The organism is Microcoleus sp. bin38.metabat.b11b12b14.051, assembly GCF_013299165.1.
GTDB lineage: Bacteria > Cyanobacteriota > Cyanobacteriia > Cyanobacteriales > Microcoleaceae > Microcoleus.
This window is the reverse complement of the sequence record NZ_JAAFKD010000033.1, coordinates 1-57671: the sequence shown is the minus strand read 5'-3', so window position 1 is coordinate 57671 and position 57671 is coordinate 1. Positions and strand designations below refer to the sequence as shown.

Below are 57671 nucleotides of genomic sequence, written 5' to 3'. Positions count from 1 at the left end.
GCGGGGATTGAGGATACCGAATCAATTCCTCGGTTGGTGATGACAAAACGCAAACAAGTTGCACCGGAAAGACGGAAAGGACGCGAATTTTTGCGATCGCACAATCTCCTTCATACCGCACCGAAAACAAATGAAATCTGTGCTCTCAATACCAATGCGCCTTGCGAAATGTGCGTTGATTGCTTCCTCTACGGCTTCGCGGCGGGTGGAGAAGGCGCACAAAAAAGCCGAGTTTGGACAGAAGATGCGTTTAGTGTGCTGCATTCTACAGAACTGATTGGCGATCGCACGATCAATGCTATCTTTGAAACCGGAACTATGCGCGACGAAAAAGGTAACGCTTCCACCGCCCTAAACACCAGCGAATACATCAAGCCAGGAGTTCATTTCCTCGATATTGTCACCCTCAAAGATGTCACCGCCGACGAATTACGCTACACCCTCGGCAACATTTTGCTAACAACTCGTTACGGCGCTGTTTCCAGCCGCGTCGGACGCATGGACAATCAAATTCTCGGTATCTTTGGCGGTATTGCCGAATTGCCAAGTTCTCTCGAATTAGTACAGGGAGTTTACGATAAGCTGAAAGCTAAAAATACAGACCTCGAACATCCTTTCAAAACTCAATTTTTAGTAGATGCAACTCAGGAAATTATCAGCACTTGGACAAACAAACGAGGTATTTCTATGCAGTTGTCCGCCGCCGAATGTGATGCACTGATTGCCGATGTCGATCGCCATTGGTCGCTACCAGAACAAGAAACTTTCCTCAAACGCTTGGATGAATCTTATGCCCCGTGGCGCAAGGTGAGGAGTGAAGGAGGCGGGAAAAAAGGAAAGGGGAAAAAGTCAGAAGAATAGTGCTCGTAATGGGCGAGGCTTTCGCCCTTCCCAGAATTATGAAACAGGAGAAAAGTCTACATCTTCATACAAGTCCTCGATCGCACAGGAAAAATCCACGCTAGTCAAATGAATTGTATCTCCTGCGCGATAGGGATAAAGAACCCATTGTCCGCGATCGTTGCGGCGAAAGACATCGACTTGGATTCGATTTTGGCTGATGAGGACGTACTCTTGGAGGGATTCTAACTGTCGGTAATCGGCGAATTTGTCTCCGCGATCGAAAGCTTCCGTTGTCGGAGATAAAACTTCCACAATCAAACAGGGATGACGCAAGAAATTGCTAAATTCCCTGTCCCGGCGATCGCAAGTAACGGCAATATCTGGATAGTAATAGATGTTAATCGACTCAATCCGAACTTTGGTATCAGAAAGATAGGGCAAACATCCGCTACCACGCAAATGATTTCTTAACAACGAACCAAGATTTATCGCAATGAGTACATGAACATTACTTGCCCCTGCCATTGCATAAACATCACCTTGCCTATATTCATGCTTGCTCTCACTTTTTGCTTCTAGCTGGAGATACTCTTCTGGAGAAAGATAGTTTGAATTTTGACTTGCAACCATATTCTTCATCCCTTTTAATTTATGATTCAAAACCCGTCCGACTTCATATTGACACATTCCACGGCACGCTTAATCGAACTGTGGTGCGCCGAACCAGTGTTCTTTGCCTCGCGAGAACTTTCTGATACTTATTATACCGAAAGTGCGATCGGCAATTATGCCTTAGCCTACGCTTTGGGTTGGGCGCGATCGCCCTATCGACTCACCGGACAAGACACCAGCAGACCCCGATATATTGAGGATTTAACGCCGCTTTCCGGTCAAAGTTACATCCTCCCCGCGTGGCCTGCTAACGGCACTGTATCCTTGCGATTTGAGCGGTTTAACGCCCTTTCTGACTCCTATTGGTATGCGATGACAAACAATCGCGTGGCAACAGCGCGGGAAGATGTGCCGCTAAGTCGATCGGGCAAAAAACCCAGTACCTACCGCCCCAGCAACTTCCCCCAAACTGGGCGGTTGCGGATGATTGAACGAGGAAATCGGTTTCAAACATTGGTATTTGGCGATCGCGAATTACCCGAATACATCCGCGTCGGCAAATTCACCAGCAAAGTCCGCGTTGACATCCTTAAAAAATTCGATGTCGTGCAACTTCCGAGGGGCGATTATCGCTGCAATACCTATCTCAGCGCGGCCGATATGCCTGCAAACATCGAACTCCTTGCTTTCGACTTAATTTCGATGCCACCCACATCGTTATTAAAGAATCTTTCCTTTCGCGGTGAAGCGCTGCAAGTAGGTGATTTCATTCTCCCAGCTAACCTTGAATTTTGCGGTCAAAATCACAATGGATAATCTGAAAATTCAACTCGAACCTGCCTGCATTTCTGCTTGTCGCCAATTGCCATCACAACTGGAATTTATGGAACAAGCTTTGCAGCATCAAGTCGATATTTATGCAGCGTCAGAAGATAACGATATCGTTATCGATACCGCGCCGACGGGAACGGGAAAAACGCAAGCAGGATTGAATGTTTTACTGCACAACCCTCAACGAAACGCGATCTATATTGCGCCGACAAATGCCTTGATTGACCAACAAACAAAAACGGCCCAAGAGTTTGTTCGTAAAGCAAATTTACCGCATCTCGTCAAAGCAGCTTCTGCTAAAGAAGTCAATTTGTGGCCGGACGATCGCGTTGGGAAACGTTCTGGCGAAAAAATCTATAATGTTTTGCGAGAACCTGCAACAATTTTTCCCGAATGCGGTGGTGGTAGACCTCTGTTGTTAGTGACCAACCCGGATATTTTCTATTATGCCACGTTCTTTGCTTACAATAAGCTCGATCGCGACAACATTGCTAGCGAATTTTACAGCAGTTTCTCGACGGTTATTTTCGATGAATTTCACCTTTATAATGCCAAGCAATTAGTCAGCTTATTTTTCTATCTCGCTTTATCCAAAGAATTCGGTTATTTTCAGCACAACCGCAAAATTGTACTGTTGACAGCAACACCAGAACCTGCTTGCGAAGAAGCATTGAATGTCCTAGGAAAAAATGGTGTCAGAATTTATCGAACTGACAGCAAAAATCAAATCAAAAACTTGCTTCCTTCTCAAACTCAAGTCAATCTCGAAATTCGCAAGCAGCCGGAAAAAGACCAACTGATTACAGAAATCGTCGCAGAAGTTGTGCGGCGGCTGCGCGAATTTCCTGACGAAAACGGGGCGGTGATTCTCGATGGGAAGGATACATTAGGAAGAATTAGCGATCGACTGCGCGATCGCGGATTTGCCGATTTCTGCGGGCGGATTACGGGCGATACACCCAAGGAAGAACGCCCGCAGGCTGCCCAAAAACAAGTGATTCTGGCTACAAGTACCGTGGATGTCGGCTTCAACTTTGAACGGGACAATCCGCCACCCAGACAGAATCTCGACTGGTTGATTTTTTCAACGCGCGATCGCTTTGCATTTTGGCAGCGGATCGGGCGTGTGGGGCGGGTTTTGGGGAAAACGCAAACCGATATTGCTTCAGGGGCGATCGCCTATTTACCCGATCGGGCGTGGGAAGAAGGAATCGCACAACTTGACTGTAACGGCGGCCGCAATTCCCTAACAGAAATGCTAGCAAGTTTAGACTGCATGAAACGTCCGTTTCTAGAAATTTACTGGCGATCCGAAGCATTTCTAGAAATTGCCAAACCCTTACTCGAACTAGAAATATTGCTGGAAAAATTGCCCGAAGCAAGTTTAGTCAGCCAGCTTTATCAAACGCTGCAAATCGTGTTGGGAGGTAAACGAGATTGGAGTTCTTACCGCCAGCGGATGAAGGTATTGCAAGGTGCCGAAAATGTAGCCAAGTCTACTATCAAACAAATTCAAAAAGAGTGGAAATACATTAAAGGCGGTCAAAACTGCGTTATCAGTTTTATGCAAGCCAACTATCCCGAAGATTGGGAAGAAATTCGTTCGGGGAGAAGTGCGATCGAATCAATTGAGGAAAAAATTTGCAAACACCAAAAAGTCGCCGAAGAATTCAAAGAATATGCAACGATTCTCAAAACTAGCTATGCGCCGCTGTTTAAATTCCGAGAAAGCTTGTTTGAAAATATCAAAATTTACGATCCGCACAACTTCTTACTCGATGAAGTAGGCGAAACCAATCTCGATCCGATTCACCTGCTGAGATATTTTGAATTTGACTCCGATGAACGTGGAATTGTGCTTACCGATCGCGCCACCGAAACCTACGGACTGAAATTCGCCTTGCAAGTTCCAGACTTAGAAGAATTTGCTAATAATTATCTCTGCAAACTCTATGCCTTCAAAAATTGTACGATCGAACGGACGATCGACAACTGCGTGCGTCCCACAGCCCTAATTTCCCAACTTTCACCACCCTTAATGCCTGGTGTAATAGTCAAAGAACACCGCAAAAATAGCTGGGCAATTCTCAAACTAAGAAAACAAGGAGTCGAATGCTATTCAATTACGGTAACAGATATCTTTGGTGCCGAAAAAGAATATAAATTTTTTCCAAGTTTATCGGGCATTTTGGCGATCGCCTCCGCCGGCATTGCCTTAAAATGTCCTGACAATCAAGAATTCTGGGTAATCTAAATCATGCCACACAGCCTAGTCCTCAACCTCCTCCCCCTCTCCCCAATATCCCCCGGATACCTAACGGGAAGACACCTGCACGCCCTCTTCCTCACCCTCGCGAGTTCCGTTGACAAAGAACTCGGCGACTACCTCCACGAAGCCGCAGCAGATAAAGCCTTCACCCTCAGCCCTTTACAAACTAAAAAATGCCCTTTCAAAAAACACCATTACCTGCAATGGGAACACACAGAACCTATTCCCGAACATACTCCATGTTGGTGGCGAATTAGTCTCCTGGATGACTCTTTGTTCGGCAAATTAACTCACCTGTGGCTGAATCTCAATCCGTCGAAGCCGTGGCATTTGGGCCCCACTGATTTGTTGATTACTAAGATTCTAGGAACGCCACAACTCGATCGCCCTTGGGCTAATGCTTGCGATTACTCTCAATTGTACGAACAAGCATCGGAAACTAATCGATTGATTGCGTTCAGTCTGGCGACTCCGACTGCGTTTCGTCAGGGTAAATTTGATTCTGTTTTGCCGACAAGAGAATGCGTTTTCAACAGTCTCCTCAGTCGCTGGAACAAGTACAGCGGGATTGAATTTTTACCGCTGGTACTAGATTCAGTTTTTTCGAGCTTTATCAATATTAAGACTGAAGCTTTGACCAATTATCATAGCAATTTTGTCGGGATTGTTGGGGAGGTTAGTTATCGGATTTTAGGAGATGTGAAGCCGTCAGCGATTAAACAAATTAATGCTTTAGCTGATTATGCTTTGTACTGCGGAGTGGGAAGAAAAACGCCGATGGGTATGGGTATGACGCGGCGGATTTTTATTAAATAATTCCCAGATGCAGGCGCATTCACTCGGCGATTGAAATCGCTTCTACACAAACGAAGTCGGCCTCCGCCGACTGGGGAATAAGAGTTGTTAGCAAAAACCATTGCAATTATGAATGATAGTGATGATTACATTTCGATCGCATCCTTGAACCAATACTCTTACTGTCCTCACCGCTGCTGGCGGATGTTTTGCGCGGGAGAATTTGCGGATAACCAGTATACCATAGAAGGGACGACTTTGCACGATCGCGTTCACACTATGGGCGAGATGAATCGCGATGAAACTTGGCAGGTACGCGCGATTTGGCTGAAGTCGGAACGCTACAAGCTGATTGGTAAATCCGACTTGATTGAATCGGAGAATGGTGAGTTGTATCCGGTTGAGTACAAGCGGGGGCGCAAGGGGGAATGGGATAATGATGAGTTGCAAGTGTGCGCGCAAGCCTTGTGTTTGGAAGAGATGACGGGGAAAAGTATTGCGACTGGATATGTGTATTACGCGCAGTCGCACCAGCGGCAAAAAGTGGAGATTTCTGAGGTGTTGAGGGAAGAGGCAGTGGCGACTATTGAAAAAGTCGCTGCTCTTTTGCGATCGGGAAATATACCGTTACCAGTTTACACCGCTCGGTGTTCGGGATGCAGTCTTTCTTCCCAATGCCTGCCCCAAGCTGCTAGCAAAGTCAATCGCTATCAAGAAGCAAGTTAATCTGCCAATAGGAGAATTCACCATGGGAACAGTTTACGTCACGCAAGCAGATGCTTTTATCGGCAAAATAGATGAACGTCTTACCGTTAAAGCTGATAAGAAAACTCTCTTGGACGTGCCATTAATTAGAATTGACGGTGTTGTTGTATTGGGACGTGCTACGGTTTCTCCTGCTGTTGTTGTGGAATTGTTGGAACATCACATTCCTTTAAGTTTTCTGACGGCAAACGGACGCTATTTAGGGAGGTTGGAACCGGAAATGACTAAGAATATTTTTGTGCGGAAAGCTCAGTGGAAAGCCGCAGGTGAATCGGAACAAGCGGTACATTTAGTCAGGGGGTTTGTACGCGGGAAGCTAAAAAATTATCGCAATACTTTGTTAGAGTGCCAGCGCAAATATACTCAACAAGATTTTGAAAAGCCGATCGCACAATTGAAAGAAGTAATCGGATCGGTTGATAAAACTTCAAATATTAATTCGCTGCGAGGATTAGAAGGAGCGGGTAGTGCGACTTATTTTGGCTGTTTCAATCGGCTGATTCGGGTGCCGGAATTTAGCTTTGAAGTTCGCCGTCGCCGCCCGCCTACTGACCCGGTAAACTCTCTGTTGAGTTTGGGATATTCTCTGCTGCGGCACGATGTTCAAAGTGCAGTGAATATTATTGGGTTCGATCCGTATTTGGGATATTTGCATTTTGAGCGCTACGGGCGTCCTTCTTTAGCACTGGACTTGATGGAAGAATTTCGACCTTTGGTAGTTGATGCTGTGGTGTTGGCGGCGATCAATTTGCAGAAAATTTCACCCAGCGATTTTACAGTAGAACCGTTGAGTGGTGCGGTTTCTTTAACAAAGGAAGGGCTGCACAATTTTTTGCGGCTTTACGAGCAGAAGAAACAGTCAAAGTTCAAGCATCCAGTTATGGGAAAGCTGTGTACCTATCAAGAAGCATTTGAAATTCAAGGGCGGCTGATGGCTAAGTATTTGATGGGTGAAGTTGACAAGTATCCACCTTTGTTTTTGAAATAGCTTCTTTGCTTTTGTCGCACCATCAAGGTATTTCTCATGAAATTGAAAAGTATCCACCTTTGTTTTTGAAATAGGGAGTACAATAAAGTTATGTTTGTTCTGGTTTGCTACGATATATCAGAGGACAATCGTCGCACTAAGATTCACAAGATTCTCAAGTCTTATGGGGAATGGAAGCAGTATTCGGTGTTTCATTGCGATGTGACGGATACTCAGTATGCCCGGATGCGTCAACGTCTGGGCCGGGTGATTAAGTCTGATGAGGATAGTGTCCTGTTTCATTTTTTGTGCGCTTGCTGTCAGGGCAAGATCGAGCGGATTGGCGGCAGGGCACCGCTGGATACTACGATCTTTATGGTGTGATTTTGCGTCTGGCTATAGGTGTTGAACGGAGGGGGGTAGATTTTAATGGCTGAGAGCTTTACTAGGACTGGGTTTGAAGTGGTTTGTACCTCTAAGGTGTCAGACGCAAATGCTGCAAGCTTTACTAGGAGTGGGTTTGAGGCTTTTTTGAATTTTGCCCCCTTGACAGGGCGATCGGTGAAACGGTATATTGATTTCATTCAGACGCAACTGAACCTTGAAAACCTTATATTTCTAGCCTCCCAGACACCGGCGGCCGCAATCGAACTAAACCCCTATTAGGGATTGAAACAATTGATTCAATCATTTGCAGAAGCTGGCCTTCTGCGCCGCAATCGAACTAAACCCCTATTAGGGATTGAAACATTCTACGTGCGATCGATTGAAATAAAACTCGGGCCGCAATCGAACTAAACCCCTATTAGGGATTGAAACGCTATAGCCATTGCTGCTGTTGCTGCCGCCGCGCCGCAATCGAACTAAACCCCTATTAGGGATTGAAACAGGGTGCTTGTATTCGGCGGCCGTAAATTCGCCGGAGCGCCGCAATCGAACTAAACCCCTATTAGGGATTGAAACTTGAAACCGAGCTAGTGCTGACTTTCTCAAACCGGGCCGCAATCGAACTAAACCCCTATTAGGGATTGAAACTTCCCTACTTTTTTGCTAACAAACCGAGCACCGAGGCCGCAATCGAACTAAACCCCTATTAGGGATTGAAACTTAAGGATTGGGAGGACTTAGAGGCCCGGCACAAAGCCGCAATCGAACTAAACCCCTATTAGGGATTGAAACTGGAAAATTGACGCTAAGGGAATCTGGACACCACGCCGCAATCGAACTAAACCCCTATTAGGGATTGAAACTAGCAATGTCAACACCCAAAATGATTAATTTATCATGCCGCAATCGAACTAAACCCCTATTAGGGATTGAAACGGACTTATTCGACCAGACGATTGAATTTGATTTGCCGCAATCGAACTAAACCCCTATTAGGGATTGAAACCGATTGATTCAGTTGATTCCGACGAATCATCTACGCCGCAATCGAACTAAACCCCTATTAGGGATTGAAACTCCACGCCCAATGCCGACTGCCGCTCCCATTCCGCCGCAATCGAACTAAACCCCTATTAGGGATTGAAACTTCCCGCTTTCGCTCAAGTTCGATCGCGGCTTGTTCGCGAGCCGCAATCGAACTAAACCCCTATTAGGGATTGAAACTTTATCACTGATCGAACAAGTTACTTTTCCGTCACGCCGCAATCGAACTAAACCCCTATTAGGGATTGAAACTAGGACAATTTACCGCCGAATCACTCGGTTTGAGAAGCGCCGCAATCGAACTAAACCCCTATTAGGGATTGAAACATGAATCACTTGTTCAATATTTTGCTATTGCATTTGGTTTGCAAAAATACCTAAAACTTTATTGATATCTTTCAGGTAATACTCTGTCGCATCAACTCTGAGGTGTTTTTCAGATAATTCTAAGAACCTCCAAATATTCCCAGAAGTAACTACTCCTAAAATAACTGGAATTTGATTTCCCTCCCGATCGTTAAAAAGTTGAGCGGCTAACATTTCGGAGGCGCATTGACCTATTCCGGCACCAATATTTTCTTTTTTTGCCTCCACTAGAACAATCACAGGAGATTTGAGAAATAATTGTTCGGGAGATTTACTGATGATATAGTCGCAGGTTCCGTTTAACCCTCGTTCAATGTCTACGTTAAAATCCACTCCCGAAAACAAGCTGATTTTTGAGCTTACCTGTTTTCTCAAATCTAGCAAAATCGGTGCAATAATCATTTCCGATCGCGCTTTCTCAGTATTGATTTTTAAAGCCAATTGTGCATTGTCTTGTAAAAATTCTGTGAGTAATGCACTAGGCTCTAACTCAGGAACGTTGGCAAAAAGGTCTACGTCTTCTGAAATAGTCAAATCAAAAGCTTTTTGCACTTTTTCTAAAGTAAAATCACTGTAATACATCTAAATTTTCCTGATTCTGCGTATTACATTATAATAGTGACATTCGTTTGATTGACGTGCGTAGCGAAGCGATCGCCATTATCATCCCCGCGCCGCCACAAGCCACAGCTAATGTTGCTAAATCTGGCTTAGGGAATTTTGCCTTACTCGCCGCCCAAAAATAAAGCTACGATCGCAGTGAGTGGCAGATATTTAGTCTGGCGTTCAAGTTTGGTTATACCAATTTTAAAAATCCTTGCTACAATACTCTTAGTTGAGGAAAGTTTAGTCAAATATTGTGGCTGGTGCGTCGCTCGCTAAATTTTTCGTTTTTTTCGGATACTATCGATGAATCCACACCCTACAAATATTGTTGCTTTAATTTTTCACGCTTGGTATTACTCGATGGGTGATTCTCAGCAGCAAGCGGCAATCAAATTAAACTTCTGTCAAGGCCCAAACTACAAAATTATTGGCTCAAAAATAGATTTCTCCTCACTCTTTTTATCCTTTCCAATCACCTCAAGCAATCGATCGACTCCACGCCTCCAAGAAAAGTGATCAGCCACAAAACCCGGGCCCGCAACCCTAGCATTTGCAGCTATTTCAGGATGCTCGATCGCACTTTGCATCAAATCAGTCAAATGCTCCCACTCAGGAGCTAAGATAAATAAGGTTTCGCCCTCGATCGCCACAGCCGTAAATTTACTCTCGATCCTCCGTGCAAAGTCCGATCGCGTAAAATCATCCGTAGGCCCGCCCGCAGTGCAGATTATCGGCAAACCGGAAGCCGCAGCCTCTAACACCGGCAGGTTAAAACCTTCCGCCAAATACGGAGAAACATAAACATCCGCTGCTTGGTAAAACTCAGCTATTTGAGCAAAAGATAACTGACTACCAGTATAAATTAATCTCGGTAAAACCCTCGCTCTTTCAGCATCGCCCAGCACAACTCGGCAGGCTTCGGCAATCTCATCTCTGGAGGGATAAAGCAGTTCTGAACCTTTTAAAACTAATCTCGCATGGGGATATTTGTCAACTACCGCAGCGAAGGCTTTTAATAAAGGGCGAATGCCTTTGCGATTGGTTTGTCCGCCGATGTTTAAAAATATAAAATAGTTTGACCAGCCGAAGCTTTCCCTGAGCGATTGACGCCGATCGCCCGCAGCGGGATAATAAATCTGAGGATCGACTCCCAAAGGTACTACGGCGATGCGATCGCCCTCAATACCGCTGCGGATTAAGCCCGCTTTTGACCACGCCGAAGGTGTAATAATTTTTACTTCAGAATTAACCGGGGTTTGGACGATCGACCTCACGCCGATCGCATCTAATACACTACGGGTAATAATCCCCCATTCTGTGGCTGCAAACACCCAGGTTTCGGCGCTGCTGGATGCTGCAAAGTCCCACGGGCAGTGCATTCGCAGCGTCACGTCGGCTGACTGATTTAGCGCAGGACTCGGAATGCTGCGGAGTAATGCTTCATTTGGGCGATCGAACAAACTAATTTTCGTTTCCCAAGCGGCATCTATGTAGGGCATATCCCGGTGGAAAAGTTCTATTTTTCCTCGCGGGCGCTTCATCATTTCTAGGAGTTGAAATTGATTCGCTACGCAATAGGAATGAGCGATAAAACGCCACCCTTCAACAATAATCTGCAACTTATAACTCCGACTTTAGTTATTAAAATTTTAAATAATCCTTAGCAATTAGCAATTAAGTAGGCAGTTACAAATAAATATTCTATTGTTCGGGCTGGTTTGGCACTCGTCTGCTGACTTGCAGAGCGAGATTTTTAGCTAAACTCGCCCCCACAAGATACTATGTTTTGTTGTCCTTGCCTACTTACCAATTGGTGTCAAATTAAGAGTAAAACCCTTGAAAAATCTCGCTCAACAGTAAACCGATGCTACATAAGACGTTAAGTTGACACCAATTACCAATTACCAATTACCAATTACCAAATCCTTACTTCATCACTTGCCAATCCATAATCCGCCATTGTCCGTCTTGGCGGATTAAGTCGTAGCGGATGCGGAGGTTTTCGTTGCGGGAAGTAACTAGCTGATCGCGATCGAAAGTTTCGGCTTTTTCGCTGACTTGGGCTTCTACTTCGGCGCGATCGGGATTAGTTGGATTCGTTTTAACTCCTTTAACTTCTAGCTTGTGGACGTAACGCTGGTGGGCGTTGTTTTTTTGTTGAGCCTCTGCCATCAATTGCCAGCGAGACAAAGCCGGTTCTGTGAGAACTTGCTGTAATTCTTCGACAGCGTGGTTAGGCCCCAAAGCCGCTGCTTTCGCCGACAGCCAGCTTTGCACTATTTGTCCTGCTGCTTGGTCAGTGATTGCTCCCGACACTGGGGCGGGGGCGCTGGGTTCTGGGGCCGCTGCTGGTGCGGGGATTTCTACGGGCGGTGCATCCAGGCTGACGCGAGCTTGTTCTCCTTGCAGGGATGGGCCTGAGAGGGCTTGCATGGCACTGGCGAACAGACTGAGTATCCACCAGAAAATTAACAGGCTCAGGACACCTGCGACGACAAGCAAAGCCAGCTTGTTTGGTGGTAGGGACTTGACGAAGGCGGAAATTTGGGTTCCTACGGTGCGCGCCCGATCGGCAAAAGAGCCTGTTAGCCCCTGACCGATCGCTCCGCTGCGCCCCGTCGTATGGGGTCGCCTGCGGTGTTTCGCGGTCGAGGCTGGGGGTACTGCCGCCGCAGCCGGGAGAGAGACGGTGGAAGCAGCCCCTGTTCCTGCCGCCGTTGCCTGGTATTTCGCGCCGGAAGACGCGCTGGTGCTATCTGCCGGTACGGGGGTCAAGGTGACGGTACTGGCGGCCTGTTTGGCTGCGGGTGGCTGTGGAGGTGTGGGTGGGCGATCGCCCGGTGGTTGCAGTCGTGCTTGGGGTTTGCCCGATCGGGGTTGCACGACGACCCATTCGTTGGCGGTTTCTGCGTCCGACGGCAAAGCTTCTAGGTAAGCTTGGACTTTCGGAGCGGCAAAATAATCTTTCAAAGAAACTGACTGGTTTGCCAAGTCGCGGAAGTGAGGAAACACTTCTTCTTGCAGCCAGTGTTCGGCGTACAAGCAGAGTCCCGGCAACAAATCGGGAGAATCTTGGGAATGTTCGCGAATAAAAGCGAGGGGTTCTTTTTCCGAACTGAGTTCGAGGGATCTGCTGGCTTCTTCTGTTTGGCCCAGCAGCAGGGAACACACGGCTTTTTCTAGGTGAACGTCTTGGCGGCGGCCGAGCTGCATCAACATCAGCTTGGCGCGACGGATCATCGAAGGCTGTCTGGTGGCAAATCCTTGGGCTAACAGGGTGTAGACCGAGAGGTAAGTGGCGACTGCGGAGGGGCGGCCGGCTTCGGCTTCAAATAGGGTCTGCTGCTCGCTGCTGGTTAGGTGTTTGCGCAGTTGCTGGACGAAGCGGAGGAAGTCTTCTATGCCTAAACCCGATCGATCGTCCCCCGAGCCATCGATACCGCCCCGTTCTTCGAGCATTTCTCGCAGGATTTGCAGTCCCTGACGGCGCTCGGAGACTTTTTCTTCAGGGAGCGATAGTAATTCTAAAATGTTGTACGGACGGAGTTTGTATATATCGGTTTGCATTTCACCCCTCACGCTTGGAAATAAGCTTTCGCGCAGCAGTAGTTCTTGACCTGCGTCTAGTGATTTTGCCGCATTTTGGTATTGACCTTGCTGCCACTGTTCGCGGCCGAGTTCTAGGCAGGCCAAGGCTACGGTTAAAACTATGTCTGGCCGCACGAGCTGGGGGTCGCCGAAGCGGCCTTCGTCGATCGCGATGCTGCCATTGTTGAGATACGGGCGACCCAGCTTCTGTACGAGTTCGTATTCCCCCAGTTCTTGCAGTACGAGCAGGGCTCCTACGAATTGGTTGTCATCGATTTCAATACTTGGAGTGTGGGGGTCAGGAGCAGCGTCTAAGGCATTGGACTCGGCCGGAACGGTTTCCTCCGGGTCGTCTTGCAAAACTGTGGCCGGCCAAGCTGAGGTTTTCGACCTCTGCTTGGCTGCAATTGCTGCTTCCGACTCTCGATCGTAAGTTTTGGCTAAAAAACTGGCATCATAAGCTTTGCGCCCGTCTGAGTCTGACAGAACGGCGCAGGCTTCATCGATCAATTGTTTGCGGGCGACGATCGCAACTTCGGAATACTCCCGGCGTGGAAGCTGTAAAGTGCGATCGCGATGAGCCTGCTGCAACTGTTCGGCAGTAGCTTGAATCGGTAGACCCAAAATCCGGTAGTAATCTAGTGGAATGAGCACTGTCCACTTCCCCAAAAGCGCTAGCAACTGAATTAGCCTATCTTAGCTAAGGTTGGTTTGTAACAAAAGCATTAGTGACAACTTAATCGGGTTTTGGCAGGAGTCGGTGCTGCAAGTCCAGGGCTTTTGCCCCCTGCTTCCTTGATTTTAACAACTTGTGAACCGCGGCGCTGGAAAATCTTCGACCATTTTATGCTGCGCTTGTACCCTCTGTCGGTTTACATTTAGATGTTTAGGAAGCCGATCGGGTATTAATTTTTTATGGCTGAGGAACGGAGCTTACCAGTTTTTGACGCGCAGAGCGTAACTATTTCTCGGGATGAGGGCTTGATGCTCTACGAGGATATGGTTTTGGGGCGTTACTTTGAGGACAAGTGCGCTGAGATGTATTACCGGGGCAAAATGTTTGGTTTTGTGCACTTGTACAACGGCCAGGAAGCGGTCTCGACTGGCGTCATTCGATCGATGCGCCGGGATGACACCGATTACGTCAGCAGCACCTACCGCGATCACGTTCACGCTTTGAGCGCGGGCGTACCGGCGCGGGAAGTGATGGCGGAGTTGTTCGGAAAGGAAACCGGTTGCTCGAAGGGCCGCGGCGGTTCGATGCATATGTTTTCGGCAGAACATCGGTTGTTGGGAGGCTATGCTTTTGTGGCTGAGGGAATTCCTGTAGCTACGGGGGCGGCTTTTCAATCGAAATACCGGCGGGAAGCTTTGGGAGATGAGAGCTCTGATGGCGTAACTGCTTGTTTTTTTGGCGATGGTGCTGCGAATAACGGGCAGTTTTTCGAGTGTTTGAACATGGCAGCTTTGTGGAAATTGCCGATTCTTTATGTTGTAGAAAACAACAAATGGGCGATCGGCATGGCCCACGAGCGAGCTACATCTGACCCCTTAATTTTCAAGAAAGCTCATGCTTTTGGCATGGCTGGCGTCGAAGTTGACGGGATGGATGTTTTGGCGGTGCGGGAAGTGGCGAAGGAAGCTGTAGCGCGGGCGCGGGCTGGCGAAGGGCCGACTGTGATCGAGGCTTTGACTTATCGCTTTCGCGGCCATTCCTTGGCAGATCCTGATGAGTTGCGCTCTAAGGAAGAGAAAGAATATTGGTTCCCCCGCGATCCAATTAAGAAGTTAGCTGCTGATTTGATCGATCGCACTTTGGCTACTGCTGAAGAGTTAAAGGCGATCGAGAAAAAGATCGAAGCAGTAATTGATGATGCGGTAGATTTTGCAGAGAAAAGCCCCGAGCCAGATCCGAGCGAATTGTATCGCTATATCTATGCTGAAGATTAATAATTTTTAGCGAGAATTTGCCGTTGCAGCTACAGGCTCAAACCTGTAGCTGCAAGCATTTCAAAGTATAATAGAATACTCTAACAGCTAAGATTGTCATTGCGAGGAACGAAGCAATCGCAGTATTTATTCTTCACAGCGTTTGATCTCTTGGGCAGTCTTAACTTAATCGTATTGAGTATTTGTAGGGTGCGGATACATCGATGTATAATTGAATACTCTAACAGTTAGGATTGTCATTGCGAGGAACGAAGCAATCGCAGTATTTATTCTTCACAGGGTTTGATCTCTTGGGCAGTCTTAACTTAATCGTATTGAGTATTTGTAGGGTGCGGATACATCGATAATCCCTAGACAAAGACCAACAATTTCACAGCGACGCACCTAACCAAATCGTTAAATAAACAACCGTTTCACTCCGCCCAACAATTGTTTTGTAGCAAAAATTTTGATAATTAATATTAAAGCTATAATTGAAGGTATACTTTCTGTACGCAAAGAGAGGCGGTATGATAAATATCGATCGCAATCTAAGTCAAATCAGCCCAAAAATGGGCGCAGTTCGAGTCAATGTCAAACTAACGAATGCCATTGATGAAGCCTTAGTGCGTCGAGGATTGCTCGATCCGAATCTTTGGCCTGTTTGCGAAGTAGAAGCACTGATAAATACTGGCGCATTCAGAACTGCTATACCTGTGGAAGTTTGCGAACACCTAGGTTTAAGAATTCGGAGTCAGGAAATAGCAAAGTATGCTGATGGCCGACAAGAAACAGTAGGATTGACTGGGCCTGTGATTGTTGAAATGGAAGGGCGCGAGACGATTGAGGCTGCAATGGTTTTAGGCGATATCGTGCTAATCGGTCAAACTGTGTTAGAAACTTTAGTTGTAGGGTGCGTCGCCGTGTAACAATTCCTCGCATTTCACGCCAAATCTCATAGCGACGCACCTTACACATTGGGCGGACGAAACAAACCCAACAATTCTCTTGTAGCAAGCTTTTTTCTAAATGGTATAACTAAGCTGTTTCACATTTAACCGGGATATTGGGGGCGGGCAGGATGCCCACCCCACAAGAATTTTAAGGGTTTACAGATATTTTGGATGTGAATTAGAGATAGTGGTGAACCCGCCGCTATGCGATATGTATTATCGCTGTTGTGAAAAATTTTAAGCAATTCCAAAACTCTAAACTATTTTCGGTACAGGCCGCAACCTGCCCGCGACTTCTACACTCGGCCAACCCGGATCGAAAGTCAAATTTTCCAAAGTTCCATCGCTACCAATTACAAACGTATCCTCAATTTTTGCCCCAGACAAACTCGGATTCCAAGCCACAGCCATATTTTCAGTCAAGATATCTGAAGTAGCCGGATTCGCCACAACTTCCCGCGCCAAATATCCAGTAGTTCCGCCTTGATGGTGTTCCCGAATTGCTTGAGGATAGCCGTGCTGTTCGTAAGCTTGTTTAAGGGTATAATAAATTGCATTCAGCGATACTCTCGGGCGGCACAAATCCAAGGCGGCGGCTTCAATTTCTCTAACTTGTCGGTGCAACTCTGAATGCTGTTTTTCCAGGGAACCGAAACAGATAAATCGAGTTAAATTTGCATACAAACCGTTTCCCCTCGCGCAGAATACTAACATAGCTTGCTTCCCGATTTGTTCGGCGGTGGCGGTGGCGTGGCGGTACAGGGGTAAACGCCTTTCTCCAGCAACTAACGTCAGGGCTGGATGCAAACCTCTCGCCCACAAAGCCTCTGCACCTGCACCCGCTAATTGATATTCTGTCCATTCCGGTTTGGCTGCTGAAAGTACCTCTGTCATCGCTTCGCTGGCTAAACGCCCGACTCGCCGGTAGCGCTCTAATTCGCTTGACATCATTGTCTGTTTGCGAGACTGTAAAGATGCGACGATCGCAGTTTCGTTACGATGAATTGGTCGATCGCTCATCACGTTACCGCCACCAGTAATTTGTTTGACAAAAGCTTCGCGCTGTGGAACATCCGCCCAAGGATAGATGTGCATTTGAAAGTTGGCGGGAAGTTCTTCATCTTGCAAGCGCTGGGCTTCGATTTCATCGGTGAGTACCCAAGCAGTATCGGCGGTGACTAAGACTTCTGCAACTCCGGTTTCTGCCGTAAGCAAGACAGTATGGGAAGCACCGGCGGTGGCCCAAGCAAACCAATCAGTGCCGCGCAACCGCAGGGCGATCGCTCCGGTTTCAGTTAAGGCTGTGCGAATGAATTCGAGTTTGCGATCGACTTCTGGATTTAATGAGTTTACCATATAGGTTCGTAGTGAGGACTTCAGTCCTTCTAAAAAAGGTTCGTAGTGAGGACTTCAGTCCTTCTAAAAAAGGTTCGTAGTGAGGACTTCAGTCCTTCTAAAAAAGGTTCGTAGTGAGGACTTCAGTCCTTCTAAAAAAGGTTCGTAGTGAGGACTTCAGTCCTTCTAAAAAAGGTTCGTAGTGAGGACTTCAGTCCTTCTAAAAAAGGTTCGTAGTGAGGACTTCAGTCCTTCTAAAAAAGGTTCGTAGTGAGGACTTCAGTCCTTCCTAAAAGGTTCGTAGTGAGGACTTCAGTCCTTCCTAAAAGGTTCGTAGTGAGGACTTCAGTCCTTCTTGAAATTTTGTAATAAAGAAGGACTAAAGTCCTCACTACGAACCTTTTTTATTAAAGGTACTAACATAAATTTACCGTAAGAAAAAGGACTGAAGTCCTCACTACGAACCTTTTTTGTGTAATTTATTAACATAAATTTACCGTAATAAAGAAGGACTTCAGTCCTCACTACGAACCTTTTTTATGGAAGTTATTTACCTAAATTTACCGTAAAAAAAAGGACTGAAGTCCTCACTACGAACCTTTTTTGTGTAATTTATTAACCTAAATTTACTGTAATAAAGAAGGACTGAAGTCCTCACTACGAACCTTTTTTATGGAAGTTATTCACCTAAATTTACCGTAAGAAAAAGGACTGAAGTCCTCACTACGAACCTTTTTTATGGAAGTTATTAACCTAAATTTACTGTAAGAAAGAAGGACTGAAGTCCTCACTACGAACCAAGGTTATTAACATAGATTAACAGATATGGCTTGCAATTCTTTAGCTTTTTCTTCCGGTAAAGCGTCGTTAGCAAACATTCCCGCGGCGAGTTCGGTTCCTGCTAGGTATTTTAGCCGATCGCTCGATCGATAGGGCGGATAAAACTCAGCGTGCAGATGCGCCTCCGGGTGAGGCTTTCCGTCGGTGGGCCCTTGAAACCAAGCCATCAAATAAGGGAATTGACGCTGCCACAAACCGTCATATTTAAGGGCGACTGTTTTTAAGGCTTTAGCAAGCGATTGACGCTGTTTTTCGGTAAGATCGATAAATGTGGCTGCTGGTGCGATCGGCGCAATCCACACTTCGTAAGGATAACGGGCGCAAGCGGGCACAAAGGCGATCGCATCTTCGTCTAAATACAGAATGCGCTGTTTGTCGGCTATCTCTTGTTGAATCAAATCTTGCAACAAACCGCTGTTATTTTTTTGATAGTAAACCGACTGACATTCTAACATCCGCGCGGGCACCGGTGGCACGAACGGATAAGCATAAATTTGACCGTGGGGATGGTGCAAAGTTACTCCGACTTCGACACCGCGATTCTCAAACGGTAACACATATTGAATCTCGGGATTGCTGCCAATCACTGAAGTGCGATCGGCCCAAACTTCTAACAATAATTCTAAGTGACTTAACTCCAAAGAACCCAAAGAAGCCAGCGGATCTTGGGTGAAAACAACGACTTCGCAAATGCCCTTAGCAGGCAAAGTTTCCACAATACTTGCAGGTGGATTATGGGCTTGCAAAGTCATCGAAGGAAAGCGGTTGTCAAAAACTGCTACGTCGTATTTACCAGGGGGTAATTCTGTGGGAAACGTGGGGTTAATTGTAGCAGCCAGCGGGTTGTATTCCGGCGGCGGCATAAAGGTTCTGCCTTGGCGGTGGCTGGCATATGCTACCCACTCCCCCCGCAAAGGATGCCAGCGAAAATGTGGGTTTGCCTTGACTGGTTCGTTGCTGGGACTTACCGCCGCGATGCATTCTGGGATTGGGTTGCGGCTGTACAGTGTCAGCGGGCGGCCGTCTGGTTTTTGCAATATTTGGGAGTGCATTTTTTTCGGGCGGGCGATCGGTTTTGAGAGATTTTAGAAGTATAACTTCGTGCCTTGAGAATTCGCCCCTACCTAAAGTCGCAAATTATGTTCAAAACCAAATATCTCCGTAGGGGCGAAGCATTCCGGCAGTAAATCTCTGCTTCTGACAAATAAATTATCTTCCGAAATGCTTCGCCCCTAAACTCATGGGGATGCTTTGGTTTCAACCCCTGGCGGACTCAAGGTTGAACATTTAGCTGAGCCCTTCGATCGCTTTTCCTTTAGTTTGAACCATTGCCATTGATATCGAAGCTTTTTATAATGGGAATTTCTGAAGGTGAGGAAGCTACGATTCGCAGGTTGATATCAACTATAATTTGATTTTTATCAACAATTACATTTGCTTTTTTTATTAAGAATTTTATTGGTAAACAATCGCCTGATTCAGGTTCGGGAGACGACAGAGTTTTATATCCTGCGTCCTCCAGCCATTCACAAATCTTCCTCCAGTTTTCTACCTTTTCATCAGCTTTACCTACAAGATTTTTAACATATTGGTATAAAGTATTACAAAAATCTACGGCAATTCCCTTGGGGTTTTTATTGAGCGTTTCGGCAATTTCGGTAGGACTGTGGCCGCAGAGTAGACCACGTAGATGTTGTTTCTCTGTGGGCGTGAGCCGCTTTCCCTTGGCGGATGCTAAGTCTGTGTAGAGGGTTTCTAAGTCCCAGTCGCGGGCAGCTTGGGGGAAGCGATCGTTAGAGGATGCCATTGGAGGAGATAGGTTTTTGGATTTTTCCTAATCAAAGTCTAACACAATTCCTAGTGCTTGTTAGTTTCTTTGTTAAGCTTGGTTAGGTTAGTATCAAAAAAAGCAGGATCGTGATTAATTTTACACCTAAAATCCGGGGAAGGCTCACTTCTTGCGGGGTACATTTTTTTGCTGAGCAGAGTTATTAAGCCATCGAAGACTTCAATTACCGAAATAGCTAAGTCTAGTCCTTTCAAAGACCAGGCTGATTTGACATCTGTCAGAGCAGCCCTTGACTATCCAGGGCATGAATAGACTTTTTAATTAAAAGAGTGATGTATCGTAAAATGGATGAATTTGTTAGAAAAGCTGCGGCATTGGGATTACCCGCAATTATGCTGGTAATTGTGATGGCAACTACAGGTTTAGCAGGTGCGGCTGCAATTACAGCAGCTTTAGCAACGTTAGGTGGCCCAGCAGGTATGTTAGGCGGAATTGCAATGCTTGGAATGATAGGTTTAGCTACAGAGATGTTGTCTAAGTATGGTCTTGAAGCATTGCTAATTGGGATTTACAAACAGCGCCTTCAAAACGGAGAATCAAAATCGCGTCTATGCGGAGAAATTCGGAATTTACCTATCTCTGGGGAAATGAAACGCAAACTTGACGAAGAGTTTGGCTGTTAAGAGATAAGTAGAATTAGGCTTCGTCAACCATCTCTTTCTAAAGACGAACACGACTTACGCACGGCATCTATCTCTTGGAGAAGAGTCAAACATTTTGGATGACTAATGTACTTGCTGGCTCATTCTCCGTGGGAACCTTAATCGTTACTATTTTATGGAGACAACACAATGAAGTTTGATTATTCTGATTTTTTTGATTCACTTACACAGACAGGATTACTCATCACTCATGAAGAGCGTCAAAGAATTACTGAAAAAATCACCCAAGTATTATCCTATGAGCCAAAAATAGGTATTTTTGGTAAAACAGGAGTAGGTAAATCCAGTTTGTGTAATGCTCTTTTTGGTCAAGATATAGCTGCTATTAGCGATATTGAAGCTTGCACGAGAAATCCCCAAGAAATATTATTAAAAATAGGGCAGGGAAATTCAAAAGGTATTAAGTTAGTTGATGTACCTGGAGTAGGAGAAAGTCAGGAACGAGATAAGGAATACGCACAGCTTTATGCGAAGCTATTACCAGAATTAGACGTTGTGTTGTGGCTGCTCAAGGGTGATGATAGAGCATTTACCTCAGATGAAGTTTTTTACAAAAATGTGGTTAAGCCACATCTCGATCAAGGGAAAGTATTTTTTATTGTGGTCAATCAAGTAGACAAAATAGAACCTTTCAGAGAATGGGATGAAAAAAATCACATACCAGGCCCAAATCAACTGCAAAATATTGATGCAAAGTTATCGGTTGTGTCAAGATTTTTTTCAACGCCAGTGTCTAAAATTATTGCTGTTTCTGCTGGGGAAAAATACAATTTAGTTCGCTTAATTGATGAAATCGTCTTTGCGTTACCCAAAGATAAAAAAGTTACATTTGCCCGCAATGTAAAAAAAGAAAATGTTTCAGAAACAACAAAAAATAAAGCAGAAAAAGGATTTTGGGAGACTGCGTGGAATATTGTCACAGAAGTTATTCCAGCAGCAATAGAGTCTATTCCCATAGTTGGTTCACTGTTTAAAGTTGCTAAAACCTTTTTAAAGTGGTTCTTTTAAATCCCTCGCCTCTAATTAATTTCGAGATTATCTAGGATGACAACATGGATATAAATGTCAATGTAAAATATAAAGACTTGCTAGACAATTTGCTGATCAAATACCCATGTTTTTACTTTCTGAAAAATCAAAATTTGAAACATTCAGATAAAAGAAAATGGCATCTCACGAGTGAAGACAGGCTAATATACTGCCTTCAGGTCATATTTATTGGCAAAACTGGTTATGGTAAATCTACAACTGTCAATCATATTCTTGGACAACAGATATTTGAGTCAAGTGATATTGAGAGTTGCACAAGAGAGTGCCAATCTGCTATGTTCCAAATTCATGAAAGCACCGATTTATATTATTTTTCACTAGCCGATTTACCTGGAATTGGTGAGTCAATAGCTTTAGATAGGAAGTATATTGAATTATATTCCGAATTTTTAAAATTCAGCGATACTGTGGTTTATTTGTTGCGGGCAGATCAAAGAGATTTGGCTGTTGATCAAGAGACATTTAGCCGTTTGTTTCCAACTAAAAAGCAAAGAGACAAAGTAATTATTGCTGTTAATTTAGTAGATAAAATTGAACCTATAAACCGGAGTAAACCATTTAAACCGAGTCAAGCACAGCTAGAAAATGCTAACAAAAAAATTAAAATTATATCTGATTGTTTTGGGATTTCCCAAAATAAAATATTGTACTATAGTGCAACAGAGGAATATAACTTAGACAGTTTAATGACAGCGATTGCTCAAAATTTGAAAGCACGCATAGACCAGTGGACATAAAAGGTTAATCAAGAACAATCAAACAAGATGAAATTTAATATAGTATAAGGTGCGCCGAAGCGCACCCTACAGAAGCAATTATCAATCGCGCGACTTCAGCAGCGGTTCAATCTGCTGCCGTTGATACTGCAATTCCTCTGCTAAAGGCTGGTAAATTTCCCGATCGCCCGATTCATTGCAATAATCCCACAAACCATTGTAACAGTGCCTGTCATCATCCCAACCCGGATGGTTGACAATCGGATACAAACAGACTCCCTCGATCGGCACTCCTGCTTTCAGCGCCGCCGCTACCTGATTGCACACATAATTAAACCAGACAGGTCTAAAATCGTCTTCAGTGCCTGTTTCTGCGACGAATAAGGGGCGGCCGTAGCGATCGAACACTTCTTGCAGCATCTCGCCAAACGGGCGGTACAGCCGATCGGTGTATTTCATCGGGTGTTCGTTGTGAATCCACTGATTGCGATCGTAATAATTCACCCCAATAATATCGAGATATTTTTCCTGGCCGCCGAGCTCCGGGCGAAAGCGTCCCGCCAACATATCCCAAGCTTGATATTGAGATAAGCGATAACCTTCTGCAAGCTCTCGATCCTCGGGTTTGTCAGGATCGGCAATAATGTTAATTACGGGGTCAATCTGAACGATGCGGCTGCGGGGATTGATTTCCCAAACAGATTCTATCGCTGCGATCGCAGCTTTGACTAACTGAATTTTGAGTTCGTCTCCCCGCCCTCTAGCAAAGGGATTGATATAAGCGACATCGCCGCCGCCCCAGGCAATAAATGAAATTTCATTGACAGGTGTCACGAAAGGTGTTTGGTCAGTTTCGTTGGTTAGCACTTGCATAAAAGCGCCCGCCATCTTGGCAAATCTCGACACGAATTCGGGACTAAAAATATCAATATCGTCGGGCCAGCCGTAGTGAAACAAATCCCAAATTACCTGCATTTTGGTATCGCGGGCGGCGCGAATTATTGGCAGGGCGCTGGAAAAATCGTATTGTTCCGGCGACTGTTCGATCGAGTGCCAGCGCAGGCCTTCGCGGACTGTGTAAATGCCTTGCTGTTGCAACCGTTGGTAGTCGGCGATCGCAAATTTATCATGGCCGGTGGCGGCTGTGACATCGAGGCGTTTTCCCGATCGCAATTTGTGCGTGGAACATTCAAAACCGCCCATAAAAAAACTTTGAAACATCGATCGAATGGGGAATGAGGAATGGGGCATCGGGCATCGGGCATCGGGCATCGGGCATCGGGCATCGGGCATCGGGCATTGGGCATTAGGAATTTAGACATTGGGCATTAGGAATTTAGACATTGGTAATTGTTAGCAATTAACTAATAACTAATAACTAATAACTAATAACCGATGCCCTGTTTGGCCGATGCCCCATGCCCCATGCCCCATGCCCCATGCCCAATTAGCACTGACTAATACCTTCAGACTGCGAAAATTCTTCGGGAATATCCCAGCCGAGAGTTGCCGCCGCGATCGCCTGTAGGGGAAACTTAGGAGTGCGATCGGCATACAGCAAACCATTAGCTTCTTGGAAAGTATCAGTCAACTGCGTGTAACAAAATCCGCTGAACATTTCCACTCGATTTACCACGTGCAACAGCGCCGTGTAGCGCTTTTGCAGTTCTGACGTATCAGACGCCCGCACGTAGCCCCAAACCCGGTGAAAATCGGGGTTTTCCCGCCCCGCGCAGGCGATACCGCCGAATTCCGTCAGCATCACCGGCTGTCCTTGGTGGGGGTGGCCGTCCAGAGTGAGGACGCGCCCTCCGGGACGCCCGCGATCGAATAAATCGGCTAATTGGACTTCGGGCCCGTAGCGTTTGGCTACAGTTTGCGGGTTGTTGTCGTAGTCGTGAATCGCCAGGATGTCAGTATCTGTGCTTTCCCAGCCGTCATTACCGATGACGGGGCGAGTCGGATCGAGGGTTTTGGTCAGGAAATACAGCGCTTGTACGTAGTTCCGGTGGGCCGGCGATTCGACTAAATTGGGAACTCCCCAAGATTCGTTAAAGGGCACCCAGACTACGATACAGGGATGGCTGGCGTCGCGATCGATAACTTCCGTCCACTCCCGCGTCAGCCTGTCAACGGCCTTGGGAGTGAAGCGGTAGGCGCTGGGCATTTCTTCCCAAACCAGCAGCCCCAGCACGTCGGCCCAGTACAAAAATCGCGGATCTTCGATTTTTTGGTGTTTGCGGACGCCGTTGAAACCCATTGCTTTGACTAATTCGACATCGCGGCGCAAGGCTTCGTCGGAGGGCGCAGTCATCAGGGTGTCGGGCCAGTAACCTTGATCGAGCACCAGTCTCAGGTAGTAGGGGCGGCCGTTCAGCATGAAGCGATCGCGCTGAATGCTAACATTCCGCATCGCGGTGTAGGATTTAATTTCATCAAGCAGTTTGCCGTCGGCCCACAACTCCACTTGAGCGTTAATTAATGTCGGTTTTTCGGGACTCCACAGCAGTTCATTGCGGTAGTCGTCGATACCCGGGTCTGAAAGGGCGATGCGGCGGTGGATTTCGCCGTTGATGACTTCGTAGGTATCGTTGACCAGCAGCAAACAGCCGATCGACAGTTTAACTTTAATTTGAATTCCGGATTGGCGATCGCCAGCCACAAACGCTTCAAAACCGATTTCCCAGCGTTCAAACTGCGGAGTCCAGCGGATGCGATCGATATAAGTGTGAGGTACCAATTCTACCCAGACAGTCTGCCAAATGCCAGTTGTACGCGGATACCAAATGCTGTGGGGTTCAACTTGCCAATCTTGCTTCCCGCGCGGTTTCGCCAAATCTTGCGGGTCGTCCTGGGCCCAGACTGTCACCCGAGAAGGCCCGATGGGGTTAAGAACTGCTGTAATATCTGCGGTGAAAGGAGTGTGCCCGCCTTCGTGCTCGATGACAAACTGATTGTTTACCCAGACTCGGGCGCGGTAGTCTACGGCGCCGAAGTGGAGGAGAACTCTGCCTTCTGTGCGGGGTACGTCAAATTCGCGATCGTACCAGCAGTTAGCGTGAAAATTCGTGTCGCCGATCCCGCTTTTTGTTGACTCGGGAACAAATGGCACTTCTATAGTGCGAGTCCAGTCGGTAATGTCGATCGGCTGCACGCAGCGTCCCGTGTCGTCATAAGCAAACCTCCACTTACCGTTGAGACAAATCCAGTTGCTGCGGCGCAATTGGGGGCGCGGATAACCTGTTTTCCGCCCTTGAACAGTCACCTTGCTGTCGAGAGCGGAAGACTCTTCAATATCGCAATTTTCTAGTTCTCTACCTAACCAACTCATCGGCACATCTACCCGAAGTTATGTTTATAGGTTAGCGACAATTTCCCCGACTTTCACAAGTTTTTTGCCAGCTAATTTATAGTTAAAAAATTAAAACTTTTAACTTATAAACAGCCTGAGCTTTACTTGCTCTGGTGTCGCGCTATTCTAGACTTGTAGGGTGTGTCAGTCAGCTAACAGCTCTTAAAGTCGAGCTATTATTCTCACTGACCCACCCTGCGATCGCTACCATCCGCCTGAGTATTGACAGCAAAGTTTAGCTAGCTACAGTTTGCAAGCCTCCTAAAGGTTCAGCTAGGTCACTTTTGAGAGCAGGTTCTTCCGCAGGCGGCAAACACTGAAATATTTGTTCTAGCCCGGTGAGTTCAAATAGCATTCTCACTTGTTCGCTCATCGCCGATATCAAAAGTATACAGTCGCTGTCTCTAACTAATTTGACGATCGCCACTACAGCCATTAACTCGGAATTTTTCAGGAAATTGATGTTTGAGAAATCCAGCATCAGAATTTTGCCACCGCTTTCAATTAGGCGCTCTATTTCTTTCTGAAACTGAAAAAATTGAGACTTTTCCAAAACCTCATGAGACAAAACTATTTTAACGAGAACGCTCATTTTCACCTCAACCCTAGTTTGAATTGTTAGATAACTTTTGAGTAAAGCCGAGTAGAGTGCGTGCGGCCGCACCCGATCTTTCTGCCCTTACCAAATCACAGCTACCGCTTAGCAATTAAAATTTAATAACTTGCACAAGTTTGTGGGGTTGGCGTCTCGCCCGCCCCTCTCACAAGGGCGGGCGGGACACCCCACAATAACAATTAAAATTGTAAGTTATTTAATTTGTGCTCCTTAGTTGCTAGCAGATTTGCCGTTGCCGTTGACAGTGGCGACTTCTGCGGCAGCTATCCCTGGCATTTCGGTAACGGAATTTGACAAGCTTAAGTTAGCGGCAGAACCATTAAGGTTTTCCACGAATTCAATCACAGGCTTGGTAGTAATTTGAGTGTAAGTTGTCAGAGCTTGCGCGACAACTTGATCCATGTTGTAATACCTGTAAGTTGCCAGCCTTCCCACAAAAGAAACTCCCGGAGTTGCATCAGCCAAAGCCTTATATTTCTTGTATATCTCGGCATTTTCCGGACGCGGAACCGGGTAGTAAGGGTCTCCCTCAGCTTGGGGATATTCGTAGACAATGCTAGTTTTGAGATGTTCTTGTCCTGTGAGGTATTTAAACTCCGTGCAGCGAGTATATAAATGCTCGTTGGGGTAATTTACCACCGGTGCTGCTTGGTGTACGGGTACGTTCAGCGTTTCGTGCTTGAATTCCAAGGAACGGTAAGGCAATTTGCCATAGCAATAATTGAAATAGGAATCCACCGGCCCGGTATAAATCATTTCGCCGTAAGGAATAAAACCTTCAATCTCGCGGTAGTCGGTATTCAGCATCACCTTGATGTTGGGGTGATCCAGCATCTTTTCAAACATCCGAGTGTAGCCGTGCAGGGGCATTGCTTGATAAGTATCGGTGAAATAGCGATCGTCCCGGTTAGTGCGGGTTGGCACGCGCGCAATTACTGATTTGTCAAGTTCCGACGGATCCATTCCCCACTGTTTGCGGGTGTAGTTGCGGAAGAATTTCTCGTAAAGTTCGCGCCCGACTTTGCTGACAACGACATCTTCGGAAGTACGAATGTAATCCTTTGGTTCTGCTACTTTTGCAAAGAAATCTTCTACTTCAAATGAAGTTAGATTCAGTCCGTACAGTTTGTTTACTGTGTTAAGATTGATGGGAATTGGTAGCAGTTGACCGTCAACGCTGGCGAGCACGCGGTGTTCGTAGGGCCGCCACTCGGTGAACTGCGAAAGGTACTCGAAAACAGGGCGCGAATTCGTGTGAAAAATGTGGGGGCCGTACTTGTGTACGAGGATGCCGTGGTTGTCGTAGTGGTCGTAGGCGTTGCCGCCGATGTGGTTGCGGGTATCAATTATTAAGACTGTTTTACCCGCCTGAGTTGCTAGTCTTTCGGCAATCACACTACCTGCAAATCCGGCTCCGACAATTAAATAGTCAAACATTAAAACACCTCTAACTTTTGGTAATTGCTAATTGGTAATTCCTAATTAGAAAGTTAGTATCTTTGAGTATTAAGCCTCAAACTTTCTAACTTAACACCTTCACTCGGTCTTCTGATTTGGGTTTTCTGTCTGCGATCGCACTTTCGATCAATTGCAGCATTTCGCCCCAAGTATTGTCCCAAGAATTGTCTACTAAAAAAGCGTCTACCTCGCTCAGCCACTTGGTGCGAGCTTCCGAAGTTTCGCTCAAAATTTCTTCAGCAGCAGCAACGAATTCTGCAACATTGCTCGCAATCCGAACCAAGCCGTTTTCTCCGTAGGGGCGCACCACGTCGCGGATGGGAGTAGAAATCACCGGTTTGCCGGCAGCGAGGTATTCGGGAGTTTTCGTCGGACTAATAAACTTAGTCGATTCGTTAATCGCAAACGGCAGCATTGCTATATCCCATCCGCCCAGATACCCTGGCAGTTCTTGATAAGATTTGCCGCCCAGATAGTGGATGTTTGGGTGAGTTGGTAGAGTTGCCGGGTCAATTTTAACCACCGGGCCAATGATGACTAAATGCCAGTCCGGCCTCGCTTGGGCAATGCCCCCTAGCAGTTCGATATCCATGCGTTCGTCTATAACGCCAAAAAATCCCAAACGCGGGTGAGGAATGTCTTTTTGATCCGCCGGTGCTTCTGAAAGATTTCGGGCTGTAGCAAAGTGTTCTTTTTCGATGCTGCTGGGGAAAGCATGAATGTTTGGGTGCTGCTGCTGTTTCGCTTCGTACAGGCTGTGTCCGCCTGTAAATACGACGCTGGCCCGCTTTAAGAGTTGGGTTTCATTTGCTTTTAAATCCCGATGTGCACCGTGAAATGCTGACAGTTCGTCCATACAATCGTAGACTACAGCTAGCGGCTTTAAGTGGTTGGTAAAACTCACAGCCATGGGCGTGTAATACCAGAGAATATACTGGCTAATTTCTGCTGATTGAAAAAAGTCATCCAGCATGGCTTGCTGAGCAGTTTGTGCTGTTTGTTCGCTAATTCCTTCGCTAAGTTGCGGTACTATTACCCAGACTCCGGTTTCGTGGATGCTGACATCCAGCCGCCAGTCCCCCGACGCGGTGAAAACTGGTTCTTCTACGAAGAATACGCGGCGATTTTTAGCACAGCGGCTCAAGAGATGTTGCGGACGCTGATAGACGAAGTTCCACCGCAAATGAGACAAGCAAACTAAATCAGGTGCATCTAAAGCAGCAGCTTTTGATAAATTGGCGGCTGAGGGAGCGAATTGAGAGGGCGATTTGGCTGTATCTATTGAGGTAAATCGGATCTCCCATGCTCTACCGTTATTGTTATAATTCTTGTTTCCTGGTTTGTGTGGGGGGGACATAATTAGCCTCGGGAATTGGTAAATTAACAGCCGTCAGGGAATTTTGAGCTATGCAAAATTGTCAAGAGTATATCCTTCTCAGTAGTGTCTTACTGAAAGTGGCAAGCAGCTATCTGAGAATTTGTTTTGACTAGCAAGCGCCGCATTCATAGGGCAAAGCTAAGCATTTGCTTTGCTGCTTAAAAACACGCTTATCTGCTTTTTTCAGAATTGAAACAGGAGATAAGTTAATATTCTTATACTTGCTATTCTCGTTAAATCTAACCCAATTTTTCTGCCATTACTTCTATCTGAAGGATGACTTCGATATCAGAGCGTGCCTAGCTTGCACCCTTTGTTGAAAAGCGGTTAAAATGCCGATCGCTATTCTAAAATGACTCCTAACTCGCAGGTACCGGTTTATACCATTGAAGAATTGAAGAATTGAAAAGTTTAAGCATTTAAAAAATTAAAAATGGGGAATGACTGATTAATTAAGGGTTTGAAGCTTGCCTACCGCGGGATTGTTTTTTAACAGGGGTGAACGCTGAGTGAGTTTTATAGTTTTATTGGGAGATGAGAGAAAATTTGCGATTCCGTACCCTTCCGAAACGCACGGGCGTTCGGGATAGGTTAGGTTTACGAATTTTTGTGGTCGTTTGATTTGAAAAACCGCGCCTTTTTGAAACAGATTCGATCGCTGGTCTAGAACTTTTGTATCTTAATATACAATTTTTTTGAGAGGTTTCTGACTTCAGATAGATTTTAAAATAGTAGTTTATATATTAGCTGGAAACCCGCATCTGGCAGCCTTCTCAACAATACCGGAGAAACCGGGTAACAGCGACGAGAAATCTAGGATTTTACGCGAGTATGGAGCCAGAAACTAAGGTGACGAGATTGGTAATCTGGGCACGATGTTAAAGTCACGCCCAGAGTACAAATCTCAATCATCCCTGTGAGGACGGGTTCGTCAATATCTGCGTAAACCCGCGGCTAGAAGATAGCAGCGAGGTTAAAGTCGGTGGCTGTCAATTTTGGCGATTCCCCCTCCAAAGGCAAAATCTTGCACCATCGAACTCTTTAAGAAATCGTGGGGAAAACCCAATTCAATGGCGCTTACTTTGTCTAACTGCTGCATTTTTTCGGGGGTTAGTTCAAACTCCAAACAAGCGAGATTTTCCTGAAGCTGCGAGAGTTTCCGGGAACCGATAATCGGAATCACATCGATTGGTTGCTGGCGCAGCCAATTTAGGGCTACTTGAGAAGGAGGTTTACCAATTTCGGCTGCAATTTTACTAACTTCAGCAGCAATATTTAGGTCGCGTTCGCTAATTTTTCCAGATTCAGGTGAATTAAGCCGTTTAGTTTCGCCGGCCGTTTCTGCAATGTTGTATTTTCCTGTCAGCAAGCCACCTGCTAGGGGGCTCCAGGCTGTGACGCCAATATCGAAGGCTTTGGCCATTGGTAGCAAATCCCGTTCGGGAGTTCGCTCTTTTAAAGAATACTCGATTTGCAAGCCGATAAATGGTGTCCAACCGCGCAGGTTGGCGAGGGTATTTGAAGCAGAAATAATCCAAGCTGGCGTATCGGAAATGCCGATGTAGAGAATTTTGCCGGCGCGCACCAAATCGTCAAAGGCGCGCATCACTTCTTCGACGGGTGTTGTAAAATCCCAAACGTGCAGCCACAGCAAATCTATGTATTCAAGTTGCAGCCGCTTCAAACTTGCTTCTACTGCTTGTACCATATTTTTGCGGTGGTTGCCGAAACCGTTGATTTCACCATTTTTCATGTTGAGGCTGTATTTAGTAGCAACTACCCATTTTTCGCGATCGCCTGCGATGAAATCGCCGACATATTTTTCGCTGGTACCGTTGGTGTAGAGATTGGCGGTATCAAGGAAATTGCCGCCTGCTTCTGCAAAGGCGTCGAACATTTTACGGCTTTCGTCGTAAGAACCGCCCCAACCCCAGTCTTCCCCAAAAGTCATGGTTCCGAGGCAGATTTCAGAAACGCGAAGTCCGCTGTGACCTAGTAGTTTGTATCTCATTTCACCCATCCATTAGTTCGTGGCTGTTAACAGTCTAGATCGTGATTTTCCCAACTGTTGCGATCCGTGGTGGCTGGCTGGCTGGTGCGCTACGATTTTCGCGGTTCTCGATGTTGAATGGTTTGCTAAGTCAGCCAAAATGTCCTAGCTGGCGGGGCCCGCGGGCGATCGCCCTGGCATTTAGTCCAATCGGCCCGGGGCGGTCGATCGCCAATCGTGCGATCGGCTGACTGATGTATTTAGTATCACCTTGTTTTGCTTAAAAATACAGTAAATTAAGGTAGATTTCATCTATCTTAAGATAGGTTTTTTATTAAATAATTTTTCCAAAAAGATGTGGCTATTTATATCAGAAAACCAGAACGAGCTAGAAAAAATATATGTAGCTAAATTAACTTTTTAGCGTTATAGTAATTTACAGAATACAAAACCTAGGTGACTCACTTGGCTGACATCGTTGATACCGCCGTTTCGGCAGGCTCTTTTACAACCCTAGTTGCTGCCGTCCAAGCTGCTGGTTTAGTAGATACCCTCAAAGGCGCTGGCCCCTTCACAGTTTTTGCTCCTACAGACGAAGCTTTTGCTAAGCTTCCCGCAGGTACTGTAGAAGCACTGCTTAGTGACATTCCTAAGCTCACAAAAATCTTGACTTATCACGTCGTTGCTGGCAAAGTTATGGCTGCTGATGTAGTCAAGCTAACATCTGCCAAAACAGTTGAAGGTTCAGAAGTAAAAATTGATGCTTCCAATGGCGTCAAAATCAATGACTCTACTGTTACCGCAGCCGACGTTGCTGCTGATAACGGCGTCATCCACATCATAGATGCAGTCTTGCTTCCTGCGTAAGCACAGATTTAGATAGCATAAACTATCTTGAGGGCGGTGGCTGTTGTTAGCCACCGCCCTATTTTAGTGTATATTTCAGATTTAAATATTTTAGGCAATTCCATAATTAAAATTATTATAGAGCAGTGGTTTGAGAGTCGATCGCACTGGCGAACATCTGCCCCAAATTTGTCGCTGCTGGATTTACCGGGAAAACAGGTTCAACCCAGCGGGCTTTGTAGTCTGGGGCCCATTGGCGATTGATGGTAGATTCCATGCGGCCCAAGACCAATATTTAGCCCATAAACCGAGTTGATGAGGGCTGGGCTTAAGTAAGATAGAATGAGAAGCACAAGAAAAGTGCGATCGACATTATTTGACAGTTAAGCTATGGAATCTATAACCCAGTCCGAGACAGACAGAGCGATGGACGCTCCCAAACACGGCTTACCCGTTACCATCATTACAGGATTTCTCGGCAGCGGCAAAACAACCCTGCTCAACCACATCCTGACCAACCAGCAAGGTTTGAAAACAGCAGTTTTGGTCAATGAATTTGGCGAAATCGGCATTGACAACGAACTGATTGTCACCACCGACGACAACATGGTTGAGCTGAACAACGGCTGCATCTGTTGTACGATTAATGAAGATTTGGTGAATGCCGTTTACAAAGTTTTAGAACGTCAAGAAAATCTTGATTATCTAGTTGTCGAAACCACAGGGCTAGCTGACCCGCTGCCAGTAGCGATGACTTTTTTAGGCACAGAACTGCGCGATATGACCCGTCTAGATTCAATAGTTACAGTAGTAGACGCAGCCAACTACAGCTTAGATTTGTTCAACTCAGAAGCAGCTTACAATCAAATAGCTTACGGCGATATAATTATCCTCAACAAAACAGATTTGGTTGAAGAAGCAGATTTAGATTTGTTGGAAGTTAAGATTCGCGATGTCAAACAAGGTGCTAGAATTCTGCGAACAGTAAAATCGCAAGTTCCGTTACCGCTAGTCCTCAGCGTCGGATTGTTTGAATCTGACAAATATTTCCAATCTGAGGAAACTCATAGCAGTCACGACCATCACGATCATGACGACCACGCTCATCACGACCACGCTCATCACGACCATCACGACCACGCTCATCACGACCATCACGACCACGCTCATCACGACCATCACGACCATGACGACCACTCCCACCATTTAGAAAATGACGGATTTACCTCAATTTCTTTCCAAAGCGACAAGCCGTTTTCTCTGAGAAAATTTCAATATTTCTTAGACAACCAAATGCCAACAAACGTGTTTCGCGCCAAAGGGATTATGTGGTTTGAGGAAAGTCCGAAACGGCATATTTTTCACTTGAGCGGTAAGCGATTTTCGATGGATGACGACCAGTGGAAAGGTGAACCCAAAAACCAGCTTGTTCTGATCGGTCAGGGTTTGGATACCGAGACTTTGCGATCGCAAATCGAAAACTGTCTCTGTCTCCCTTCACCCAATCGCGGCAAAGGTTTTGGGAAAAACTAAAGAAGAGAAAATTAACCAGAGACATTTGGTTGCAAAAACCACTAATGGTTTGTAGTCAGGACTTTAGTCCTCTGATTGATGCGGACTAAAGTCCTCACTACAAACCGTTAGATATGGAAATATTTCTGATTTTAAATGCGAGTCATCATCCAGCGAGTCAAATCATCTCAAGTTCAAGTTAACGGTGAAATTGTCGGCAAAATCGGCTGCGGACTCAACTTGCTTGTCGGTATTGCGGACACAGACACCGAAGCAGAACTCGACTGGATGGCTCGCAAATGCCTAGATTTGCGTTTGTTTCCCGACTCGGCTAGCGACGCTGGCCGCTGGGACAAGTCCGTACAAGACATCGGCGGCGAGTTGCTGGTGGTCAGTCAGTTTACGCTCTACGGCGACTGTCGCGCCTGTCGGCGGCCTTCGTTCGATCGCTCTGCCGCCCCAGAAGCCGCCGAAAAACTTTATGAAAAATTTGTCGAAAAGTTGCGCCAGAGCGGCTTAAAAGTCGAAACAGGGCTGTTTGGAGCCACGATGCAAGTCTCTATAGATAATGACGGCCCAGCACTTTGGTGTTGGAGAGAGAAGCAGGGTGAATTGTTTGACAGGTCTCTGTGTACTTCTCTTCTCTTCCTTCGTGTCCTTTGCGTCTTCGCGGTTCGTTCAAAAAAATCCGTTGCGTCTTTTTAAAGCAAATTTCTAAATTCACCGGGTTTGACAACTGCTGGGGCGTAGCTTCAGAAGATAGTGCAGCTCTCTACACTCTGCCGGCTCTCAATTCCACAAATCTCCAACGCCCAAAACCACCTCACAGGGCCAGTTAGTAAATTGTCCACTCAACGGCTCCCGATCGCCCTCTATCCGAGGAGCGATCGCCCTGCGTAAATACAGCTCATAATGCTTGTATAGTAAGGCTTTAAGGGCAATAAAACCAATCTTCCACAACCAGTGCTTAGAATCAGATTCAGCAGCCAAAAACTGTTGCATGAGAGAGTGGAACACTGACATCACTGCGATTATCTCTACGAACCTATATTCAATGTATAGAGAGTTGAATCAGCACAGCAAGCGAAACCGCCAGCAACTGTTCTCCTCGCCCACTCTACGCTACTACCCGATAAACGCCATGACTATCAAAACTGCCACCAACACCGTCAACTGCCACACCGCTTCTAACCTCAACTTCTTGAGTGCCGCCTCCACCGAGCAAACCGCCGAAATCAATACAGTGTCGAGCATCGATGTCATGGCTTTAGCCCAATTCGCGCTCAAAGAATTGGAAGGATCGATGAAAAATTCCAGCCGCAGCGCTCAAACAGTGGCGATGCGGATTGCTAAGGAAGTCGAACGGATTTGCCAAAAAAGCGATCGCATCCAAATTTCCGGCGAAGTTGAAGCTTGGCAAATCACCTTGGCCGAGCACCGGTTGCAAAAAATCCTGCAATACTACAACCTCGGTTCCAAACAAGGCCGCGTCGAATTGCACTCTCACCTCGCGGCGATGATTTACCGCCACGTTGCTTCGTTCCGCTCTAACTTGAACTTCCAAGCTCGCTACAACATGATTGAAGACTTTTTGCAAGGCTTTTACATCGAAGCTTTGCGGGCCTTCCGCCGCGAACACCAACTGGATCTCAACTACACTCCTCGCACGCAGATTGAATTGGCTGAGTACATGGCTTTTACCGAACACTACGCCAAGCGTCAAATCGGCTTACCCGGCCGCAACCGCCAACGCCTGATCGTGCTTCGCGCTCAAGGATTTGCCAAGGGCCAACCTCCCGAAACTGCGATCGACATTGAAATGGCTGTAGAATCCGGCAAGGGAGAAGATGCAGAAATGTACAGCCGCTCTCCGGCGCTGCAACAAGTCCGCGAGCAAATGGTTTCGGAAACTGTCGATCCTGCTGATGCTGTGTTGCGCGATCGAGTAGTCGCTGAATTGATCACCTATCTCGAAGCCCAAAATCAGCCCGAATGCGTCAGCTACTTGACTTTGAAATTGCAAGACCTTTCGGCTTCCGAAATCGATCGCGTTCTCGGTTTGTCTGCTCGCCAGCGCGACTACTTGCAACAACGCTTTAAGTACCACGTCGAAAAATTTGCCCGCACTCAAAACTGGAAGCTCGTCCACGAATGGCTGGGTGCTGATGTCGATCAAAAACTGGGCATGAATTCCGACAAATGGGAAGCATTTCGCGCTCAACTGTCGCCCGAACAACAACAACTGTTAGCAATGAAGCGCAATCAAGAATGCGACAAGGCGATCGCCACCGCACTCAAATGCACCCCCAAACAAGTTCAAAAACGCTGGGCGCAGTTGTTGGATCTGGCTAGCCAGACTCGCAACAGCAGTCAAGCATAACGGGTGATCCAACATGAACGCAAGTGTTTTATTGAGATTGGAAAATGCGATCGGGTGCGGCACCGGAACCGGAATGCCCGCCCCGCAGTCCGCTCTCAACTCTACCAGCGCTGCTCAATTATTACCCAATTATCGCCACTTTCCGGCAAATTCAATTTATTAAAACAACATTATTTGTAATATCTTTTTTTCCCAGGTTATGCCTGGGAATTTGTTTTTATACCAAGTGAAAAAAACGTTGCTACCAAAAATAAATTAGAGGTTTTTACCTGTTCATCAAGAGGATGATTTCACCGACGTAGGGTGTGTCGCCACCAATAATTATCGGTATCAACCCAGATTAAGCGAGCGACGCACCTGACAATTCATCACGAGGATGATTTCACCGACGTAGGGTGTGTCGCCACCAATAATTATCGGTATCAACCCAGATTAAGCGAGCGACGCACCTGACAATTCATCACGAGGATGATTTCACCGAGGTAGGGTGTGTCGCCACCAATAATTATCGGTATCAACCCAGATTAAGCGAGGGACGCACCTGACAATTCATCACGAGAATGATTTCACCGACGTAGGGTGTGTCGCCACCAATAATTATCGGTATCAACCCAGATTAAGCGAGGGACGCACCTGACAATTCATCACGAGAATGATTTCACCGACGTAGGGTGTGTCGCCACCAATAATTATCGGTATCAACCCAGATTAAGCGAGGGACGCACCTGACAATTCATCACGAGGATGAATAACCAGGATTTGGTATAAGTGACGGTGCGTGAGTATCTAGTCTCCGACTGTGAATTTCAATATTTTTCCAACTCACCCTAGAAACAATATTTACAAATAAATAATATTTAACATTGCTTAGTGAATCAGGAATTGCTGACGGTTATAGTATTTTTGACATAGAACCAGAAAAATTTGATATACTGCCAAGATATCTCTGGTAACTAAAAAGCCTATAATCAACATGAAAGAGCAGCTCCAGTCAAGAGGTATTGGAAAATATATGTGTCTCACAGCAGGGGAGATCCTTCACCAAAACTACAAAATTATCAGCGAGTTAGGACATGGAGGGTTTGCAATTACCTACCTGGCTACGGATATCGACATACCCGAAGATAACCAGTGCGTTGTGAAGGAAATTCCTTTTCCTTCAGATCCGCGCGTTTTGGAGGACGCAACTAAGCGATTTCAAGATGAAGCTTGGGCTTTGTCTATTGTTGGCAATCACCCGTGCATTCCCAGATTATTTGCTTCTTTTATAGAAAACAACCATTTTTACTTAGTGCAAGAATACATTGAAGGACATTGGCTCAAGGAAGAACTGACTCCAGGTCAACAGTGGGAAGAGGAACGGGCGATCGCCTTGTTGCGGGAAATTTTGGAAATTTTAAAGTTCGTCCATGCAAAAAATATTATTCACCGCGATATTACACCTTCTAACTTAATTCGGCGCACAACAGATAAAAAAAATGTTTTAATTGATTTTGGGGCTGTCAAAGAAATAAGCACTTTGACGGCTGACTCAACAGGTAAAATATTCACATCGCAGGCGATCGGCACCAGCGGTTATATGTCTCCCGAACAATCAAACGGGCGTACTGCTCAGGCTTGTAATGATATTTACTCCCTAGGGAAGATCGTGATTCAAGCTCTCACCGGGAAGCATCCCACAGAGCTCAAACCCGACGACAATACAGGTGAAATTATCTGGTATCACTCCACGCCCGATCGCACTGGGCTACCAGTGAGTGATGGTATCAAAAATATTCTCGATCGGATGGTTCGCTACCACTATATATACCGATATCAATCTGTAACTGACGTTTTGCGTGACTTGGATGCGATCGGCACACCGCCACCGCCACCGCCACCGCCACAGCCACCGAAACCTCCATTGTCACCTCAACCTCCACTGTCACCCACATCTCCACGATCGCGCTGGCTCTGGATGCTGCTAGTGGCGGGAATTGTCGCAGGGGCGATCGTACTTTCAAGAGACACAATTATCCGAATAATTTTTCCACCACCACCACTTCGGGTAGAGGGTATCAGTTCCGGCGAAAAGCTACTAACATCTGCCCTTTGGTCAAAACAAAGAGGCATCAATGAGTTTGCCGAATTAAAGTATTCAGAAGCTTTAAAATTGCTCAAACAGTCCTGGCGAGAAGACCGCAGAGACCCAGAAACTTTAATTTACATCAACAATGCTCTGCTGGAGACAACAAAAGCAGAACATTACACGATCGCGATCGTTGTTCCCATCCGCAGAAATCCAGACGGTAGCATCATCAACGCCAATTTAGCCGAAGAACTGCTGCGCGGCATTGCTCAAGCTCAAACCGAAGTTAATTTAGGTCTTCTCACTGCGGATGACAGCAATAAAGATTTTCCCGGTCAAGGCTTTCTCGAACCAAAAGCTATTAAAGGCAAAGGTCTCAAAGTCATCATTGCTGATGACCGAAATATCATATCATACGCCAAAGAAAAAGCAAATTACCTAGTCACTCACCCAGATATTTTAGCAGTCATCGGACACTATACCAGCGACATGACAGTAGAAACAGTAGATATTTACAATCAAAATAAACTGGTCGCTATTTCTTCGGGAAGTACCACAGAAGAACTAACGCGCAAACCTCGAAAATTCTTCTTTCGGACAGCACCAACAACTACCATAGAAGCTGAAGGATTAGTAAATCAACTAATTACAGTCGGCGCCAAAAAAGTGGCAGTTTTTTACAATCCCAACAGTCCCTTTAGCGCTTCTTTATGGGAAGAATTAAAAAAACAATTTGAAGCGCAAGGAGGCTCAACTTCTAGAATCGGTAATTATTCCGACTTATCTAAAAATGATTTTAACGCCGAAGCAGCAATCAAAGAAGTTGAGAAATCTGGAAAAACAGCTATAGCTGTCATTCCCGACGGTCAAGTTACTAAGGCTGTCGAAAATGCGATCGACATGATTAAAGCTAACAACGATCGCAATTGGATTGTCGGGCCTTGGACGCTGTACGAACCGCGAACTTTAGAAGCAGCAAAACAGCTAAAATCCATTGAGAAACTCGGCATATCCGTGTTTTGGCATCCCACAACGAGTTTTGATAAAAAGTTTCCAGTCAACGCTGAAAAATTGTGGGGAGGCCCGGTTAATACTCGATCTGCCTTAACCTACGATGCCGCTAAAACCCTGATTAAAGGCTTAGAAATGCAGCCTGAACCTAGCAGGGAAGGAATGCAAAAAACCTTAGCCTCTCCTGGCTTTCAAGCTGACGGAGCCACGGGTATAATTGAGTTTGACTCGACGACGGGAAATCGGAAAAACCCTCCTAAACGAGTGGCGCACATTGTACCCTGTGCTAGAGAACAATCTGGCCTGACTTTTGTGCCGATAGAATTTCCGACAGCCGCCGCCGCAGGTTTAAAATGTGATTGATATAGCAGAAGTCAGAAGTCGGTAGTCAGTAGTCATTAGTCAGTAGTCATTAGTCATTAGTCATTAGTCATTAGTCATTAGTCAGTAGTCATTAGTCATTAGTCATTAGTCATGGAGAATAGGGAATGAAGAATTACTGAAAGCTATAATATTTTAGATATATAGCAGTTCTCAGAAAGATGACGCACCGGACTAATTAATCCCTCAATCCCTCAATCCCTCAATCCCCCAATCCCCCAATCTCAAATCTCAAATCTCAAATCTCAAATCTCAAATCAGAACCTGTACCTCACCTTTTTGAGAAAGGCTATACACCCAGACGCATTTGATATGTTGCCAAGCTGTATCTGGAATCGAAAAAGCGTATAATCAACATCAAAGACCGTAGCCTGTCAAGAGCTGTTGGAAAATCTATGTGTGTCAACTTAGGGCATATCCTGCACGAAAGCTACCAAATTATCGATCAGTTGGAATGCGGAGGGTGTGGGATAACCTACATTGCTAACGATCTCAGCAAGCCCGGAAATCCTGTGTGCGTTGTTAAAGAAATTCCTTTTCCCCAATCGAAAGATCCGCGCGTTTTGGAGATGGCAAGGAGGCGATTTGAAAGGGAAGCTAGCACTTTGCGCCGTCTCGGTAATCACCCCTGCATTCCCAAATTATTCGCTTGTTTTGAAGAAAACGACTATTTTTACTTGGTTCAAGAATACATTAAAGGATTTCCGCTCAGTCAAGAACTCGTTGCTAGTCAGCATTGGACGGAGAGAGAAACCGTTGCTTTTTTGCGGGAAGCTCTGGAAATATTACAGATTGTCCACAAAGAAAATATCGTGCACCGCGACATTAAACCTGCTAACTTAATCAGGCGCAAAAAAACTAAAAAACTTGTTTTAATTGATTTTGGAGCAGTCAAAGAAATTAGCAAGTTTACTGCTAACTCTACAGGTAAAATATTCACATCGGAGGCGATCGGCACCAGCGGTTATATGCCGGCCGAACAATCCGATACACGCTTGGAAGCGCAACCTTACAATGATATTTACGCGCTTGGAATTACCGCCATTCAAGCTATCACGGGGACAAGTCCCCAATATCTCCCCTCAAATCCCCCTACTGGCGATGTCATTTGGCATTACTCAACGTTCGATCGACCGGCGGTAAAAGTTAGCGACGGTTTCAAAGATATTTTAACTGGGATGGTGCGCTACCACTTTAATAACCGCTACCAATCTGTTGCTGATGTTTTGCGCGATTTAGACTCGATCGAACAGCCCGAAGATCCGCCATGCAACAAGCCTTGGTTTCGCCGACTGTTGTTAGGTTCTGTGGGAATTGCTGCATCGAATATCCTACTTTTAAACCCCAGAATTCTGTCACTAATCCCGATAACTTCAACCCAACCAACGCAGGCTGAAACCTCCCTAATTTCACCATCACCAGCACCCTCCGCAGATGGTATAAGTTATGGCGAAAAACTCCTAGTACAAACCTCCGCCCCTTGGTCAAAACAAAGGGGAATAAATGAATTTGCCGACAAAAATTATCCCGAAGCTTTAAAACAGTTCAAACAGTCCTGGCGGGAAGACCGCAAAGACCCCGAAACTTTAATTTACATGAACAATGCTCTGCTAGAGGCGATCGATGCAGAGTATTATACGATCGCAATTGTTGTTCCCATTCGCAGAAATCAGGACGGGACGGGAACTATAGTCAATGCAAGTTTAGCCGAAGAACTGCTGCGCGGTATTGGTCAAGCTCAAACCGAAGTTAATTTAGGTCTCCTTTCAACAAATAACAGCGAGCGAGATTTTCCAGGTCAAGGCTTGCTCGAAGCAAAATCGATAAAAGGCAAAGGTCTCAAAGTAATCATTGCTGACGACGCAAATATCAAATCCTACGCAGTTAAAAGGGCAAATTATCTGGTAGCTCAGCCCAAAATTCTAGCAGTCATTGGACACTACACCAGTGACATGACTGTAGAAACAGTAGATATTTACAATCAAAATAAACTGGTTCTTATTTCTCCAGGAGCCACGACAGAAGAACTGACGCGCCAACCTCGAAAATCCTTCTTTCGGACAGCTCCGACAACTAGCAGAGAAGCTCAAGCTTTAGTAAATCAACTAATTAAAGCCGGCGAGAAAAAAGCGGCAGTTTTTTACAATCCCAACAGTCCTTTCAGTGCTTCTTTGTGGGAAGAATTCAAAAAGCAATTTGAAGCTCAAGGAGGCGAGACATCTAGAATTAGTAATTATGACTTATCTAAAAATGATTTTAAGGCAGAAGCAGCAATAAGAGAAGTTGAGAAAGCAGGAAAAACGGCCATAGCGGTTTTTCCAGATGGTCAAGTCACTAATTCTCTAGAAAACGCGATCGATATGATTAAAATCAACGACGATCGCAATTGGATGGTCGGCCCTTCGACTCTGCACGATCCGAGAACTTTACAAGCAGTAAAACAGCTAAAGTCTGTTGAAAAACTCGCCGTATCCGTGTCTTGGCATCCGTCAATCAGTTTCGATCGAAAGTTTCCAGTCAATGCTGAAAAAATGTGGGGAGGCCCGATCAACACTGGATCGGCTTTAACCTACGATGCTGCAAAAACGCTAATTAAAGCCATAGAAATGCAGCCAGAACCTAGCCGGGAAGGAATGCAAAAAACCTTAGCCTCTCCTGGCTTTAAAGCTGACGGAGCCACCGGTATAATTGAGTTTGACTCGATGACTGGAAATCGGAAAAACCCTCCTCAAGCATTGGCACACATTGTTCCGTGTTCTAGAGAACAATTTGGTGTTACCTTTTTGCCGATCGAATTTCCCACCGCCCCCGCAGCCTTGAAGTGCGACTAAGGCTTTAGAGTACCTGTGAGTATCAGCCCTCAACATTTAAATAAAAAATTCGATATAGTTAACAAAGCTAGTTTTTTTTATAATAAGGCTTATGACGGTCAATCTCGCTGCCTCAACAAGTTCTAGCCTCAAACCAGAAGCCCAGAATATCTCGGGACTCAAACAAGTCTTGCAGACAATTGATGCCGATAGCTGTCCGGGTTCCTATAACTTCCATATGCACACAGTCTACTCGGACGGGCGATTGCAGCCAGAGAAGTTGATGGAACTAGCCATAGCAGGTGGTTTGAAAGGCTTAGCTATCACTGACCACCACACCGCCAAAGGCTACGCTCAAGCTCAAATTTGGCTGGATAATTGGAAATTAAACAATCCCGACAGGATTAGCACAGCACCGAGTCTTTGGACGGGTGCTGAAATTAATGCCGAATTGCTCAACAACGACGTACACATTCTCGCTTATGCCTTCGATCCGCAACATCCCAGTCTCACACCTTACTTGCGAGGTAAAGCTACTGAAGGTCAGGCTTTTTATTCCGCAGCCAGGGTAATTGAAGCGATTCAGGAAGCAGGAGGTTTAGCGGTTTTAGCACATCCTTGTCGGTATCGATCGATCGCAGATCAACTCATCCCAGAAGCAGCCCGTCTTGGCATTGACGGCGTAGAAATTTACTATGCTTACACTAATCCTAATCCTTGGAAACCAAGTCCGAAACAAACTGCTTTAGTCAAAGATTTAGCCCAAACCTATGGTTTGTTGGGAACTTGCGGAACAGATTCTCACGGCGTGAGTCTTCTAGTCCGAATTTAGATACTTTGGTAATTGGTAATTGGGAATTGGTAAACGGTGCGTGACATTCTACAGTCACAAGTCAGAAGTCAAAGGTTTCTCACTGTCGCACACCCTAAAACCCTGATTCCGAACTCCAACTGTCATCTGGTTGCGGAATCTGGGTTAAAATACAACTATCCAAATATTCAACACAGCGAGTCAGTAAAGCCGTGCCTGCTAAAGATATCTTTCACGAAGTTGTTAAAACCGCTCTCCAGAAAGACGGATGGCAGATTACTCACGATCCATACAACTTACAAGCAGGATCTTTAGAACTTTACATCGATTTGGGTGCCGAAAAAGTGCTGGCAGCCCAAAAAGACGGACAGAAAATTGCCGTTGAAATCAAAAGCTTTATTGGGCCATCCAAAATCTCTCAATTTTATACAGCTTTAGGACAATTTATTAGTTATCGAGCGGCTTTAGAAATACAGGAAGTTGACCGAATTTTATACCTAGCAGTACCCAATAACGTCTACGATAGTTTTTTTACAACGGGGTTTATCCGGTCTTTGGTTCAACAAAATCAAATCCATTTGATTATTTATAATACAGAGCAGGAGGCGATCGCACAATGGCAAATGTAGACATTTACCGGCAGCACATCCAAAATCTGCTCTCCCAACACGCCAGTCTGGTTTGGGATGAGCGCATTCAAGCTCAAACTATCTTTGATACCGATCGCGATCATTATCAATTGCTGTATGTGGGCTGGCGCAATCAGCATCGGATTTATGGCCCTGTTTTGCACTTGGATATTATAGATGATAAAATCTGGATTCAGCAGGATGGCACTGAAGTCGGTATTGCCAATGAACTTGTTGAATTGGGAGTTCCTAAACAAGATATTATACTGGCTTTTGACCCTCCTAACCTGCGACATTTAACTGAATTTGCAGTAGGATAAATTATATTTTATATCATGTCCGGTCGAATGATTTTACTAAGATTGGTTTGTAGTGAGGACTTCAGTCCTTCTTGGATGCGGACTAAAGTCCTCACTACGAACCTTTTGGCTTTTGACCCTCCTAACCTGCGACATTTAACTGAATTTGCAGTAGGATAAATTACGTTTTATATCATGTCCGGTCGAATGATTATACTAAGATTGGTTTGTAGTGAGGACTTCAGTCCTTCTTGGATGCGGACTAAAGTCCTCACTACGAACCTTTTGTATTGCGAGTAATTGACCGGATGGCATATTATATGATTTATAAAAATTCGTGCAATAAAATAATTATTAAGCGGAATGAAACGGAGGTTGTTTTACCCGCCCGATGTGTAAGGTGCGTCGCTATGAGATTGTTGATTAAATTTAGGGATTTTTAGTAGCGACACACCCTACGAATACTTTGGTAATTGGTAATTGGTAATTGTTTCCAATGACTACTGCTTTCGGAGTCAACTGTCAACTGTCAACGGAGTTTTTTTTGCCCACCTCATGTGTAAGGTGCGTCGCTATGAGATTGTCGATTAAATTTAGAGATTTTCAGTAGCGACACACCCTACGAATAGTTTGGTAATTGCTTCCAATGACTGTCAACTATCAACTGTCAACTGTCAACTGTCAACTGACTAACGTTCAGGGAAAAGCTGACAAGCCCTGATAGTTGGCTGATTTGCCCAATCTAAGCGAGAAGTGCCAAATCGATCCATCCAACCTTCCAAATAAGCTCGATTAGCCTTTTTTTCCTCAGGATCGGAGGTATTCATGGGATGAGGTGCTAAACCGAAAATAGTCGCTGTCGTTACGCAAAACATTGACTTCTGAAAACTCTGGCAAATTTGCACCCGCAAATCATCTTCGCCGCGACAGCTAGTGCGGTAAACTTCGTGCAAATAATCGGGTAGAAAATGCCGCATATCTTGCATTAATTGAGTGGGCGGAATCCCTGCACCTCCGATGGGTAAAGGATCTGCAAACAAAGCCCCGTAGCTAAATTCTTTTTGTTCTTCTGGGATTTGATGGGCTTGGGCGTTGTAGGAAACTGTGCCAAAAAAAGCTGTTCCTCGAAAGAAAACTGCTTCTACATAAGGTACTGCTACATCTGGTAAAAATGTCAAGTTGGCCGATGCGGGCAGGATATCGTAAACTTCACCCCGAATCTTGACGCTGTAGGTGATTGGTAAAGCGGCGGCGCTTACTAAACCGGCTAAGACAAAATCTACTATCTCTGCGATCGACTTAATTGTACCGGCTTCGTAGCGATCGGACAAATCGATAAACAAATCGCTCATTATTCGCCAAAATTGACCTAAACCCGTGTAGTAAGCCAACATCCGCACTTGTTCTGGCAAAAACTCCGGGAATGCTTTGTGGAGTCCCTGCATCAAAAAGTTGCCTTTTAGTTTAGCTGCGATCGCCTTTTCGGCTAAACTGCTAAATTCGGGAGAATCCACATAACTATCCAAACCGCCGCCGCCGTGCCAAAGCATGGTTCTCATGCAATACTCAGCATACTCAAAATTAATGCGATCGTGCCACAAATAGCGCATTAATTTTGGCGCAGTCACTTCTCCATTAAAATATTTGAAAAATGGGAAAAGCACTAAAAATTGTTCTTCAGCGATGTAGTTGAGATTGCGGGAATAGGCATCGAGAACTATAGCATAACTTTTGAGGACTCCGACCACTTCTACTACATTTTCGGTAGATTCTGGCAGCAAAGCTTTGCCTGATTCTAAGATGTCAATGTAGGCGGACAGAGGGTGGGAAGACGGTTTTAATACGGTACTTGTCATGTGATGTGAACCTTAATTGAATAACTATGTTTATTGCCAAAAAAATCTGAATTATGAGCAATGTTTGTAGTAAGGACTTTAGTCCTCAGAAGTTGATCAGGACTAAAGTCCTCACTACAAACCTCTGGAAGATATTACTCTAAGTTTTGAGCAAGTTGTTGAACTTGCGGCGGCACAGCCGATACTAAACCGATCGCAGTTTTTTCGCTCAAAGCCACTAAAACAGCGGGCTGCACTCCCATGACGGCGATGATTACTGCTAAAACTAGCGAAGGAATGCGATCGCCCCAGCGGACTTGTGGCAAATTCACCACCAAATCGGAAAGGCGGCCGAAAAAGGCGCGGTTGACCATAATTAAAAAGTAGATTGAAGTTAAACCAGTCCCAATCATGCAAAGCAAAGTTTGCACGGGAAACACTGGCAAACTGCCCCTAAATATCAAGAATTCAGCAATAAATCCGGACAACCCTGGAATGCCGGCACTCGCCATTACGCCGACGATCATTAAACTGCCAATTACTGGCAAACCGCGATCGGGATTGAATAAACCTTTGAGCACATCTATGTTGCGGCTGCCGGATTTTTTGTAGACAATACCGACACTCAAAAATAGTAGCCCTGAGATTAAACCGTGGCTAACCATTTGCAACACAGTTCCCATCATACTGATTGGAGTTGCTGCGGCGCTAGCTAGCAAAATGTAGCCCATGTGAGCGATCGAACTGTAAGCTACAATTTTTTTCATGTCTTTTTGGGCGATCGCGCAACTAGCCCCATAAAGCACGCTTACCACCGCCCAACTCGCCAACCAAGGCGCAGCCACCGCCCACGCATCGGGAAATAAACCTAAACCAAAGCGCAGCATCCCGTAAGTTCCCAGCTTCAACAGCACCCCCGCCAGCAGCACCGAAACCGGAGTCGAAGCTTCTACGTGAGCATCCGGCAGCCAAGTATGAAAAGGCACTAATGGAATTTTGATACCAAAGGCCAGCAATATCCCAGCCAGCAACACAATTTGTCTTACCAAAGGTAATGGCGAGCCTCCTTGTAAATGCGATTCACCAGCAGCACCAACCATATCAAAACTAGAAGCACCGCTCACCCAAACTACTCCCAAGAAAGTAGCCAGTAAAACAATTCCTGAAAATGCAGTATAGATTAAAAACTTAGTAGCAGCATAGCCCCGGCGCTCGCCTCCCCAAATTGCAATCAACAGGTAAAGCGGAATTAGTTCTACCTCGAAAAAGAGGAAAAATAGCAGCAAATTTTGAGATAAGAAAGCTCCTGTGACGCCGCCAGTAATTAACAGCATCAAAGAATAATAAAGTCGAGGTCTGCGGATTGCCTCATCCGTAGCGTAAATCGCTACTCCTGTCAGTAGGGTATTTAAAATTACCAAAGGCAGAGACAAACCATCAACGCCGAGATTGTAATTAAATCCCAAATCATCGATCCAAGGAATAAATTCCGAAAACTGTAACTGACTGGTACTGGCATCAAACTGAGCTGCCACAATCACCGATAAAATAAAAGTTACACTCGCAATGGCGATCGCGAAATTCCGAACTATTTTAGAACTTACCGCACTGGGCCAAAACCCAATCAAAGCGGCGGCAAACATTGGTATCCAAATTAAAGCACTGAGCATCAATTAAAATTTTCCCTTGTTACACAGCTTTCAGAACTATATTTAAGATTAACGCAAACCAACTGAATAAAAAAGCGATCGGCTGATTTTATTGTTAAAAAAGCACAGTCATCATATATCTCTTGCAAAAGTCTTTTTAATCAAATTTAGGAACGGGCTCTGGGGCCCGTTCCTAACTATTTTGGCAAGAGGTCTAGTTTACAGTCCGACAGCCGAGCCAATTGTATTGACAGACGGCGACATGATTTCAATTCCAGAACTTTTACCCGGTTGGGAAGTTCCGGTTGCAGAATTGTGGCCGATCGACTTTGAATAAAATTAGAGGAAGAACCAGACAAACCCAAAACAATTCATCTGCGTACCCTTCGGGAAGGCTTCGCCTACATCCCCGTTCATCCGCCAACATCTGCGGTTCAGAACTGCCAAATAATCAATCCCAGCAACGCAGCAACTCCGCCGGCAATAGTCAATACATAAAACTGCGATTGACCTGTGCCGCTGTACTTCAAACCTTCGCCACTGAAAATTGTGGCAAAACCGAACAAATTCACCACCCCGTCTACTACATATTTGTCAGTCCAAGCGCTGACTTTCGCAATAGAAGCCACGGCCCAAACCACAGTTAAGCGGTAAACTCGATCGATATAAAAGTCGTAAGCAAACAAATCCTGCACCGCCGGAAACGGCAGCCGTACCGGTCGAGGTAAAACGTCGTACCAATAAATCGCCACCCCAACCGCAACCCCAATCAAGCCAGATAAGACCAACAGGGGAATATCCAGAGTCTTCAACAGTAAATTTAAACTATCAAAATCCCCAGTTTCCGCCCAAGGCCCAGTCCAACTAATTAACAGTTGCCATTTCTGCAATGTCCAAGGCACTAACAACCCAATCACCGTCAAAATTACCATCGGTAATGCCATCGGCCAACCGACTTCGGGAGCTCTGCGAGTTTTGGGCTGCGGTTTTCCGGCAAATACTAAGGCGAATACGCGAGTTAAATTGAGCGCCGTCAAACCGTTAACTAACAGCAGCACAGCTACTAACCACAAGGGCACTGTCCAAAAACCGTTCAGCCACCGTCGCATCACCCAAAAGTTGCCCATCGGTAATAGGGCTACCATGCCCGCAGCGCCTACTAAATAAGCCATTGTCGTGGCGGGCATTTTTGACCACAACCCACCCATTTCTGTTAAATCTTGAGTGTTGGTGGTGACAATTACTGAGCCTATGCTCATGAATAATAGTGCTTTGGCGATCGAGTGCGCGAACAGCAACAGCAATGCAATGTCAACGTGATTCTGTCCCACCGCGATAAACACTAAACCCATAGAAGCGCTGGTAGAATGCGATAGTGTTCTTTTGATGTCGATTTGGGCGATCGCCACCAACGAAGCCCCAACAGCCGTCACCGCACCCAACACCACCAGCACCATACCAGTCACTGGTGACAGAGCCAAAACAGGCTGAAGTTTAATTAAAACATAAGCGCCAGCGCCCACAACCACCGTATTCCGCATAATCGAAGCCGGGTTGGGCCCTTCCATCGCTTCGTCGAGCCACAAGTGAAACGGAAATTGAGCGCACTTGGCTGTCGGTGCGGCGATTAAAGCCAAGCCTAAAAGAGTCGCAACTAAAGGAGACAAAGTTGCTGTTTCCGCCCATTCTTCTAAATCGGAAAAATTCAAACTGCCGGCTAAAGTTGAAAGCGTCACTACTCCCATCAGCAGCGGCACGTCTCCTACACGTTTGGTTAAAAACGCATCTCTAGCCGCCGTCACTACCAGCGGTTGAGCGTACCAAAACCCGACTAGCAAATAAGTTGAGAGTGTCAGCACTTCGAGCAAACCGTAAGTTAGCAGCAGCGAATCGCTAATCGCAATCCCGCTAATTGCTGCTTCAAAAAAACCGAGCAGCCCAAAAAATCGAGCTAGCGCCCAGTCTTTTTCCATGTAGCCCAGCGCGTAAATTTGTGCTAGCAAACTCAGAATTGTTACTAACTCCATTGCTCCGACGCTGGTAGTTGAGATTTCTATGGCAAAAGACAAATCTAAATCTGCTGCTTGCACCCAGTGTACGAGCAACTGTTGCGGGGGTCTATCCCAAGTTGCTGCAAAAATAACCGATCCGTGGATGAAAGCCAACACAGTCATCAGCAAATTGAAGTAAGCTGCGGGTCTGGGCCCTGTGGTGCGAACAGTTCCTGTAGACCAAGGCAAAGTTAGAATGGCGCCTATTAAGCCATATAAAGGTACCCACCAACAGACTTGGAGGAGAAATTCTGTCATTTAATTTATCCCTTAAACTTGAAATTACTGGCTGCCTTTATACAAAAGCAGTTCCGGGCGATCGCGCCACACCGTAAAAATTTGACTAAACCCGATCGTATAGTTTTGGCAAAATAATTTGCACCCAAAATTCACTATACATTAAAGCATCAAAACTTAGTATTCTCCGAATAGCAAATTACAGGCTGCTGGGGGTCGGCACTCAAAAAAAAAAGCCCGCATATCGCCAAGACTGCCTTTTTTGCCCGTTTATCTGCGATCCCCCCTTGGAAATCCCGAATTTTCGCGACACCGAGATCCTACCCATCAGCCACCGAACTCTAGTTTACAGGTATTTGTACTCACTTGACGGCCCGATCGCAGTCCGCATCTACTCCTCTATATATTAAGATTATTAAATAAATATTAAATTATTATAAGTAACATAAAAAATTTTAATTTTTGTTATTAAACATTATGATGTTAGTTTATATTGTCAAGGTAGACAGCTTCCCCTATTCTATAAGGATAGGAAGCTTTAGACTGCATTCCTAAATAATGTGGGCCTCCCCGTCCAAATTTTTAGATTTCTCAAAGATTTGTTACGGTAATTCCGCTAATCCTCAACTTGGAGATTCAAAAATGTCAATTGCCGTGGGAATGATTGAGACAAAAGGTTTTCCCGCTGTTGTGGAAGCTGCCGACGCTATGGTTAAAGCTGCTCGCGTTACCCTCGTGGGCTATGAAAAAATCGGCAGCGCTCGCGTCACCGTAATTGTGCGCGGCAACGTGTCGGAAGTCCAAGCCTCAGTTGCAGCAGGAGTGGAATCCGTCAAGCGGGTGAACGGCGGAGAAGTCGTCTCTACCCACATCATCGCTCGCCCCCACGAAAACCTAGAATACGTTCTACCAATTCGTTATACAGAAGCAGTAGAGCAGTTCCGAGGCTACTAAGTTCTTAGCGCGCTGAAAATTCGTTTGACGAAACGTTTGACGAAAAGCAGCGCGATCGTCAAAAATTAACAGTTTAGTTCCCCAAATATTCAATTAGGAGTAAAACCAATGGCAATTGCAGTTGGCATGATCGAAACCTTAGGCTTCCCCGCAGTAGTAGAAGCCGCTGACGCGATGGTCAAAGCAGCCCGCGTCACCTTGGTAGGATACGAAAAAATCGGTAGCGCTCGCGTTACTGTCATTGTAAGAGGAGATGTCTCGGAAGTGCAAGCTTCCGTCGCCGCCGGAGTAGAGTCAGTGAAGCGCGTTAACGGCGGACAAGTGATGTCCACCCACATTATCGCCCGCCCTCACGAAAACTTGGAATACGTGCTACCCATTCGCTACACCGAAGCTGTAGAACAGTTCCGCGAAGGCGTCAGCGGCATTCGCCCTCTCAACAGATCTTAAGATAGGCCCGAGGCTGTTAGGGGCGTTTGGTAATTAAAAATTAAAAATCAAAAATTAAAAATCGCGATGTTTTTGATTTAGCATTTTTAATTTTTAATTGAGGTGGGCATGGGATATTGGTTATTAGTCACGACTCATTAGTCATTAGTCATTAGTCATTAGTCATTAGTCATTAGACGAAAAACTCTAAAAAGAAGACGTGGGAATGAATAAAGCTAATTAAAAAAAGACAAATGACGGTGTAAAAATGACAAGTGCCAATTACCAATTACCTATTAGCTAAAATGCAAATGGCCAAAGTTCTCGGGACAGTTGTCAGTACCCAAAAAGAGCCGACGCTCAGAGGATCGAAATTTCTACTGCTGCAATTCATCAATGAGGAAGGTTCGCCAGTTCCCGGCTATGAAGTAGCCGCTGACTGTGTGGGCGCTGGTATAGATGAGTGGGTTTTAGTCACCCGCGGCAGCGCAGCCCGGATCGCGCCTGGGAGCGAAAATCGTCCGATCGATGCTCTAGTAGTAGGCATTATAGATACTGTCAATGTAGAAAATCGCCTCATTTACAGTAAAAAAGACGACCCGTACCGCTAGTTGGCAGTTGACAGTTGACAGTTGACAGTTGACAGTGAACAGTGAACAGCTAACAACTAACAGCTAACAGCTAACAGCTAACAGTGAACAGTTGACAGTGAACAGTGAACAACTAACAAAAAAAATTTTCAGTTTGAGGAGAACTTAATTTATGGCAGTCCGCAACATTGCGGCTCCCCCGACGCCTTGGTCGAAAAACTTGGCTGAGCCCAAAATTCACGAAACCGCCTACGTACATTCCTTTTCTAACATTATTGGGGATGTGCATATCGGTTCAAATGTGATGATTGCCCCCGGGACATCTATCCGCGCCGATGAAGGCACTCCGTTTTATATCGGAGCAGGAAGCAACATTCAAGACGGAGTAGTGATTCACGGCCTAGAACAAGGCCGAGTCACAGGAGATGACGACAAATCTTATTCCGTATGGGTGGGGAAAAATACTTCCCTCACCCACATGAGTTTAATTCACGGGCCGGCCTACGTGGGCGACGATTGCTTTATCGGCTTTCGCTCTACGGTGTTCAACGCCAGAGTAGGAAATGGCTGCATTGTGATGATGCACGTATTAATTCAAGATGTGGAGATTCCCCCCGGTAAGTACATACCTTCGGGAGCCATCATCACAAATCAGCAGCAAGCCGATCGCCTGCCTGATGTTCAAGATTCAGATGTTAAATTTGCGACCCACGTCATAGGAATCAATGACGCTCTAAGAGCCGGTTATCGCTGCGCTGACAACATCGCTTGTCTAGCACCAATTCGCAACGAGCAAGCTAAAAACTCAAATATCACTCAAATGACTTATTCTACCCAAACCGGCACCCAATTGAGTTCTTCTCTAGCCGATAGCATCCGTAATTTACTAGCCCAAGGATACAGCGTAGGAGCAGAACACGCCGACGCCCGCCGCTTCCGCACAGGTTCTTGGCGCACTTGCGGCCCAATTTCCTCAACTCGCGACTCAGAAGTAATCGCTGCTTTGTCAGCCTGCATGGCCGATCACCAAGGCGAATACGTCCGCTTGATCGGAATTGACACCAAAGCCAAGCGCCGCGTACTAGAAGAAATCGTCCAAAGACCGGGAGACAACGGCTCTAACGGTTCTAACGGCGCTAAAACTCACCAATCAAACGGTAACGGTAAAGTTGCACAAGGTTCCGGGTCAAACGGCAAATTGAGCGACGCCACAGTGGCTCAGATTCGCGGCTTGCTAGCTCAAGGCTATAAGGTGGGAACTGAACACGCTGACGCCCGCCGCTTCCGCACTGGTTCTTGGCAAAGCGGGGCTTCGCTGCAAGTTAGAAATGAATCTGAGGCGATCGCCGCTTTGGAATCTGTGATGAACCAACATACAGGCGAATACGTGCGCTTAATCGGGATTGACTCGAAAGCCAAGCGTCGCGTAGTTGAAGAAATTATTCAACGCCCCGACGGCCCGGTTGCTGAATCGGCTAAGCCAGCCGCAACATCTGGATTCAAAGCAGCTTCGACTGGTTCGGCTGGTAGCGGCAAGTTGACCGGCAAGACGATCGACCAAATCCGCAACCTGCTTTCCCAAGGCTACAAAATTGGCACGGAACACGCCGACGTTCGCCGTTTCCGCACCGGTTCTTGGAGCAGTTGCGCCCCGATATCATCTACCCGCGAATCCGAAGTAATTTCGGCTCTCGAAGGCTGCATGACACAACACAGCGGCGACTACGTTCGCTTGCTCGGTATCGACTCCAAAGCCAAGCGCCGCGTGCTCGAAGAAATTATCCAACGACCTTAATTTGTCAGGTAATTAGCTGGTTTCTCCCGTTAAGTTCTGGCATTGGGCTGGCGGGAGAATTGGCAGCGGATGCAAGTTAGATTTTAGATAGTTAGAAGCCTCGATTGAGAACTTTTGGTCAAAATTTAGGATTTTCACGAAACAACAGAGAAAATCTTAAAGCATGAACAGGACTTAGGTAAAAAGTGGTTTGATTCCTTACTGATGCGGTGTGATTCGCTTTACGTATAGCAATCACAAACATGAGATACGATTGGCGATCGGCAATCGGCAATCAATCCGGAAAAATATTGTGTTTCAAAAGCTGTGTCAGGCCAATTACCCATTGCCCATTACCAGACATACCTAATCTTTTTGATAATTGGCTATAAAAAGGTAATGTATAAGTCCATATCGAGCTTTTCATTATTAGTAAATAATCGTTTATAAATTGATTAAATAGAATTAGTCATTCTATAAAGCGATAAATTAAAGTCGTTTTATCTAAAAAAAAAGCTCATTTCAAGGTGAAGTTGAATGTATTTATCGCCACTGCAATTAAGTAGCAACTCTCAGATTTTTCTGAGTGGCGATGTAGTTGTGAATGAAGGTGCTGCGATCGCCCCTGGAGCCATCCTCCAAGCAGATCCGGGTAGCCGGCTCTCGATCGCCGCCGGTGCGTGCATCGGTATGGGAGTTATCCTTCACGCCCGCGAAGGTACTCTCGAAATCGCAGCGGGCGCGATTCTGGGTGCAGGCGTGCTGGTAGTAGGTGCGGGGACGATCGGGGCCAATGCCTGTATTGGTGCGGGAACGACGCTGATTAATCCTGCGATCGACCAAATGCAAATTTTGCCAGCAGGTTCTCTGATCGGAGATACCAGCCGTCAAGTCGCAGCAGAACCAACCGCAGAAGCCGAAACCTCTGCACCGGAAACCCCCGCAGCCGCAGCGCCAGCAGTTGAGCCGCCAGCCGATCGCGCGATCGACCCGCCAGCACCCGCCCAAACACAGCCTCCGACACCGCCGGAGACAGCCCCAGATCCGCCGCCAGAAACGGCCGCCAATCCGCCTCCGCCACCACGGGAAGTGCCAACTATTCTCTACGGCCAAGCTCATATCAATCAGTTGCTGGGGACGCTGTTTCCGCACCGACAAGCTTTTAATCGATCGCAGGAAAACGGTCACACACCCTCGGGCGGCACGGGATAGAGGTCAGTCGATTTTAGATTTTAGATTTTAGATTTTAGATTTATTCTACAGATAAATCTGAGACGTTAAAATTTTGTCTAAATTTTGGGGTTCGACCCTCAGGAGTGTCAAGGGCTTGTATTAACAATGTTGGGGCGTGGTAATTTCGGCAAAAGGCAGCTATGCTGAAGGCAGAAAGATCGAAAATCAATAGGTAATCTCATATTATTGGTAGCTCAACAATTTTTAAGGCTTTGCAGCAGAAATCTGTGTCTTGCACGTCGTGCAGTCTGTCTTCTCATCTGAGACACTAAAACTATCAACAAATTTTTATTTTTGGAAGTTTCTAAGGGTAATAGAAGATGGACGGACAAATAGATCGTAACAGCAGTCAGTCAGGGCGATCGCAGCATCAGGAATACTTCAAAGACACTGCTTTGGGTTTGGTATCTACCAAGAGTTTTCCGGCAATTGTCGGGACTGCTGACATGATGCTGAAGTCGGCAGGGGTCATTTTAGTAGGGTACGAGAAAATTGGTTCCGGTCACTGTACCGCGATCGTCCGCGGGCGCATTTCCGACGTGCGTTTGGCTGTGGAAGCAGGAGCTCAGACAGCCGAACAGTTCGGACAGTTTGTTTCTAAGCTGGTGATTCCTCGGCCTTTGGCTAACTTGGAAGTAGTTTTGCCGATCGGCTTTCGCCTAACTCAACTGTCGGAAAGTGGCAGTTATTCTCGACTGAGCAATCAGGCGATCGGTTTGCTCGAAACGCGGGGATTTCCGGCAATGGTCGGTGCTTGCGATGCTATGCTCAAATCCGCCGACGTACACTTGGCCGCCTACGAGAAAATTGGCGCCGGTTTGTGCACGGCAATTATTCGCGGCGCAGTCGCAGATGTCGCAGTAGCCGTAGAAGCGGGGATGTACGAAGCTGAGCGCATTGGCGAATTGAACGCGGTGATGGTAATTCCCAGGCCTTTGGAAGATTTGGAACAAACTTTGCCGCTGGCGAGTTGCTGGATAGAACAGCGCACACCTGTGAGGGTGCCTATCTCTGTTCAGGAAAAGGAAAAAGAATTGATCGAACTCCCAGATTTGGAGAAATTGAGAGTTTATGTGGAAGAGGAAATCAATCGGTAAATCGAGAATTGGTAATGGGTAATCTGGAATTACGCAATCAAAGTTTGTAGACACTTGTTGCGGGAAATACTGAGACCAAGTTTGACGAACGAGATATAAATTTTACTGCTGCGGAGTACGTGCAGTGATTTGTACCCTGGTAACTGCGTCAAGCTTAATTTGGCGTTAGAGCCGATCGCACAGGCATCGAGAGACGCAAACCACTAACGAAAACTGGATTTTAGAGCGAAAGTCGATCGGGTAAAAAATCAAACTCAGGAAGTAAGTTCAGCCGATATATAGGCTCTTTCAACAGGATTTAACTGCTGTTAAAATAAACCTAAAATCCTGTTTGCGGTAGATTTCCTAGAATCAGTAAAGAGTTACTCTTGGTGCAGGTGGAGGCTCTTTGAACAAATTAACTCTTGTCGAACTCAACACAGAGTGCAAAGGAATCAATCGAGAATCAAAAAAATCCTGAAAGTTGACTTATGAACATCAAGCATTTTTACAAACGCGGTTTACACAGCGCCAAAAAAGGAAACTACGAAGCCGCACTTGAGGACTTCGATCAGATACTGCAAGTCAATCCCGCCGATGCCAAAGCCTATAACAATCGCGGTTTAGTCTACTATTACATGAAAGACTACCAAAAGGCGATCGCAGATCTCAGTCAAGCACTAGACATCAATCCTAATTTGTTCGAGGCCTACTTGAATCGAGGAAATGCTTGGCGCCACCTCGGAGAAAACGACAAAGCCATCGACGATCTCAACTGCGCTTTAGCAAGCAAGCCTGACAGTCACGCTATCTACAACAACCGGGGACTGGTACTTGCTAATTTAGGACATTACGAAGAAGCAATAGAAGACTACAATCGAGCTCTCTCTATCAATTCCCAAAATTATAAAACCTATTACAACCGAGGGCGAGCTTTCTACCTGTTGGGAGAAAAAGAGGCAGCCACCGAGAACTTTAACGAAACGCTGCGGTTGAATCCCAGATATATCAAAGCTTACATAAATCGCGGTCTCTCTTACCACCAATTAGGAGACAACACGCAGGCGATCGCCGATTACAACACAGCACTCGGCATCGACCCAAACAATGTTTATGCGTATTATAACAGAGGTTGCGTTCGCTATAAATTAAAACAAATGCAGCTAGCAATTGAAGACTTTAATAAAGCAGTGCAACTCGATCCTAACTACGTTAAAGCTTATCTCAATCGGGGTTTAGCGCTGTACAAAATGGGAGATATTGCGACCGCAAATAGGGATTTTTACCACGTCATGTGCATCAATGCTGAAGCTTATTTGTACTACCAGGCTCAGCGCTGCACGCCTGATATCAATTCTTATTTCAAAGAAGCGCCACAGATGGAACTGAATAATGCTGTAGAATACTACAACACCACCTTAAATACGATGTCAACTTCTTTAAGTTCCGCAGCATTGAATGCGATTTGGAATCAAGAAGATTTGGAAAACAGAGACTCGATTATCTGTGAAGGTGAATTTCTCAATGAGTAAATTGGTCATTGGTCATTGGTCATTGGTCATTGGTCATTTGTCATTGGTCATCTCGCCGAAGAGCGAAGTCGAAGGGTGGTCATTAGTCAGCAGTTATTAAGTAAGTAATCGGAAAAAATAAAACCTCAAAAACCCAGTTTCTTTGTAGATTTGTGAATCCTCGCAAAATCTCGTAGAAACCGGGTTTTTAGCCCCCTATGCGTAAGCCTTGGAAATGTTGGAAGTGTTGACAAAAAGGTAAGGATTCAGGTCAAAAAAAGTTCATCCAGAGCCGAGAAATATGGTAATGTAGTCAGATGAGTGAAAAAGCAGAGTTATTAGCACTAAAAATGGAAGTTGAGCAGTTAAGCCGTGAAGAACTGG

At 45.8% G+C, this 57671-nt stretch carries 48 protein-coding genes, 1 pseudogene and 1 CRISPR repeat array (1 of these 50 running past the window's edge); of the genes and pseudogenes, 31 read left to right on the top strand and 18 right to left on the bottom strand.

The genetic code is table 11. The annotated features are described in order from the left end of the window. A protein-coding gene (gene cas7d, locus QZW47_RS25470; RefSeq protein ID WP_293133483.1) for a type I-D CRISPR-associated protein Cas7/Csc2 crosses the window boundary here: on the top strand, window positions 1–861 show its 3' portion. The gene continues 156 nt to the left of window position 1, outside the view; 861 of the gene's 1017 nt are visible here — the last part of the coding sequence; its start codon lies beyond the left edge, outside the window; its stop codon occupies window positions 859–861. Window positions 862–897: 36 nt separating this feature from the next. Here cas7d and QZW47_RS25465 read toward each other — a convergent pair whose 3' ends face one another. After that, the gene (locus tag QZW47_RS25465; RefSeq protein ID WP_293133480.1) at window positions 898–1473 is read right to left on the bottom strand and encodes a Uma2 family endonuclease; all 576 of its coding nucleotides are present in this window, start codon (window positions 1471–1473) and stop codon (window positions 898–900) included. A 21-nt stretch (window positions 1474–1494) separates the two neighbouring features. Here QZW47_RS25465 and cas5d point away from each other — a divergent pair, with 21 nt between their 5' ends. The 6 genes from cas5d (at window position 1495) to cas2 (ending at window position 7466) form a co-directional block, all read left to right on the top strand. Continuing rightward, the gene (cas5d, locus tag QZW47_RS25460; protein ID WP_293133477.1) at window positions 1495–2271 is read left to right on the top strand and encodes a type I-D CRISPR-associated protein Cas5/Csc1; all 777 of its coding nucleotides are present in this window, start codon (window positions 1495–1497) and stop codon (window positions 2269–2271) included. Continuing rightward, entirely contained in the window at window positions 2264–4540 is a 2277-nt protein-coding gene (cas3, locus tag QZW47_RS25455) for a type I-D CRISPR-associated helicase Cas3' (RefSeq protein ID WP_293133474.1), read from the top strand. Before cas5d ends, cas3 begins: the two co-directional genes overlap by 8 nt. A 3-nt stretch (window positions 4541–4543) precedes the next feature. Next, window positions 4544–5371, top strand: a complete 828-nt coding sequence (gene cas6 / locus QZW47_RS25450; protein ID WP_293133471.1) for a CRISPR-associated endoribonuclease Cas6 — start codon at window positions 4544–4546, stop codon at window positions 5369–5371. A 108-nt stretch (window positions 5372–5479) separates the two neighbouring features. Further along, window positions 5480–6076, top strand: coding sequence for a CRISPR-associated protein Cas4 (gene cas4, locus QZW47_RS25445; RefSeq protein WP_293133468.1), 597 nt, complete (start codon window positions 5480–5482; stop codon window positions 6074–6076). Window positions 6077–6098: 22 nt separating this feature from the next. Then, window positions 6099–7103 carry a type I-D CRISPR-associated endonuclease Cas1d gene (gene cas1d, locus QZW47_RS25440; RefSeq protein ID WP_293133465.1) on the top strand — a complete coding sequence of 335 codons (1005 nt, stop codon included), beginning with the start codon at window positions 6099–6101 and terminating at the stop codon, window positions 7101–7103. 90 nt (window positions 7104–7193) lie between these two features. Further along, window positions 7194–7466, top strand: a complete 273-nt coding sequence (cas2, locus tag QZW47_RS25435; protein WP_293133462.1) for a CRISPR-associated endonuclease Cas2 — start codon at window positions 7194–7196, stop codon at window positions 7464–7466. Window positions 7467–7721: 255 nt separating this feature from the next. Next, a CRISPR array of direct repeats spans window positions 7722–8840; the repeat unit is 37 nt; unit sequence GCCGCAATCGAACTAAACCCCTATTAGGGATTGAAAC. Window positions 8841–8864: 24 nt separating this feature from the next. Here cas2 and QZW47_RS25430 read toward each other — a convergent pair. From QZW47_RS25430 to QZW47_RS25420, 3 genes are all read right to left on the bottom strand, one after another. Further along, on the bottom strand, window positions 8865–9461 hold the full coding sequence (locus tag QZW47_RS25430) for a hypothetical protein (RefSeq protein WP_293133459.1): 597 nt from the start codon (window positions 9459–9461) through the stop codon (window positions 8865–8867). Between the two features lie 440 nt (window positions 9462–9901). Continuing rightward, entirely contained in the window at window positions 9902–11104 is a 1203-nt protein-coding gene (locus QZW47_RS25425; RefSeq protein ID WP_293133456.1) for a glycosyltransferase family 4 protein, read from the bottom strand. Window positions 11105–11411: 307 nt separating this feature from the next. Next, complete coding sequence (locus tag QZW47_RS25420; protein ID WP_293133453.1) at window positions 11412–13727, bottom strand: IMS domain-containing protein; 2316 nt, start codon at window positions 13725–13727, stop codon at window positions 11412–11414. A gap of 261 nt (window positions 13728–13988) precedes the next feature. On the opposite strand from QZW47_RS25420, the gene pdhA reads away from it, so the two are divergent. Continuing rightward, window positions 13989–15023 carry a pyruvate dehydrogenase (acetyl-transferring) E1 component subunit alpha gene (pdhA, locus tag QZW47_RS25415; protein WP_293133450.1) on the top strand — a complete coding sequence of 345 codons (1035 nt, stop codon included), beginning with the start codon at window positions 13989–13991 and terminating at the stop codon, window positions 15021–15023. A 509-nt stretch (window positions 15024–15532) separates the two neighbouring features. Further along, complete coding sequence (locus tag QZW47_RS25410; RefSeq protein ID WP_293133447.1) at window positions 15533–15931, top strand: clan AA aspartic protease; 399 nt, start codon at window positions 15533–15535, stop codon at window positions 15929–15931. A 279-nt stretch (window positions 15932–16210) separates the two neighbouring features. Here the strand turns inward: QZW47_RS25410 and QZW47_RS25405 are convergent, their stop codons facing one another. From QZW47_RS25405 to QZW47_RS25395, 3 genes are all read right to left on the bottom strand, one after another. Continuing rightward, window positions 16211–17311, bottom strand: a complete 1101-nt coding sequence (locus QZW47_RS25405; RefSeq protein WP_293133444.1) for a M24 family metallopeptidase — start codon at window positions 17309–17311, stop codon at window positions 16211–16213. A 785-nt stretch (window positions 17312–18096) separates the two neighbouring features. Further along, window positions 18097–19182: a galactose-1-phosphate uridylyltransferase gene (gene galT / locus QZW47_RS25400; RefSeq protein WP_293133442.1), complete on the bottom strand. Its 1086-nt coding sequence runs from the start codon at window positions 19180–19182 to the stop codon at window positions 18097–18099. A 263-nt stretch (window positions 19183–19445) separates the two neighbouring features. After that, a complete protein-coding gene (locus QZW47_RS25395; protein WP_293133439.1) occupies window positions 19446–19937 on the bottom strand; it encodes a helix-turn-helix domain-containing protein in 492 nt (163 codons plus the stop codon). 326 nt (window positions 19938–20263) lie between these two features. On the opposite strand from QZW47_RS25395, the gene QZW47_RS25390 reads away from it, so the two are divergent. From QZW47_RS25390 to QZW47_RS25380, 3 genes are all read left to right on the top strand, one after another. Next, window positions 20264–20602: a hypothetical protein gene (locus QZW47_RS25390; RefSeq protein WP_293133436.1), complete on the top strand. Its 339-nt coding sequence runs from the start codon at window positions 20264–20266 to the stop codon at window positions 20600–20602. Between the two features lie 168 nt (window positions 20603–20770). Then, on the top strand, window positions 20771–21649 hold the full coding sequence (locus tag QZW47_RS25385) for a GTPase (protein ID WP_293133433.1): 879 nt from the start codon (window positions 20771–20773) through the stop codon (window positions 21647–21649). A gap of 44 nt (window positions 21650–21693) precedes the next feature. Beyond that, window positions 21694–22428, top strand: coding sequence for a GTP-binding protein (locus QZW47_RS25380; RefSeq protein WP_293133430.1), 735 nt, complete (start codon window positions 21694–21696; stop codon window positions 22426–22428). An 81-nt stretch (window positions 22429–22509) separates the two neighbouring features. On the opposite strand, the gene QZW47_RS25375 is transcribed toward QZW47_RS25380, so the two are convergent. The 6 genes from QZW47_RS25375 to QZW47_RS25350 form a co-directional block, all read right to left on the bottom strand. Next, window positions 22510–23610 carry a beta-glucosidase gene (locus QZW47_RS25375; RefSeq protein WP_293133427.1) on the bottom strand — a complete coding sequence of 367 codons (1101 nt, stop codon included), beginning with the start codon at window positions 23608–23610 and terminating at the stop codon, window positions 22510–22512. A gap of 244 nt (window positions 23611–23854) precedes the next feature. Further along, window positions 23855–25738, bottom strand: coding sequence for a glycoside hydrolase family 2 TIM barrel-domain containing protein (locus QZW47_RS25370; RefSeq protein ID WP_293133424.1), 1884 nt, complete (start codon window positions 25736–25738; stop codon window positions 23855–23857). Window positions 25739–25994: 256 nt separating this feature from the next. Beyond that, the gene (locus tag QZW47_RS25365) at window positions 25995–26351 is read right to left on the bottom strand and encodes an STAS domain-containing protein (protein ID WP_293133421.1); all 357 of its coding nucleotides are present in this window, start codon (window positions 26349–26351) and stop codon (window positions 25995–25997) included. 234 nt (window positions 26352–26585) lie between these two features. Next, the gene (gene glf / locus QZW47_RS25360; RefSeq protein WP_293133418.1) at window positions 26586–27812 is read right to left on the bottom strand and encodes a UDP-galactopyranose mutase; all 1227 of its coding nucleotides are present in this window, start codon (window positions 27810–27812) and stop codon (window positions 26586–26588) included. 85 nt (window positions 27813–27897) lie between these two features. Next, complete coding sequence (locus tag QZW47_RS25355; RefSeq protein ID WP_293133415.1) at window positions 27898–29190, bottom strand: glycosyltransferase family 1 protein; 1293 nt, start codon at window positions 29188–29190, stop codon at window positions 27898–27900. Window positions 29191–30184: 994 nt separating this feature from the next. Then, window positions 30185–31222: an aldo/keto reductase gene (locus tag QZW47_RS25350; protein WP_293133412.1), complete on the bottom strand. Its 1038-nt coding sequence runs from the start codon at window positions 31220–31222 to the stop codon at window positions 30185–30187. Window positions 31223–31263: 41 nt separating this feature from the next. On the opposite strand from QZW47_RS25350, the gene QZW47_RS25345 reads away from it, so the two are divergent. Together QZW47_RS25345 and QZW47_RS25340 are read left to right on the top strand one after the other, a co-directional pair. Continuing rightward, window positions 31264–31452, top strand: coding sequence for a hypothetical protein (locus tag QZW47_RS25345; RefSeq protein WP_293133409.1), 189 nt, complete (start codon window positions 31264–31266; stop codon window positions 31450–31452). 214 nt (window positions 31453–31666) lie between these two features. After that, window positions 31667–32068, top strand: a complete 402-nt coding sequence (locus tag QZW47_RS25340; protein ID WP_293133528.1) for a fasciclin domain-containing protein — start codon at window positions 31667–31669, stop codon at window positions 32066–32068. A 115-nt stretch (window positions 32069–32183) separates the two neighbouring features. Here QZW47_RS25340 and QZW47_RS25335 read toward each other — a convergent pair whose 3' ends face one another. After that, window positions 32184–32324 (bottom strand): hypothetical protein, encoded by a 141-nt coding sequence (locus QZW47_RS25335; protein ID WP_293133406.1) that lies wholly within the window; start codon window positions 32322–32324, stop codon window positions 32184–32186. 113 nt (window positions 32325–32437) lie between these two features. Here QZW47_RS25335 and QZW47_RS25330 point away from each other — a divergent pair, with 113 nt between their 5' ends. Both QZW47_RS25330 and dtd read left to right on the top strand, forming a co-directional pair. Then, complete coding sequence (locus QZW47_RS25330; protein ID WP_293133403.1) at window positions 32438–33580, top strand: GTP-binding protein; 1143 nt, start codon at window positions 32438–32440, stop codon at window positions 33578–33580. A gap of 135 nt (window positions 33581–33715) precedes the next feature. Next, window positions 33716–34170, top strand: a pseudogene (dtd, locus tag QZW47_RS25325) (D-aminoacyl-tRNA deacylase). Window positions 34171–34348: 178 nt separating this feature from the next. Here dtd and QZW47_RS25320 read toward each other — a convergent pair. Further along, window positions 34349–34576 carry a hypothetical protein gene (locus QZW47_RS25320; RefSeq protein WP_293133400.1) on the bottom strand — a complete coding sequence of 76 codons (228 nt, stop codon included), beginning with the start codon at window positions 34574–34576 and terminating at the stop codon, window positions 34349–34351. Window positions 34577–34700: 124 nt separating this feature from the next. Between QZW47_RS25320 and QZW47_RS25315 the strand changes: the two genes are divergently transcribed. From QZW47_RS25315 to QZW47_RS25285, 7 genes are all read left to right on the top strand, one after another. Then, window positions 34701–35939 carry a HetZ-related protein gene (locus QZW47_RS25315; protein WP_293133397.1) on the top strand — a complete coding sequence of 413 codons (1239 nt, stop codon included), beginning with the start codon at window positions 34701–34703 and terminating at the stop codon, window positions 35937–35939. Window positions 35940–35952: 13 nt separating this feature from the next. After that, window positions 35953–36102 (top strand): hypothetical protein, encoded by a 150-nt coding sequence (locus QZW47_RS25310; protein WP_293133395.1) that lies wholly within the window; start codon window positions 35953–35955, stop codon window positions 36100–36102. An 849-nt stretch (window positions 36103–36951) separates the two neighbouring features. After that, window positions 36952–39381, top strand: a complete 2430-nt coding sequence (locus QZW47_RS25305; RefSeq protein WP_293133393.1) for a bifunctional serine/threonine-protein kinase/ABC transporter substrate-binding protein — start codon at window positions 36952–36954, stop codon at window positions 39379–39381. A 413-nt stretch (window positions 39382–39794) separates the two neighbouring features. Next, the gene (locus QZW47_RS25300; RefSeq protein ID WP_293133391.1) at window positions 39795–42230 is read left to right on the top strand and encodes a bifunctional serine/threonine-protein kinase/ABC transporter substrate-binding protein; all 2436 of its coding nucleotides are present in this window, start codon (window positions 39795–39797) and stop codon (window positions 42228–42230) included. A 91-nt stretch (window positions 42231–42321) separates the two neighbouring features. Beyond that, window positions 42322–43041 (top strand): PHP domain-containing protein, encoded by a 720-nt coding sequence (locus QZW47_RS25295; protein WP_293133389.1) that lies wholly within the window; start codon window positions 42322–42324, stop codon window positions 43039–43041. A gap of 191 nt (window positions 43042–43232) precedes the next feature. After that, the gene (locus QZW47_RS25290; RefSeq protein WP_293133386.1) at window positions 43233–43649 is read left to right on the top strand and encodes a XisH family protein; all 417 of its coding nucleotides are present in this window, start codon (window positions 43233–43235) and stop codon (window positions 43647–43649) included. Beyond that, entirely contained in the window at window positions 43637–43969 is a 333-nt protein-coding gene (locus QZW47_RS25285) for a XisI protein (RefSeq protein ID WP_293133383.1), read from the top strand. The genes QZW47_RS25290 and QZW47_RS25285 overlap by 13 nt, the downstream gene beginning before the upstream one ends. A gap of 668 nt (window positions 43970–44637) precedes the next feature. Here QZW47_RS25285 and QZW47_RS25280 read toward each other — a convergent pair. Together QZW47_RS25280 and QZW47_RS25275 are read right to left on the bottom strand one after the other, a co-directional pair. Beyond that, on the bottom strand, window positions 44638–45804 hold the full coding sequence (locus QZW47_RS25280) for a CO2 hydration protein (protein ID WP_293133380.1): 1167 nt from the start codon (window positions 45802–45804) through the stop codon (window positions 44638–44640). Window positions 45805–45938: 134 nt separating this feature from the next. After that, window positions 45939–47453 carry an NADH-quinone oxidoreductase subunit M gene (locus tag QZW47_RS25275; protein ID WP_293133377.1) on the bottom strand — a complete coding sequence of 505 codons (1515 nt, stop codon included), beginning with the start codon at window positions 47451–47453 and terminating at the stop codon, window positions 45939–45941. Between the two features lie 181 nt (window positions 47454–47634). On the opposite strand from QZW47_RS25275, the gene QZW47_RS25270 reads away from it, so the two are divergent. Further along, window positions 47635–47769, top strand: a complete 135-nt coding sequence (locus QZW47_RS25270; protein WP_293133374.1) for a hypothetical protein — start codon at window positions 47635–47637, stop codon at window positions 47767–47769. 97 nt (window positions 47770–47866) lie between these two features. On the opposite strand, the gene QZW47_RS25265 is transcribed toward QZW47_RS25270, so the two are convergent. Next, window positions 47867–49741: an NAD(P)H-quinone oxidoreductase subunit F gene (locus QZW47_RS25265; protein ID WP_293133371.1), complete on the bottom strand. Its 1875-nt coding sequence runs from the start codon at window positions 49739–49741 to the stop codon at window positions 47867–47869. A 621-nt stretch (window positions 49742–50362) separates the two neighbouring features. On the opposite strand from QZW47_RS25265, the gene QZW47_RS25260 reads away from it, so the two are divergent. From QZW47_RS25260 to QZW47_RS25230, 7 genes are all read left to right on the top strand, one after another. Then, window positions 50363–50674, top strand: coding sequence for a carbon dioxide-concentrating mechanism protein CcmK (locus QZW47_RS25260; protein WP_006635059.1), 312 nt, complete (start codon window positions 50363–50365; stop codon window positions 50672–50674). A gap of 108 nt (window positions 50675–50782) precedes the next feature. Next, the gene (locus QZW47_RS25255) at window positions 50783–51124 is read left to right on the top strand and encodes a carbon dioxide-concentrating mechanism protein CcmK (protein ID WP_006635058.1); all 342 of its coding nucleotides are present in this window, start codon (window positions 50783–50785) and stop codon (window positions 51122–51124) included. Window positions 51125–51408: 284 nt separating this feature from the next. Further along, complete coding sequence (locus tag QZW47_RS25250; RefSeq protein WP_293133525.1) at window positions 51409–51714, top strand: EutN/CcmL family microcompartment protein; 306 nt, start codon at window positions 51409–51411, stop codon at window positions 51712–51714. A gap of 151 nt (window positions 51715–51865) precedes the next feature. Further along, the gene (locus QZW47_RS25245; protein ID WP_293133344.1) at window positions 51866–53488 is read left to right on the top strand and encodes a ribulose bisphosphate carboxylase small subunit; all 1623 of its coding nucleotides are present in this window, start codon (window positions 51866–51868) and stop codon (window positions 53486–53488) included. Window positions 53489–54004: 516 nt separating this feature from the next. Continuing rightward, window positions 54005–54679 carry a carbon dioxide concentrating mechanism protein gene (locus QZW47_RS25240; RefSeq protein ID WP_293133341.1) on the top strand — a complete coding sequence of 225 codons (675 nt, stop codon included), beginning with the start codon at window positions 54005–54007 and terminating at the stop codon, window positions 54677–54679. 341 nt (window positions 54680–55020) lie between these two features. Continuing rightward, window positions 55021–55797: a BMC domain-containing protein gene (locus QZW47_RS25235; protein WP_293133339.1), complete on the top strand. Its 777-nt coding sequence runs from the start codon at window positions 55021–55023 to the stop codon at window positions 55795–55797. A gap of 470 nt (window positions 55798–56267) precedes the next feature. Continuing rightward, window positions 56268–57308 carry a tetratricopeptide repeat protein gene (locus tag QZW47_RS25230; protein WP_293133336.1) on the top strand — a complete coding sequence of 347 codons (1041 nt, stop codon included), beginning with the start codon at window positions 56268–56270 and terminating at the stop codon, window positions 57306–57308. Window positions 57309–57671: the final 363 nt, after the last annotated feature.

Bases quoted from the DNA above. Each gene is read 5' to 3' on its own strand.
- QZW47_RS25370 (WP_293133424.1), bottom strand. From the start codon at position 25,738: ATGAGTTGGTTAGGTAGAGAACTAGAAAATTGCGATATTGAAGAGTCT.
- QZW47_RS25285 (WP_293133383.1), top strand. From the start codon at position 43,637: ATGGCAAATGTAGACATTTACCGGCAGCACATCCAAAATCTGCTCTCC.
- galT (WP_293133442.1), bottom strand. From the start codon at position 19,182: ATGCACTCCCAAATATTGCAAAAACCAGACGGCCGCCCGCTGACACTG.
- QZW47_RS25300 (WP_293133391.1), top strand. From the start codon at position 39,795: ATGTGTGTCAACTTAGGGCATATCCTGCACGAAAGCTACCAAATTATC.
- QZW47_RS25305 (WP_293133393.1), top strand. From the start codon at position 36,952: ATGTGTCTCACAGCAGGGGAGATCCTTCACCAAAACTACAAAATTATC.
- QZW47_RS25265 (WP_293133371.1), bottom strand. From the start codon at position 49,741: ATGACAGAATTTCTCCTCCAAGTCTGTTGGTGGGTACCTTTATATGGC.
- QZW47_RS25365 (WP_293133421.1), bottom strand. From the start codon at position 26,351: ATGAGCGTTCTCGTTAAAATAGTTTTGTCTCATGAGGTTTTGGAAAAG.
- QZW47_RS25395 (WP_293133439.1), bottom strand. From the start codon at position 19,937: ATGGCATCCTCTAACGATCGCTTCCCCCAAGCTGCCCGCGACTGGGAC.
- cas5d (WP_293133477.1), top strand. From the start codon at position 1,495: ATGATTCAAAACCCGTCCGACTTCATATTGACACATTCCACGGCACGC.
- QZW47_RS25430 (WP_293133459.1), bottom strand. From the start codon at position 9,461: ATGTATTACAGTGATTTTACTTTAGAAAAAGTGCAAAAAGCTTTTGAT.
- cas1d (WP_293133465.1), top strand. From the start codon at position 6,099: ATGGGAACAGTTTACGTCACGCAAGCAGATGCTTTTATCGGCAAAATA.
- QZW47_RS25260 (WP_006635059.1), top strand. From the start codon at position 50,363: ATGTCAATTGCCGTGGGAATGATTGAGACAAAAGGTTTTCCCGCTGTT.
- QZW47_RS25385 (WP_293133433.1), top strand. From the start codon at position 20,771: ATGAAGTTTGATTATTCTGATTTTTTTGATTCACTTACACAGACAGGA.
- QZW47_RS25245 (WP_293133344.1), top strand. From the start codon at position 51,866: ATGGCAGTCCGCAACATTGCGGCTCCCCCGACGCCTTGGTCGAAAAAC.
- QZW47_RS25410 (WP_293133447.1), top strand. From the start codon at position 15,533: ATGATAAATATCGATCGCAATCTAAGTCAAATCAGCCCAAAAATGGGC.
- pdhA (WP_293133450.1), top strand. From the start codon at position 13,989: ATGGCTGAGGAACGGAGCTTACCAGTTTTTGACGCGCAGAGCGTAACT.
- QZW47_RS25280 (WP_293133380.1), bottom strand. From the start codon at position 45,804: ATGACAAGTACCGTATTAAAACCGTCTTCCCACCCTCTGTCCGCCTAC.
- QZW47_RS25310 (WP_293133395.1), top strand. From the start codon at position 35,953: ATGAACGCAAGTGTTTTATTGAGATTGGAAAATGCGATCGGGTGCGGC.
- QZW47_RS25275 (WP_293133377.1), bottom strand. From the start codon at position 47,453: ATGCTCAGTGCTTTAATTTGGATACCAATGTTTGCCGCCGCTTTGATT.
- QZW47_RS25295 (WP_293133389.1), top strand. From the start codon at position 42,322: ATGACGGTCAATCTCGCTGCCTCAACAAGTTCTAGCCTCAAACCAGAA.
- cas3 (WP_293133474.1), top strand. From the start codon at position 2,264: ATGGATAATCTGAAAATTCAACTCGAACCTGCCTGCATTTCTGCTTGT.
- QZW47_RS25235 (WP_293133339.1), top strand. From the start codon at position 55,021: ATGGACGGACAAATAGATCGTAACAGCAGTCAGTCAGGGCGATCGCAG.
- cas2 (WP_293133462.1), top strand. From the start codon at position 7,194: ATGTTTGTTCTGGTTTGCTACGATATATCAGAGGACAATCGTCGCACT.
- cas6 (WP_293133471.1), top strand. From the start codon at position 4,544: ATGCCACACAGCCTAGTCCTCAACCTCCTCCCCCTCTCCCCAATATCC.
- QZW47_RS25240 (WP_293133341.1), top strand. From the start codon at position 54,005: ATGTATTTATCGCCACTGCAATTAAGTAGCAACTCTCAGATTTTTCTG.
- QZW47_RS25465 (WP_293133480.1), bottom strand. From the start codon at position 1,473: ATGGTTGCAAGTCAAAATTCAAACTATCTTTCTCCAGAAGAGTATCTC.
- QZW47_RS25255 (WP_006635058.1), top strand. From the start codon at position 50,783: ATGGCAATTGCAGTTGGCATGATCGAAACCTTAGGCTTCCCCGCAGTA.
- QZW47_RS25350 (WP_293133412.1), bottom strand. From the start codon at position 31,222: ATGAGATACAAACTACTAGGTCACAGCGGACTTCGCGTTTCTGAAATC.
- QZW47_RS25330 (WP_293133403.1), top strand. From the start codon at position 32,438: ATGGAATCTATAACCCAGTCCGAGACAGACAGAGCGATGGACGCTCCC.
- QZW47_RS25335 (WP_293133406.1), bottom strand. From the start codon at position 32,324: ATGGAATCTACCATCAATCGCCAATGGGCCCCAGACTACAAAGCCCGC.
- QZW47_RS25230 (WP_293133336.1), top strand. From the start codon at position 56,268: ATGAACATCAAGCATTTTTACAAACGCGGTTTACACAGCGCCAAAAAA.
- QZW47_RS25405 (WP_293133444.1), bottom strand. From the start codon at position 17,311: ATGGTAAACTCATTAAATCCAGAAGTCGATCGCAAACTCGAATTCATT.
- glf (WP_293133418.1), bottom strand. From the start codon at position 27,812: ATGTTTGACTATTTAATTGTCGGAGCCGGATTTGCAGGTAGTGTGATT.
- QZW47_RS25380 (WP_293133430.1), top strand. From the start codon at position 21,694: ATGGATATAAATGTCAATGTAAAATATAAAGACTTGCTAGACAATTTG.
- cas4 (WP_293133468.1), top strand. From the start codon at position 5,480: ATGAATGATAGTGATGATTACATTTCGATCGCATCCTTGAACCAATAC.
- QZW47_RS25315 (WP_293133397.1), top strand. From the start codon at position 34,701: ATGACTATCAAAACTGCCACCAACACCGTCAACTGCCACACCGCTTCT.
- QZW47_RS25390 (WP_293133436.1), top strand. From the start codon at position 20,264: ATGGATGAATTTGTTAGAAAAGCTGCGGCATTGGGATTACCCGCAATT.
- QZW47_RS25355 (WP_293133415.1), bottom strand. From the start codon at position 29,190: ATGTCCCCCCCACACAAACCAGGAAACAAGAATTATAACAATAACGGT.
- QZW47_RS25250 (WP_293133525.1), top strand. From the start codon at position 51,409: ATGCAAATGGCCAAAGTTCTCGGGACAGTTGTCAGTACCCAAAAAGAG.
- QZW47_RS25375 (WP_293133427.1), bottom strand. From the start codon at position 23,610: ATGGGCGGTTTTGAATGTTCCACGCACAAATTGCGATCGGGAAAACGC.